At 36.9% G+C, this 55429-nt stretch carries 70 protein-coding genes and 4 pseudogenes (1 of these 74 only partly in view); 43 read left to right on the top strand and 31 right to left on the bottom strand.

From position 1 onward, the window contains the following. Both CA730_RS06230 and CA730_RS06225 read left to right on the top strand, forming a co-directional pair. Positions 1–428, top strand: the end of a protein-coding gene (locus CA730_RS06230) for an IS701 family transposase (RefSeq protein WP_096665083.1). Its footprint begins 586 nt before the window's first position; 428 of the gene's 1014 nt are visible here — the last part of the coding sequence; the start codon falls outside the window, past its left edge; it ends in the stop codon at positions 426–428. Between the two features lie 321 nt (positions 429–749). Continuing rightward, positions 750–1811 carry an IS4 family transposase gene (locus CA730_RS06225; protein WP_096663248.1) on the top strand — a complete coding sequence of 354 codons (1062 nt, stop codon included), beginning with the start codon at positions 750–752 and terminating at the stop codon, positions 1809–1811. A 544-nt stretch (positions 1812–2355) separates the two neighbouring features. Here CA730_RS06225 and CA730_RS06220 read toward each other — a convergent pair. Then, positions 2356–2988, bottom strand: a complete 633-nt coding sequence (locus CA730_RS06220) for a hypothetical protein (RefSeq protein ID WP_096665259.1) — start codon at positions 2986–2988, stop codon at positions 2356–2358. A 475-nt stretch (positions 2989–3463) separates the two neighbouring features. On the opposite strand from CA730_RS06220, the gene CA730_RS06215 reads away from it, so the two are divergent. Together CA730_RS06215 and CA730_RS06210 are read left to right on the top strand one after the other, a co-directional pair. Further along, positions 3464–4198: a Uma2 family endonuclease gene (locus tag CA730_RS06215; RefSeq protein WP_096665256.1), complete on the top strand. Its 735-nt coding sequence runs from the start codon at positions 3464–3466 to the stop codon at positions 4196–4198. A gap of 66 nt (positions 4199–4264) precedes the next feature. Further along, entirely contained in the window at positions 4265–4840 is a 576-nt protein-coding gene (locus CA730_RS06210) for a Uma2 family endonuclease (RefSeq protein WP_096665253.1), read from the top strand. Positions 4841–5094: 254 nt separating this feature from the next. Here the strand turns inward: CA730_RS06210 and CA730_RS06205 are convergent, their stop codons facing one another. From CA730_RS06205 to CA730_RS06195, 3 genes are all read right to left on the bottom strand, one after another. Further along, positions 5095–5610: a peptidylprolyl isomerase gene (locus CA730_RS06205; protein WP_027404286.1), complete on the bottom strand. Its 516-nt coding sequence runs from the start codon at positions 5608–5610 to the stop codon at positions 5095–5097. Between the two features lie 177 nt (positions 5611–5787). Beyond that, positions 5788–6366: a hypothetical protein gene (locus CA730_RS06200; protein ID WP_053540120.1), complete on the bottom strand. Its 579-nt coding sequence runs from the start codon at positions 6364–6366 to the stop codon at positions 5788–5790. A 61-nt stretch (positions 6367–6427) separates the two neighbouring features. Further along, a complete protein-coding gene (locus tag CA730_RS06195; protein ID WP_096665251.1) occupies positions 6428–7006 on the bottom strand; it encodes a Uma2 family endonuclease in 579 nt (192 codons plus the stop codon). Between the two features lie 288 nt (positions 7007–7294). On the opposite strand from CA730_RS06195, the gene CA730_RS06190 reads away from it, so the two are divergent. The 3 genes from CA730_RS06190 (at position 7295) to CA730_RS06175 (ending at position 9716) form a co-directional block, all read left to right on the top strand. Next, a complete protein-coding gene (locus tag CA730_RS06190) occupies positions 7295–8221 on the top strand; it encodes an SDR family NAD(P)-dependent oxidoreductase (RefSeq protein WP_231939997.1) in 927 nt (308 codons plus the stop codon). Positions 8222–9069: 848 nt separating this feature from the next. Then, the gene (locus CA730_RS06180) at positions 9070–9315 is read left to right on the top strand and encodes a type II toxin-antitoxin system Phd/YefM family antitoxin (RefSeq protein ID WP_039201017.1); all 246 of its coding nucleotides are present in this window, start codon (positions 9070–9072) and stop codon (positions 9313–9315) included. Then, entirely contained in the window at positions 9312–9716 is a 405-nt protein-coding gene (locus CA730_RS06175; protein WP_096665248.1) for a type II toxin-antitoxin system VapC family toxin, read from the top strand. Before CA730_RS06180 ends, CA730_RS06175 begins: the two co-directional genes overlap by 4 nt. Before the next feature lie 48 nt (positions 9717–9764). Here the strand turns inward: CA730_RS06175 and CA730_RS06170 are convergent, their stop codons facing one another. The 13 genes from CA730_RS06170 to CA730_RS24155 form a co-directional block, all read right to left on the bottom strand. Next, positions 9765–10001 carry a hypothetical protein gene (locus CA730_RS06170; protein WP_231939996.1) on the bottom strand — a complete coding sequence of 79 codons (237 nt, stop codon included), beginning with the start codon at positions 9999–10001 and terminating at the stop codon, positions 9765–9767. Between the two features lie 53 nt (positions 10002–10054). Next, positions 10055–10828, bottom strand: coding sequence for a hypothetical protein (locus tag CA730_RS06165; RefSeq protein ID WP_096665245.1), 774 nt, complete (start codon positions 10826–10828; stop codon positions 10055–10057). Further along, positions 10821–11960, bottom strand: a complete 1140-nt coding sequence (locus CA730_RS06160) for an AAA family ATPase (RefSeq protein WP_096665242.1) — start codon at positions 11958–11960, stop codon at positions 10821–10823. The genes CA730_RS06165 and CA730_RS06160 overlap by 8 nt, the downstream gene beginning before the upstream one ends. Before the next feature lie 24 nt (positions 11961–11984). Then, positions 11985–12233, bottom strand: a complete 249-nt coding sequence (locus tag CA730_RS06155; RefSeq protein ID WP_039201035.1) for a hypothetical protein — start codon at positions 12231–12233, stop codon at positions 11985–11987. 52 nt (positions 12234–12285) lie between these two features. Then, entirely contained in the window at positions 12286–12501 is a 216-nt protein-coding gene (locus CA730_RS06150) for a hypothetical protein (protein WP_039201010.1), read from the bottom strand. Between the two features lie 88 nt (positions 12502–12589). Continuing rightward, a complete protein-coding gene (locus tag CA730_RS06145; protein WP_096665239.1) occupies positions 12590–12907 on the bottom strand; it encodes a TerB family tellurite resistance protein in 318 nt (105 codons plus the stop codon). A gap of 336 nt (positions 12908–13243) precedes the next feature. Further along, complete coding sequence (locus CA730_RS25465) at positions 13244–13399, bottom strand: hypothetical protein (protein WP_231939994.1); 156 nt, start codon at positions 13397–13399, stop codon at positions 13244–13246. A 59-nt stretch (positions 13400–13458) separates the two neighbouring features. After that, a complete protein-coding gene (locus CA730_RS06135) occupies positions 13459–13722 on the bottom strand; it encodes a type II toxin-antitoxin system HicB family antitoxin (RefSeq protein WP_039201008.1) in 264 nt (87 codons plus the stop codon). Continuing rightward, the gene (locus CA730_RS06130; protein WP_096665235.1) at positions 13712–13963 is read right to left on the bottom strand and encodes a type II toxin-antitoxin system HicA family toxin; all 252 of its coding nucleotides are present in this window, start codon (positions 13961–13963) and stop codon (positions 13712–13714) included. The genes CA730_RS06135 and CA730_RS06130 overlap by 11 nt, the downstream gene beginning before the upstream one ends. 99 nt (positions 13964–14062) lie before the next feature. Further along, entirely contained in the window at positions 14063–15364 is a 1302-nt protein-coding gene (locus tag CA730_RS06125) for a site-specific integrase (protein ID WP_096665232.1), read from the bottom strand. A gap of 542 nt (positions 15365–15906) precedes the next feature. Further along, positions 15907–16926 (bottom strand): transposase, encoded by a 1020-nt coding sequence (locus CA730_RS06115; protein ID WP_053537527.1) that lies wholly within the window; start codon positions 16924–16926, stop codon positions 15907–15909. A gap of 38 nt (positions 16927–16964) precedes the next feature. Then, on the bottom strand, positions 16965–17447 hold the full coding sequence (locus CA730_RS06110; RefSeq protein ID WP_096671317.1) for a Uma2 family endonuclease: 483 nt from the start codon (positions 17445–17447) through the stop codon (positions 16965–16967). Between the two features lie 226 nt (positions 17448–17673). Further along, the gene (locus CA730_RS24155) at positions 17674–17820 is read right to left on the bottom strand and encodes a hypothetical protein (protein ID WP_157749921.1); all 147 of its coding nucleotides are present in this window, start codon (positions 17818–17820) and stop codon (positions 17674–17676) included. A 215-nt stretch (positions 17821–18035) separates the two neighbouring features. Between CA730_RS24155 and CA730_RS26405 the strand changes: the two are divergent. The 22 genes and pseudogenes from CA730_RS26405 to hypB all read left to right on the top strand — a co-directional run. After that, positions 18036–18182, top strand: a pseudogene (locus CA730_RS26405) (nitrogenase molybdenum-iron protein subunit alpha); the annotation flags it as partial. Positions 18183–18369: 187 nt separating this feature from the next. After that, positions 18370–19905, top strand: coding sequence for a nitrogenase molybdenum-iron protein subunit beta (gene nifK / locus CA730_RS06100; RefSeq protein WP_096665229.1), 1536 nt, complete (start codon positions 18370–18372; stop codon positions 19903–19905). Positions 19906–20633: 728 nt separating this feature from the next. Further along, the gene (gene nifE / locus CA730_RS06095) at positions 20634–22001 is read left to right on the top strand and encodes a nitrogenase iron-molybdenum cofactor biosynthesis protein NifE (protein WP_096665226.1); all 1368 of its coding nucleotides are present in this window, start codon (positions 20634–20636) and stop codon (positions 21999–22001) included. A 162-nt stretch (positions 22002–22163) separates the two neighbouring features. Beyond that, a complete protein-coding gene (gene nifN / locus CA730_RS06090; RefSeq protein ID WP_096665223.1) occupies positions 22164–23495 on the top strand; it encodes a nitrogenase iron-molybdenum cofactor biosynthesis protein NifN in 1332 nt (443 codons plus the stop codon). Positions 23496–23628: 133 nt separating this feature from the next. Further along, entirely contained in the window at positions 23629–24048 is a 420-nt protein-coding gene (gene nifX, locus CA730_RS06085; protein WP_096665220.1) for a nitrogen fixation protein NifX, read from the top strand. Continuing rightward, the gene (locus CA730_RS06080) at positions 24045–24521 is read left to right on the top strand and encodes a NifX-associated nitrogen fixation protein (RefSeq protein ID WP_407919772.1); all 477 of its coding nucleotides are present in this window, start codon (positions 24045–24047) and stop codon (positions 24519–24521) included. Before nifX ends, CA730_RS06080 begins: the two co-directional genes overlap by 4 nt. Before the next feature lie 83 nt (positions 24522–24604). After that, complete coding sequence (locus CA730_RS06075; protein WP_096665214.1) at positions 24605–24805, top strand: CCE_0567 family metalloprotein; 201 nt, start codon at positions 24605–24607, stop codon at positions 24803–24805. Beyond that, positions 24802–25119 carry a nitrogenase-stabilizing/protective protein NifW gene (gene nifW / locus CA730_RS06070; RefSeq protein WP_015081333.1) on the top strand — a complete coding sequence of 106 codons (318 nt, stop codon included), beginning with the start codon at positions 24802–24804 and terminating at the stop codon, positions 25117–25119. Before CA730_RS06075 ends, nifW begins: the two co-directional genes overlap by 4 nt. Positions 25120–25129: 10 nt before the next feature. After that, entirely contained in the window at positions 25130–25912 is a 783-nt protein-coding gene (locus tag CA730_RS06065) for a HesA/MoeB/ThiF family protein (protein WP_096665211.1), read from the top strand. A gap of 62 nt (positions 25913–25974) precedes the next feature. Next, entirely contained in the window at positions 25975–26343 is a 369-nt protein-coding gene (locus CA730_RS06060; protein ID WP_096665208.1) for a HesB/IscA family protein, read from the top strand. A gap of 106 nt (positions 26344–26449) precedes the next feature. Then, positions 26450–26749, top strand: a complete 300-nt coding sequence (locus tag CA730_RS06055) for a 2Fe-2S iron-sulfur cluster-binding protein (RefSeq protein ID WP_096665205.1) — start codon at positions 26450–26452, stop codon at positions 26747–26749. A gap of 48 nt (positions 26750–26797) precedes the next feature. Continuing rightward, positions 26798–27112, top strand: coding sequence for a FeoA family protein (locus CA730_RS06050; protein WP_330221285.1), 315 nt, complete (start codon positions 26798–26800; stop codon positions 27110–27112). A 192-nt stretch (positions 27113–27304) separates the two neighbouring features. After that, on the top strand, positions 27305–27472 hold the full coding sequence (locus CA730_RS26400; protein WP_407919771.1) for a type ISP restriction/modification enzyme: 168 nt from the start codon (positions 27305–27307) through the stop codon (positions 27470–27472). Continuing rightward, on the top strand, positions 27472–27702 hold the full coding sequence (locus tag CA730_RS26395) for a type ISP restriction/modification enzyme (protein ID WP_096665202.1): 231 nt from the start codon (positions 27472–27474) through the stop codon (positions 27700–27702). Before CA730_RS26400 ends, CA730_RS26395 begins: the two co-directional genes overlap by 1 nt. Positions 27703–27741: 39 nt before the next feature. Beyond that, a complete protein-coding gene (locus tag CA730_RS06040) occupies positions 27742–28902 on the top strand; it encodes an NHL repeat-containing protein (protein WP_096665199.1) in 1161 nt (386 codons plus the stop codon). Between the two features lie 39 nt (positions 28903–28941). Continuing rightward, positions 28942–31311: a carbamoyltransferase HypF gene (gene hypF, locus CA730_RS06035; RefSeq protein WP_096665196.1), complete on the top strand. Its 2370-nt coding sequence runs from the start codon at positions 28942–28944 to the stop codon at positions 31309–31311. A 62-nt stretch (positions 31312–31373) separates the two neighbouring features. Continuing rightward, positions 31374–31619, top strand: coding sequence for a HypC/HybG/HupF family hydrogenase formation chaperone (locus tag CA730_RS06030; RefSeq protein WP_096665193.1), 246 nt, complete (start codon positions 31374–31376; stop codon positions 31617–31619). Positions 31620–31750: 131 nt separating this feature from the next. Beyond that, a complete protein-coding gene (hypD, locus tag CA730_RS06025) occupies positions 31751–32902 on the top strand; it encodes a hydrogenase formation protein HypD (RefSeq protein WP_096665190.1) in 1152 nt (383 codons plus the stop codon). Positions 32903–32926: 24 nt separating this feature from the next. Next, positions 32927–33142, top strand: coding sequence for a tautomerase family protein (locus tag CA730_RS06020; RefSeq protein ID WP_027401706.1), 216 nt, complete (start codon positions 32927–32929; stop codon positions 33140–33142). A 68-nt stretch (positions 33143–33210) separates the two neighbouring features. Beyond that, on the top strand, positions 33211–34305 hold the full coding sequence (gene hypE, locus CA730_RS06015) for a hydrogenase expression/formation protein HypE (RefSeq protein WP_096665187.1): 1095 nt from the start codon (positions 33211–33213) through the stop codon (positions 34303–34305). A gap of 57 nt (positions 34306–34362) precedes the next feature. Further along, on the top strand, positions 34363–34704 hold the full coding sequence (hypA, locus tag CA730_RS06010; protein WP_096665184.1) for a hydrogenase maturation nickel metallochaperone HypA: 342 nt from the start codon (positions 34363–34365) through the stop codon (positions 34702–34704). Beyond that, positions 34695–35519 (top strand): hydrogenase nickel incorporation protein HypB, encoded by an 825-nt coding sequence (hypB, locus tag CA730_RS06005; RefSeq protein ID WP_096665181.1) that lies wholly within the window; start codon positions 34695–34697, stop codon positions 35517–35519. Before hypA ends, hypB begins: the two co-directional genes overlap by 10 nt. Before the next feature lie 144 nt (positions 35520–35663). Here the strand turns inward: hypB and CA730_RS06000 are convergent, their stop codons facing one another. From CA730_RS06000 to CA730_RS05970, 7 genes are all read right to left on the bottom strand, one after another. Continuing rightward, positions 35664–36272 carry a class I SAM-dependent methyltransferase gene (locus CA730_RS06000; protein ID WP_096665178.1) on the bottom strand — a complete coding sequence of 203 codons (609 nt, stop codon included), beginning with the start codon at positions 36270–36272 and terminating at the stop codon, positions 35664–35666. Positions 36273–36385: 113 nt separating this feature from the next. Next, on the bottom strand, positions 36386–36757 hold the full coding sequence (locus CA730_RS05995; RefSeq protein WP_096665175.1) for a hypothetical protein: 372 nt from the start codon (positions 36755–36757) through the stop codon (positions 36386–36388). Next, positions 36750–37748 carry an LLM class flavin-dependent oxidoreductase gene (locus tag CA730_RS05990; protein WP_096665173.1) on the bottom strand — a complete coding sequence of 333 codons (999 nt, stop codon included), beginning with the start codon at positions 37746–37748 and terminating at the stop codon, positions 36750–36752. Before CA730_RS05990 ends, CA730_RS05995 begins: the two co-directional genes overlap by 8 nt. A gap of 19 nt (positions 37749–37767) precedes the next feature. Further along, positions 37768–38103 carry a hypothetical protein gene (locus CA730_RS05985; protein ID WP_096665170.1) on the bottom strand — a complete coding sequence of 112 codons (336 nt, stop codon included), beginning with the start codon at positions 38101–38103 and terminating at the stop codon, positions 37768–37770. A gap of 131 nt (positions 38104–38234) precedes the next feature. Next, positions 38235–38546 (bottom strand): hypothetical protein, encoded by a 312-nt coding sequence (locus CA730_RS05980; RefSeq protein WP_096671314.1) that lies wholly within the window; start codon positions 38544–38546, stop codon positions 38235–38237. Positions 38547–38548: 2 nt separating this feature from the next. After that, complete coding sequence (locus CA730_RS05975; RefSeq protein ID WP_015079389.1) at positions 38549–38812, bottom strand: hypothetical protein; 264 nt, start codon at positions 38810–38812, stop codon at positions 38549–38551. 37 nt (positions 38813–38849) lie between these two features. Next, positions 38850–39278, bottom strand: coding sequence for a hypothetical protein (locus CA730_RS05970; RefSeq protein ID WP_096665167.1), 429 nt, complete (start codon positions 39276–39278; stop codon positions 38850–38852). Between the two features lie 756 nt (positions 39279–40034). On the opposite strand from CA730_RS05970, the gene cysK reads away from it, so the two are divergent. Beyond that, on the top strand, positions 40035–40976 hold the full coding sequence (cysK, locus tag CA730_RS05965) for a cysteine synthase A (protein WP_096665163.1): 942 nt from the start codon (positions 40035–40037) through the stop codon (positions 40974–40976). A 69-nt stretch (positions 40977–41045) separates the two neighbouring features. Here cysK and CA730_RS24145 read toward each other — a convergent pair whose 3' ends face one another. The 3 genes and pseudogenes from CA730_RS24145 to CA730_RS05950 form a co-directional block, all read right to left on the bottom strand. Beyond that, a complete protein-coding gene (locus CA730_RS24145; RefSeq protein WP_157749920.1) occupies positions 41046–41225 on the bottom strand; it encodes a hypothetical protein in 180 nt (59 codons plus the stop codon). Positions 41226–41432: 207 nt separating this feature from the next. Then, positions 41433–41855 carry a hypothetical protein gene (locus tag CA730_RS05955; RefSeq protein ID WP_096665157.1) on the bottom strand — a complete coding sequence of 141 codons (423 nt, stop codon included), beginning with the start codon at positions 41853–41855 and terminating at the stop codon, positions 41433–41435. A 208-nt stretch (positions 41856–42063) separates the two neighbouring features. After that, a pseudogene (locus CA730_RS05950) lies at positions 42064–43164 on the bottom strand (nickel-dependent hydrogenase large subunit); the annotation flags it as partial. 297 nt (positions 43165–43461) lie between these two features. On the opposite strand from CA730_RS05950, the gene CA730_RS05945 reads away from it, so the two are divergent. From CA730_RS05945 to CA730_RS05920, 8 genes and pseudogenes are all read left to right on the top strand, one after another. Further along, positions 43462–44913 (top strand): site-specific integrase, encoded by a 1452-nt coding sequence (locus CA730_RS05945; protein WP_096665154.1) that lies wholly within the window; start codon positions 43462–43464, stop codon positions 44911–44913. Then, on the top strand, positions 44883–45152 hold the full coding sequence (locus tag CA730_RS05940; RefSeq protein ID WP_096665151.1) for a hypothetical protein: 270 nt from the start codon (positions 44883–44885) through the stop codon (positions 45150–45152). Before CA730_RS05945 ends, CA730_RS05940 begins: the two co-directional genes overlap by 31 nt. Before the next feature lie 690 nt (positions 45153–45842). Continuing rightward, positions 45843–46064 carry a hypothetical protein gene (locus CA730_RS05935; protein WP_096665148.1) on the top strand — a complete coding sequence of 74 codons (222 nt, stop codon included), beginning with the start codon at positions 45843–45845 and terminating at the stop codon, positions 46062–46064. Next, the gene (locus CA730_RS05930) at positions 46042–46299 is read left to right on the top strand and encodes a type II toxin-antitoxin system RelE family toxin (protein WP_096665146.1); all 258 of its coding nucleotides are present in this window, start codon (positions 46042–46044) and stop codon (positions 46297–46299) included. Before CA730_RS05935 ends, CA730_RS05930 begins: the two co-directional genes overlap by 23 nt. Before the next feature lie 360 nt (positions 46300–46659). Continuing rightward, a pseudogene (locus tag CA730_RS26390) lies at positions 46660–46916 on the top strand (EcoRI family type II restriction endonuclease). Continuing rightward, on the top strand, positions 46876–47019 hold the full coding sequence (locus CA730_RS26385; RefSeq protein WP_407919770.1) for an EcoRI family type II restriction endonuclease: 144 nt from the start codon (positions 46876–46878) through the stop codon (positions 47017–47019). The pseudogene CA730_RS26390 and the gene CA730_RS26385 overlap by 41 nt, the downstream one beginning before the upstream one ends. After that, complete coding sequence (locus CA730_RS26380) at positions 46989–47090, top strand: EcoRI family type II restriction endonuclease (protein ID WP_407919769.1); 102 nt, start codon at positions 46989–46991, stop codon at positions 47088–47090. The genes CA730_RS26385 and CA730_RS26380 overlap by 31 nt, the downstream gene beginning before the upstream one ends. A 12-nt stretch (positions 47091–47102) precedes the next feature. After that, entirely contained in the window at positions 47103–48119 is a 1017-nt protein-coding gene (locus tag CA730_RS05920; protein WP_096665144.1) for an adenine-specific methyltransferase EcoRI family protein, read from the top strand. Positions 48120–48347: 228 nt separating this feature from the next. Here the strand turns inward: CA730_RS05920 and CA730_RS05915 are convergent, their stop codons facing one another. Both CA730_RS05915 and CA730_RS05910 read right to left on the bottom strand, forming a co-directional pair. After that, positions 48348–48755 (bottom strand): retropepsin-like aspartic protease, encoded by a 408-nt coding sequence (locus CA730_RS05915; RefSeq protein ID WP_096665142.1) that lies wholly within the window; start codon positions 48753–48755, stop codon positions 48348–48350. Then, a complete protein-coding gene (locus CA730_RS05910) occupies positions 48748–48966 on the bottom strand; it encodes a hypothetical protein (RefSeq protein WP_096665139.1) in 219 nt (72 codons plus the stop codon). The genes CA730_RS05915 and CA730_RS05910 overlap by 8 nt, the downstream gene beginning before the upstream one ends. Positions 48967–49359: 393 nt before the next feature. Here CA730_RS05910 and CA730_RS05905 point away from each other — a divergent pair, with 393 nt between their 5' ends. Beyond that, complete coding sequence (locus tag CA730_RS05905) at positions 49360–49602, top strand: hypothetical protein (RefSeq protein ID WP_096665136.1); 243 nt, start codon at positions 49360–49362, stop codon at positions 49600–49602. Beyond that, a complete protein-coding gene (locus CA730_RS25095) occupies positions 49592–49921 on the top strand; it encodes a hypothetical protein (RefSeq protein WP_096665132.1) in 330 nt (109 codons plus the stop codon). The genes CA730_RS05905 and CA730_RS25095 overlap by 11 nt, the downstream gene beginning before the upstream one ends. Before the next feature lie 377 nt (positions 49922–50298). Here the strand turns inward: CA730_RS25095 and CA730_RS05890 are convergent, their stop codons facing one another. Further along, entirely contained in the window at positions 50299–51849 is a 1551-nt protein-coding gene (locus tag CA730_RS05890) for an ATP-binding protein (RefSeq protein WP_096665126.1), read from the bottom strand. 166 nt (positions 51850–52015) lie between these two features. Next, complete coding sequence (locus CA730_RS05885) at positions 52016–53572, bottom strand: AAA-like domain-containing protein (RefSeq protein WP_096665123.1); 1557 nt, start codon at positions 53570–53572, stop codon at positions 52016–52018. A gap of 240 nt (positions 53573–53812) precedes the next feature. Between CA730_RS05885 and CA730_RS05880 the strand changes: the two are divergent. The 3 genes and pseudogenes from CA730_RS05880 to CA730_RS05870 all read left to right on the top strand — a co-directional run. Continuing rightward, a pseudogene (locus CA730_RS05880) lies at positions 53813–54157 on the top strand (GNAT family N-acetyltransferase); the annotation flags it as partial. Further along, a complete protein-coding gene (locus CA730_RS05875) occupies positions 54157–54690 on the top strand; it encodes a hypothetical protein (RefSeq protein ID WP_096665120.1) in 534 nt (177 codons plus the stop codon). The pseudogene CA730_RS05880 and the gene CA730_RS05875, both read left to right, overlap by 1 nt. Positions 54691–54778: 88 nt before the next feature. Then, entirely contained in the window at positions 54779–55369 is a 591-nt protein-coding gene (locus tag CA730_RS05870; RefSeq protein ID WP_096665117.1) for a Uma2 family endonuclease, read from the top strand. Positions 55370–55429 lie beyond the last annotated feature (60 nt).

Here is a 55429-nt window from a genome sequence, read left to right as displayed (position 1 = left end):
ATATTGAATCATTGTCATGGAGTGAAGATGAGTTAGAATGTGGTAAAATTATCAAGATAAAAGCATTCCCCTCCGAGAAAAAAGTGAAGCTATTCCGGGTTACTATCTCTACCGATAGAACGGACTATATCGCAACTAATGATATATCTCAAAGTTCTATGGATGTTACACAACAGGTGTGTAAAATCCGTTGGAAAATAGAAGAGTTTCACAGGGAGATAAAACAATTAACTGGCATTGAATCATGTCAGTGTCGCAAAGGTCGTCTTCAAAGAAATCATATAGCTTGTGCTATGTTGGTTTGGCTAAGACTAAAAAACTTAGCTTACAACACAGGTCAAACTATTTATCAAATTAAGCATAATTTGCTTTCTAATTATTTAATAGGACAACTAAAACGTCCAGATATTGCTATGTCAATGGTTTAGTCTTTAGGCGCTCGGTGCAGCGTAGCCGCACCATCGCTTGTGCCAGTTGCGTAAGTCCTAAAATTATAAAGAATGAGTTTTTCTAGCATATTTTTACAGTTCACAATAATTCAGGAATATGTTCATTTTCATAATTTTCAATTAATACACCAATGACTTCCATAAGAGATGCCAGATGATGGGTTTCATTTTCACCAATTTGATCAATGAGTGTATCAAGTATATTAACTCTCTGTACAGGACAAAAAATAGAGAAAAAGCTTGCAAAGGAAACAGAGAAAGGGTTTCATAGAAAGTTACCACACAATCAAAGAAACCCCTATGAACCAGATTAACCTATTACGAGACACACTAAAACCACATTTGGAATGGCATGGAGCGCGTCTAAGCTTTTTAGCGTTATTTTTAATATCTTTATTAAGAGTAAAGACAGTGAACTTGGTAGAATTAGCAACTGGTTTTCGCAACTGTGCTAAAAACGAATCCAATTACAAACGGTTGCAAAGATTTTTCCGAGATTTTGATATAGATTATGCAGTCATAGCGAAAATGATTGTAAAAATCATGAACATTCCCCAGCCTTGGGTGTTAAGTATTGACCGGACTGAATGGCGTTTTGGTCAAATATGGTTAAATATCCTCATGTTGGGAGTAGTACATAATGGTGTCGCTTACCCCCTAGTTTGGCAGATATTGGAGAAGAAAGGTAACTCCAACACGGATGAACGAATGGATTTACTTGACCGATTTGGACAACTGTTCCCAGATGCACAAGTTGACTATATCAGTGCTGACAGAGAATTCGTGGGGGCAGAATGGTTAAGTTATTTACTGCTTGAACCAAATATTCCATTCCGAATCAGGATTCGTCACACTGATTTAATTAGTGATACAGAAAAGACTCTTCCAGGTAGCGTCATTTTTGCTCATCTGGCTGCGGGTGAATCTCAGGTTTTATCTACTCGTCGTTGGGTCTGGGGTCGTTCAGTTTATGTAGCTGGTTTACGTCTTGATGATGGCAAGTTATTAATCGTGATTTCTGATACTTCTCCCCAAACCATAATTGCTGACTATGGCCGTCGTTGGGGGATTGAAACTTTGTTCGGTATGTTTAAAACTCGTGGTTTTTGCTTGGAATCTACACATTTTATTGATTCTAACCGATTGAGTAAGCTCTTAGCTTTACTGTCATTAGCTATGTGTTGGGCTGTCAAGACTGGAGAATGGTTGCATCAACACCAACCTATCAAAATCAAGAAACATGGACGTTTTGCTAAAAGTGTTTTTCGTTACGGTTTAGATTATCTGCGTTCTCTTGTTACTGATTTAGATTTGAAATATGACGACTTTCTTCTCTCTCTCAATTTTTTGTCCTGTACTTAGATATTAACTAGATGTTCATATTTTTCTTCTGTGTGAGGAACAAAAATATTTTCGGCAATGGATGACCAAGCTGTAATAGTTTGAGTGATGTTTAAGTTTTGCATTATTCTTTCCATTTTCCTTGATCGTATTCTGGATGAGTTAACACTGCAAACGGTTTATTGTTTAACTAAATATGCAACCCCTATCCAAACCTCTCCCCGCAACAGGGAGAGGCTTTGAGACTGTTATTTGTATTATAAAAAAGTCCAAGTTTTAGCCGTTTTGAGTATAACACTGCACGAATATAGATTTTTGGCGTTGCTGAATTGAGGTATGAAATTCCCAAATTGAATCTTTAAAACTCAAACCTCAGTACGTCTTTGCGCCTTTGCGTGAGACTAAAATTCATACCCTTAATCAGCAACGCCGAAATCCTGATATGGCTTGCGCCACGCTACACTATCAGACAATTAATTACCGTCAAATTAACAACCTTATTTTAATGCGATTAGAGTTATTCAGATACCTTACTTCTTAGAGAAGTTGGGGATCTATTCCATGTTTATTTTGGACTATAGGGCAGAGAAGAATGGTGTAGAATAATACGCAATTTACCATCACCACCTCTAACAAACTGCCAGGTTTTATCTACCGTTGTGACTTTACCTGTTTTATCAGTTATGGAAACATTACCCATAGTGGTAGCAGTATTACCAACAATAAAAATACCAGCGTTGCGAATTTCCACCTTTCGCCATCCTTTGAGAGCAAAACCAGTATCTTTAGGGAAAGAGGAATCACCACCCACAAAATAAGACAAAGCTCCTTTGTGTGTCGTGCGGAAGGTCTGGTCTCCAGTTGTCAAGGTTGGTTTGAACAACACCAATCCCGATTGATAAGCGTATGCTTTATCTATTATATTGTCAGCCAATGTTCTAGCAGCGGCTATCCCCTTTTCATCATAGGTGGTACTAATGGAAACCAATGCTTCACCCCAGGCTTTTTGAGCAGCCAGGACTTCAGCCTCAGTAATGGATATATTAACTACTGATGTCTTAGAATTTGATGAGGTCGGCTTAGTGGTGGTACTATTAACTTGACCATGAGCCATTGATGGCGCAGTAACCAACAAGGCTATAGTAGCAGCGGTTACAGAAAGATTGGCTTGTAATTGTTTAAAGGGGTTGGTATGCATACTAACAGGAAATATCAAAGGGGAAGTTAAAAAACGTCTCAACAGTATTTAACAACCTTGTGCCAACTCAGTCCAATAGTTACTATGAATAGTTACCATAAGTAATCATCTATGCTATTATCTAATGATCTAAGCTGTTGTGCATTTAATTTGTATAATTCTTGCGGGCAAGATGCCCGCACTACAAGAAATAATAATATTAGGGAACACCAAAAAATAAATTACCCAATTTCGTGGGCTGGGCATCCTGCCCGTCCTTGATGATTAGCGGGCAATTCGTCCCGCACTACAAGAAATTTTTGGGTATTTTTTTAATTGGGAGTCCCTTAAGGTAAGTTCCTTTTGGTCGAGCAATTTTTAGATCGCGTGGATGACGGCAAAAAGCTATGGCAAATGTTTAAGAGATTTGCGATAATTCAGTGAAAGTAATTGACAATTAATGCTACAATAAACCAATAATTACTTGGTATCATACATGATGATTACTCAAGCACTGGAATTACAAACTAACACATCAGAAGATATATCAGAAGATATCATTTTCCCACCCAGTGACCTATATAGTGATGAACCTCCCGTGGAAACAGAACTGCATTTACGTCAAATTATCCTCCTTTTAAAATGTTTAGAATGGCTGTGGAAGGAAAGAACTGATTTTTATGCTGTAGGAAACTTGAGTATTTACTATAGTCCGCATCAAAAGAAATCAGAAGATGTTAGAGGTCCAGATTTTTTCGTGGTTTTAGGAACAGAACGAAAAACTAGAAAAAGTTGGGTAGTGTGGGAAGAAAATGGCAAATATCCTCATGTTATTGTCGAAATTCTTTCACCAACTACAGCTAAAACTGATAGAGAAACTAAAAAATTACTTTATCAAGATACTTTCCGTACACCTGATTATTTTTGGTTTGATCCTTATACATTAGAATTTGCAGGATTTAATTTAATTAGTGGCAAATATCGACCCTTAGAACCTAACGAAAAAGGACATTTATGGAGTGAAGAATTGGGGTTATATTTAGGAATTTATAAGGGTTTATTAAGATATTTTACATCATCAGGAGTTTTAGTTCCCACACCGGAAGAAAGCGCAGAGATGGAAGCAACAAGAGCAGCAATGGAAGCAGAAAGAGCGAAAATATCAAATGAAAAATCTCAAAGGTTAGCCGCAAAATTGAGAGAGTTAAATATTGATCCAGATAGGATTTAAGGAAATATAAAATCAAATTGTGTTTGTTTTAATTACCCCAATTTTGTATATTACGAGGATTATTTTATGCCAATCATGACCCTTAAAGATGTAGAACAAGTCCAAACTGCTTTTAGTGAAGCTGGTTTAGATTACGATGTTGAATTAACAAATGGGAGAATTTCTATTGTGGGTCCATCAGATATTGTATCTAGTGAAATTAGTAGTCGGTTAATTGCTTTTCTCTTCGCTTGGGTAAATCCTCGTCGTTTAGGAAGAGTATTTGATTCTGCTGGGGGTTTTATTTTACCTGATAGCAACCTCACGGCACCAGATGTTTCTTTTGTGCGGGCTGCACGTCTGCGTCAAAGTCCCCGTTATTTTGGGGAACTTGTACCTGATTTAGTAGTAGAAATTAAATCTCAAAGTGATAGAATTAAACCTTTAGTTACTAAAATTCTCAACTTTATCACATTAGGTGCTGTAATGGGAATTTTAATTGATCCTGATGAAGAAACTGTAACTGTTTATCGTCATCAAGGTGAACCAACTATTTTAAATAATGGCGATATTTTAACTTTACCAGAACTTTTTCCCGGTTGGGAATTAGCCGTTTCTGAATTATGGCCTCCTATTTTTACTGAAGAAGAAACTCAAAGTTAGTTTGTTTGATATGATTAGTTTTTCTGTGGAGTTCTTTCATGAGCAATATAGGATTTTGGGCGTTGCTGAATTGAGGTATGAAATTGAAAAATCAAAAAAATGAAACTCTTACTCTCTGCGACTCTGCGACTCTGCGCCTCTGCGTGTTCGCGCAGCGTGCCGTAGGCATAATAAAATCATACTCTTAATCAGCAACGCCGGATTTTGCTTAAAGATAGCGGTGTGCGGAGAAGCCTCCGCACTAATCCTTGATTTTATTCGTGGATAGTTACTTTGATCATTTTAACTGGAGTTTTAGGGCGATCGCCTGCACCGGTGGGAGTAGTTTCAATGGCTTTCAATACATCCATCCCTTCAGTAACTCGACCGAAAACAGGGTGTTTAGATTGACCAGGTGTAAACCAATCCAGATAGTGATTGTGGACAGTGTTGATAAAAAACTGGCAACTACCACTATTAGGTCTCCCCGTATTAGCCATAGAGAGAGTTCCTGGTTCGTTAGAAAGTTTCCCGTCTTCAGGATGCTCATCTTGAATGCACCCATCAGGACCATTGCCTGTACCCGCACGCGGAGAGCTAGGATCTTTACTGTAAGGACAACCAAACTGCACCATGAAGTTATTAATCACACGGTGGAAATGCAGACCATCATAAAACCCACTTTTAGCCAATTTGATGAAATTTCCCGCCGTTATGGGCATAACATCGGTAAATAGCTCAAGAGTAATAGTACCAAGGGAAGTTTCTAGAGTTGCGGTGGGATTTGCCATGAATATTGAATTACGAATCTGTGTAATGGTTTACTTTCTCGCTTCCAGTTTACCCAAAATCTGGGAAATAATCTTAACAAAAATCCACAATTAACCCAAATTCGCATTACCTACTGTCAAACCAACAACCTCCATTCGTCATGCACAAACTCAATCTGAGATTGTTTTTTCGGCATTTTAATCAGGAAAAGCTAAACCAGTTCTCGGATCTCTGATATATAATCCTAGTGTCAAACTCCGCATCACTTCATCCCAAATCGGGATTAATTGCTCTGCTTGATCTGCCCAATAATCAAAAGTAATTAAACATTGAATATTTGAACCCAAACCCACACAAGTCCGAGAAAAAGCTTCCCTGGGTTCAGCTTGAGTGTCAATAAATTTAATTTCACACCACATAATCCGGGCTGTTTGTCGCTTAACAGTAATCACCTCTCCCCTTTCAATAACATCACGGCTGTCATCTTCCATGATTTTTTTCAAAGTATGTTTAAGGGGAAACAGTGTCCAGTCATTGGGGGGTAAATGATTGTAAGATACCTCTAAACAACAATCATCATCAGGTGGTTTTTTATCCATGAACTTAAAAGATTTCTCTTGTGGTTCAAACACCCAATTTTGGGGAACATTGAAGCGAACCGCGCCTCTCCCAGCTACAAAAATCTTATAATCATCAGGACCTTCCCAATGATGATCCGGGCTTAATTCCAGGGTTTCTTTAATCCATTGAAGATTGCTTTTTTTCCGCTTGGCCATAATTTTAATAAGGGATTAAATTTTAACTGACATTTATCAAACTTATCTTGGAAATATATTTTTATGTTTCTATTTCCAATCCTACACCATCATAAAGCATTTCTATGGGAAATTCAAATTCAATACTTGATAAGGTGATGATGTCTCCAGTCATGTATGGATAATAAAGCCACATTCTCCCTTCTCCTCGACAGTAACGTTCAACGGAGATTTTTCCTGAATCAATCAAGATGTATTCTTGTAAACTGGGCATTGTTAAATAATATCTGAATTTTTCTCCTCTATCTTTACTGCTTGTACCAGGAGCAAGAACTTCCACAATTAATTTAGGATTTTGGATAAATTTGCGGGCGTTGAGGTCATCAGGGTGGCAACTAACGATAAGATCAGGATAAAAATATGGACTTTTAGGGGTAACTTGCACCTTCACATCTGATACATTGACTCGACAACCTCTAGGACGAAGATGAGAATATAGAGGTCTGTAAAGATTGAGAGCAATATCATTGTGGGGAACTGTCCCACCTGTCATGGCAAAAACTTCGCCGTTGATGTATTCATAGCGAATATCCTGGTCAAGTTCCCAGGTGAAATATTCCTCAATGGTCATTTTTGGCAGTTGTTGGGGAATGGCGATCATGGCAGGGTGTTTTTAAGTTTGTTTTGATTATAGCAACTACAATTACAGTCATTTTCAGGTAAGTTTCGCGCTAAGATACAAAGGAGCAAAGACGCGAAGTAAGAAAGGATATAAGTAATTACAAATTATTAAGATTGTTTTCACATTTTGGGGTGTACATAGGAGTTTAAAATAAGTCTAGTATGTTATACGTAGATAATCTTGTCTTAAACAAAGCTGAAAAATTAAATGTTTTCACTAAGTTGAATGTGGTATTTATTTGTGTAAATTAGTTAATTTAACTATCTTATGATGATGAAAAACGAAAAATGGAACACGGAAAATATTCTGAGTCAAAAAGGCAGAATAGTAATTGTCACAGGTTCAAGTAGCGGTATCGGTTATGAAACGGCGCGGGTTTTAGCTAATAAACAAGCATCTGTGATCATTGCGGTTCGTAATTTGGAGAAAGGAAATAAGGCGTTGGCGAAAATTATTCAACAGAATAAAGATGCTGATGTTCGGGTAATGGAACTTGATTTGGCGAATTTAGCATCGGTTAAAAATTTCGCGGAAAACTTTCAGAAAAATTATTCACGTTTGGATTTATTGATTAATAATGCGGGTGTAATGATTCCACCGTATTCAAAAACTACAGATGGTTTTGAATTACAATTTGGAACTAATCATCTCGGACATTTTGCTTTGACGGGACAAATTTTAAAACTTTTGATTAGCACGCAAGGTTCACGAATTGTTAATGTTTCCAGCGGCGCACATAATTTTGGCAAACTAGATTTCGATGATTTGAATTGGGAAAAGAGAAATTATGCCCAATGGACGGCTTACGGTGATAGCAAACTTGCTAATCTTTATTTTACCTACGAACTCGACCGGAAACTAAAAGAGCAGGGAATCAACACCCTTGTAAATGCTTCACATCCGGGTTGGACTGCAACTGAATTGCAGAGAACGGCGGGTGATGTGATGAAATATCTCAATGGTATCTTTGCTCAAGATATCACGATGGGTGCATTACCAACTCTGCGAGCGGCAATTGAGGAAGGTTTGAAAGGGTCGGAATATTTCGGTCCAAATGGGTTTATGGAGATAGGTGGTTATCCAGTCAAGGTGGAATCGAATCCGTTATCCAAAGATCGAGCGATCGCTCAAAAACTTTGGGTTGTATCGGAAAAACTCACCAGCGTAAAATTTGAATTTAATAAACAGGTATAAAGTACGGGAAAATAACCAGTGTCCGGTAGATTTTACCGGACATTTTATTTTTGAAGATATAATTGAGATATTGAGATATTGAGATATTGAGAGCGATCGCTCTACAGGTACATGAATCAATTGTACAAAAATTTTAGCTTCTCAACAATGCTCGAAACCCTCCTTGCTGAAAATGTTCATCTGTCCTTAGTGCATCAGTAATGCCTCGATTTTGCATCACAATACAATAAATGATACGCAATCAACTAACCCCAATCCAATACTGTTCGGTTAAGACTAAAAAACAAAAATACGTAGGTTGGGTTGTTCGCGTTAGCGTTGCGGAGGAATCGGAACGAAACCCAACATTTTCAATGATTTGTTGGTTTTATAGGCGTTGCTGATTAAGAGGGTGTTTGAAAAGTCTAATTTATTACTTGCAAGGGCGACTAGAAGTCGCGGCTACACAGACGAAACCCACCTTCGTGGGTTCAAAAGCCTTGATTTTTCGTTAGTCCACGCAGGTGGACTTTGTTTGTGTAGTAGCGATTTCTAATCGCCGGAAACTTTTCAAACATCCTCTAAGAGTATGATTTTATTTCACGCAGAGGCGCAGAGTCGCAGAGAGTAAGAGTTTCATTTTTTTGATTTTTCAATTTCATACCTCAATTCAGCAACGCCGTTTTATACAATAGGTTGTTTACGTGGAAATTTTCGTTAACCGAACAGTATTGGAACCTAAACTGTAGTGTAACTTTTTGACTATCCCGTTTTAAATGTAGCATATTGTAATTTGAAGTTTTCTTTTGAATTCTTGCCAAAATTAAGGAATCAAAGTAAACTAAGTTTGTAGACTTAGCTATAAACCTGTGGAAACTGTAAATATCCATCAAGCTAAAACCAACCTTTCACGCCTATTATCCCGTGTAGAACATGGGGAAGAGATTATTATTTCTAATCGGGGTGTTCCTGTCGCTAAGTTAGTTCCGTTTAGTGTTTCGTCTCACCGCAGAGATAGTTTAGGACAAGATCGAGGAAAATTTGTCATTCCAGAAGACTTTAATGCTCCTTTACCAGATGACATTTTGGCAGCGTTTGAGGGATATGAGGAGTGAAACTATTACTAGATACACAATGTTTTTTATGGTGGTTTGCTGAACCTGAGCGTTTGAATGAAGAGGCCATTTCACATATTGCTGATGAAAGCAATGAACTATGGCTTTCTGTGGCTAGTGTGTGGGAAATGGGGATAAAAGTTGCAATTGCTAAGTTACCATTACCAGAACCACTGGATAGTTACGTTTCTAGCCGCATGATGAAATTGGGGGCGAAATCTTTGGAAATTACAACTTCTCATGCACTCAGAACGGTGGCTTTACCTTTGCATCATCGAGATCCTTTTGATAGAATGCTCATTGCACAAGCACAGATGCAAAGTATAATTTTGGTAACGGCGGATTCAATGTTTAAAAAGTATCAAGATACTGCTATTTTTTGGGCTGGGAATAAAGGCTAGTTTGAGAATTACTCATTATAAAGGTATTGTTTCCAATTGGATAAGCTATCATAATAATTCGGGAATATGTTCATTTTCATAGTTTTCAATTAATGCACCAATAACTTCCATAAGAGATGCGAGAGGATGAGTTTCATCTTCACCAATTTGATCAATGAGCGTATCAAGTATATTAACCAAGTATTCATATTCCTCTTTTGTGTGAGGGACAAAAACATTTTCGGCAATGGATGACCAAGCTGTGATAGTTTGATTGATGTTTAAACTTTGCATTATTTTTTCCATTTTCCTTGATCCTATTCTGAATGAGTTAATACAGCACGAGTCTATAAAAGTTTTTACTCAGATCCAAGAATTTCAGCTAATCGTTCCTCAACTTCTTGAATATAATCTGTTAAACCCGTATCAACTCCTCTATCTCGTAGATGTTTTAAACTTGTCTCTTCCCAACATAGTTTTTCCCGTTCCATATTTCCTGTTAGCTGTTCAACTACTACTTTTACATTTCTCATTCGTTCAGGCTCTTTCTCAGAAGTAGCACGTAATCTGTGTGACTCTATGCAAGGATCAAAATTCAATTTAGTTTTGATTTCTTCGAGAATTTGTTCCTCCTGTTGATTAGATGCAATAAACCCATTTAAAACCCATGCTTCACGTTTTGGATCAGCCGCACCAATGATAATTTCTAATTTTGGGGTTTTATTAATATGTGCTGAACGTGCTTGCTCAATTCCTTCTTTACGTTCTGGTTGATTATCTAAATCACGGATAAAAATAACAGCTTTAATATGTCGTGTTTTTTGCAAAAAACGTACTAAATTAAGAGCTTTAATAGCTCTTGCTCCATCAGCTTCTAAAGGTACACCCTTACTATAATGACCTAAATATCTGGGTTCATTATATTTTAGTTGTTTTTTTGCATCATCAATAATTTTTCTAATGTCTCTCCAACAAGAAAATTCTGTCCCTTCCTCTAAACCACTCCACTGAAAACAATGTTGCAGAATATCATCATCTAACCAATCGAATTTTTCTTTTAAAACTCGCTCGGCTAATTTAGTCGTTGTTCTGGCATCTGCACCACTTTCAACTATGACAATAAACTCAATCACAGACTTCTCCTTCTGTTACCCAATCTTCACCTTCAGCATCCCAAAATTCACCAGTTGTTAAGGTTTCTTTTGCCCATTCTACATCAGGATGTTCATCCAAACGTTTAGCAATTGTAAAACCTGATTTACTGTTGTTTAATATATGGACTTGAGAAGGGGTAAGTGCATCAATAATATAAGGAGAGTGAGTAGTGAAAATAATTTGCAAATTGGGATTTTCGGCAATGATTTCTTTAAAAACATTCATTAATTCACGTTGTGCTTGAGGATGAAGTCCCTGTTCCACATCATCTAATAAAACTAAATTAGGTTGATTAGGATTCATCAGCACAGTTAATAATCCTAAAGTTAACATTGTTCCTTCGCTAATTGCATGGGCTGGAATACGTACACCTGTATTCATGTCTAATATAACTTCTTGACCTATCATTTCCTTAGTTTCTTCATAGGGAAAAGTCTTCCCATCAACTTCGATTAAACGTTTGCGAATGACTGGAACTTTTGCTCGTTTGATGCCAACTTTGCGGACATTGGGGACAATTCGACTCAGTTTTTCTTCTATTAATTGAAATTTATCTGGAGCTTCATCACGCAAAAAATCTAAAGTTGGTGCTAATAATGAACCATCAAACTCAACTTTTGGCGTAATTTCTTCACTGTAAGCTGCTTTTGCGAGATTGGTGGCAATTAATTTTAGGTAAACAGTAGGTTGAAAAAAATTGAATGGTAAAGGTGGATGCGGTGAGTATGAATATGTTCCATGTAGTTTTTCATTTGTCCAATTACTTTTATTACCATCTATATTCCATGATAATTTTGCAATCCAATTATTAGTGTTTTTGTTCTCCCAACTATAGAACACTTGGCAATTTTTTTGATTTTCCCAATAACCACTCGCAGTAACAGACATATTTTTTTCCCCAATTGTTGTAATGAATTGAGGTGATCTATCATACTCAAATATTTTTTCAAAGGATGTATCAGTAATCATGCTTAGATAATGCAATGCTTGTAACACGCTTGTTTTACCAGCACTGTTTTTTCCTACAATTCCATGTAATCGGGAATTATCAAAATTAAGTTCTGTATATTTATGGCCTTTAAAATTATGAAGTATTACTTTTTCTAGCATATTTTCATCTATTGATAAAGAGTTTCAGGAATGGGCATGGTCTTGAGCAGCAACAGCACTGTTAATATAACTGAAGATGTCGTCAAGTTCCCCTATTGCCTCTAGTTCTATTGCTTCCTCTGGGGTGAGGGTATCTAATTTGTTTTTATCAAGGAGTTCTTGCATCCGTTCACCTAGTTTATCGGTAAATTTGAATAGTATGAGGTTGTTGATATGTTGAATACAGATTCCTTCAGGTAGTAATTGGGAGGGTTTAACGAGTGTAGTTGTCATTAGTAAATTATCTTTAGTTTTCTTTATTTTATCATTAAAAAATATTTGAGGTTTAATCATTGTGTTTTTGTTCGTCCGCCTCTAGTAGTTGGGCAAGTTGATGTGCGGCTGCATGGGAATTAAGCGGGGATAAAATAAAATAGGTTGCTCCCTGTTCTAATGATGGTTCTTCATCCCTAGATAATTCGGAAACTAGAAACTGCATTACTTTTAGTTTGTCTGCACGATTTAGATTTCGCAGAGTAGGAAATATTTCTATGACGTTCATGATTTGTAGTTTTAATTTTTCTGATCAAGTATTTATTCTAACATACTCTCTAAAAATAGGAGATAAATTAAACCATTTTACTGAAGTTTTAATAAGCTAACATCAGTTCTGCAACATCTACCTCAGAAAATCCCATTAACTTTCCCACTTGCTTAATGTACATTTTTTCCGTTATGTGAAAATCTCCATCACGCTTTGCAAGTGCGATCAAATCAATTAATAAACCTAAAGCATCATCGGGATATTTAGCTATTAATGAATAATCTACTTCTATTCTCTGAGAGGATAATAAATTTTTGATTTCCTGAATTTCTGCCGATGTTAAATTAGCATTAGTAATAATCGTCTTGAGATATTCTTTTTCTTCAGGTTCAATACTACCATCAACTTTTGGGGGGACAAACATAGCTGAAAAGCTTGTATTGCAAGGATTTGAAAGGTAGGTCTATTAAAAAGATCAAACCAATTTTAAGATTAACACCAACGTAAAATAGGATTTTCCGACCGAGATTATTGACAATAGAATCAATAAGGGTGGAAATTGATCTGTATCTTTTTATGTCTAACAAGATTGAAATGGTTACAGGGTCTTGGTTTCAAGGTACGTTGTCCCCCCGTCAGAGCAAATTTATAAACCTTGAATTTCCTCCCGTTCTTCAAAATGAAGCTGTTCTGGAAGTTCAAGCGGCTCACCTTCCCAACTACCTATCACTTCTTCTAAAAATCTACGAGAATATCCTAATTATTCTGGTGTTTTACTTGCAGATTGTAATAATTTTTCTGCAATACGTTGAAATACAATTACTATTTCTAATTCTTCATTGGCAAATTCATCAGGAAGCTGAATTTTGAGAATTTTATCATTACCAATGTGTGGTTTAATTTTCATACTTTCCATAGACTAATCTCCTGGTTGATTATGTTGTCATAAGTTTGGATAAAATTTTTTATGGTTGTTCACGAATTAATTATAGAAATTAGTTTAGAAGGTAAAGGAATTTGTTTTTTACCACTACAATAAACAGTTTCTATCCATAACTCTCTCGCTTCATTAATATTTTCTATTGCTTCTTCTAAATTGTCTCCCTGACTCATACAACCTGGTAAGTCAGGAATAATTACTGTATATCCTCCGTCCTCTTCTGGATAAATAGACATGGGATATTTTAAAGACAGATAATATTCTAAAGATTGATGCTCAAGTTGAGAATTAGTTTTCATCTTGCCAATTTTCCAAATCTAGTAATCTAATTGTTTCTTCAATATACGTTCGTTTGACTTTTTTACCACCTTTTTTGGGAATAATAATTACTTCTCCTTGCTCATTCTCAAAAGCGTGATGACTTCCTCTTACTCTAGTTTCCTGATATCCAAAAGCTTCAAGAACATAACTAATCTCTTCAAATCTGGCTTCAGGAGGGCGAGAGAGAAGATATTTAACTAATTTACTTAGTTTACCCATTAACTAATCGTAGCATTTTTTTCGCTAGGTGGTTGAGATAATTATTTATTGACCGATTATACCACAGCACACAAAAATGATATTCTTGATTCACCAAACTTAACTCCGTTTATAAACCATTTCCATTCTCAACTTCTCCACCTCAATCTTCAATCGTTCATTCTCCATTTTCAACCCTGTATTTTCATCCTTAATCAACTCCACCTCATTCCGTTTACTCAAAGCCTGATTTATTGCCAACTTCCGCATATCCAAAGAAAACCAACGTTGATAAGTTTTGGTATGAATTTGCACACTATGACCCAAATTATCCGCCGCAGCCTTAATAGGAACTCCCAAAATATGCGCTCGAATTGCCCAACCATGACGTAAATCATAGGGTTTAAAATCCAAACCAATTTTTCTAAACCACCAACTCACTCTTTGGATTAAAGCCGTGATTTCTGCATGATTATTCTGGTCTTTTTTACTAATTGCTATTGCCAACATTTCTAAATATTTCGGATTCCTTAAATCAAATTCATCAATCCATTCCTTATATAAAGGTAAAGCTTCCCTTTCACCAGTTTTACAATCTTTATCAACCTTCCAAGTTAAATCTGTATTTTCATCACTTAACCACCAATCAATATGAGGATTAACAAAAAGTTCCCTGGGACGTAAACCAAAAACCGCTAACATTCCATAAGTCCACCGCCAAAGTTGCCAGCTATCTTTCACATCTTGATTAACTTGTTTGCCTCGATTATTTAGATATTCATCAAATTTGTAAAATCCCGTAACTATGTCCTTATCTGTAGGAACATTGCGAGAATTACTTTCAGGAACTTTAGAATAATGAGTTAAATTAATCTCAATTTTGAAAAGTTGACAAAAAACAGAAATAGCCCTCACAGCATTATATTTAGCCCATTCCTTATCTATCTTATCAATCGCATTAATCAAAACTTCCCCAATTGCCAAATCATCAGCATTTGTATAACGCTTAATACGAGAAAAATAATAGAAAAAAGTATGTTCACTTTTCGTCGTGCGTTTATGGGTTTTAAAATATTCATCTTCAAACTTTTCTAATAGCTCACCAATAGTTTTTAACTCCTTTTTAATTCCTTCATTTCCCAAATATTTATCATTCCAAACAAAACTTTTTCTAGCAATTAACTTACCCAACTCATAAGCTTCTTCTTCCGCAGTTTTCAAACCTGGTAAATTTGCTGGAATATTCAAACTGAGATTGTATTGTTTTTTGCCAGTTCCCCTGATGTCCTCATCTCCCGGTTTAATGGGTAAAGTTGCCCGTAATTGCAGACATCCATTTGATTCCCGAATTGTTACTCTGGTTTTTGCAGACTTCAAACGCAGATTTACTTGTTCCAATTCCCATAGTAGCTGTTCTTTCATAATCCTTGGCGTTGCTGATTAAGAATATGAATTTATTTCACGCAGAGACGGTCAAGGCACAGAGAAATTTAATTTTTCCTTTGCGTGAGACTTATTCTGAATCTTTCAGACTATATTTAGACAAAAAATAAATCAGTTAGCTGCAAACATAGTTTATCACTGACATTGTTTACTGCAAACATAGCGAAGTTAAATAATATTAAAATCTTAAAAGATGCGTTATAATATTAGTTGATAAAAATGAACACACATCTATTTTCTATGAAGTGTATCAGATGATATTATAAATTATGAATTTGACTAGCCTTAATTACATCCTCAACTGTAATATTTAATTCAGCAAAAGTAGGAGAAATAATTTTGTCTGTTCCTGTAAATGCTTTCTTTTGGTATTTTCCATCAACGAGTTCATAAACAAATACTGTTGGTAATTTAGGATTGCCTAAATAACTCCTAGAAGCAATTGCTAAATAATCAGAAATGTTGAATAGCGTAATAAAACTTTACATATTGAAATAAACTTAGCCTATAAGTGCTATTTTTCATCTTATCCAAATAAGTTTTCTAAACCAATGAACATAACTTATTTCCTGACACATATAGGACTGAAGATAACGGAGTTTATCTAATAAAGTTTTGCCAAATTCTTGCGGTATTTCTATTAGTTGCAATATCAAATAAGCGATTAAACAGCACATTATCTGAATTCTAATTCCATTCTCATTCTTTGTCATAAGTCTGTCTAACTTGAGGTGCATTTTTAAGAATTTCCATAACAATTCAATTTGCCATCTTTGTATGTAAATTTCCATAATCTCTTGATTACTAACTTGCTCTTCTCCTTCATTTAATAAGTTTGTTGCTAAACGAAATTCACTCTTAGTTTCTATATCACAAAATGCTACTACTCTAATTTCCACTTCTCTTTCATCTTTGCCAACTTTACAATTACCATTTTCTAGCATTTCTAAAGTGACATTATTTTTAATTCTTAAGACAAAAGCTTTATTTTTTTGTTGTTTTAATTCAGATATTCTTTCGGAGGATGCAAATCCTCTATCCATTATCCCTACTCCTTTTGACGGAATTGCTTCTACTGTTTCTTGTCCATATTTATGGTCATGTCCTTGCCCAAAATGAATCACCATTCCACCAACTTCTGATGTCAAACTATCTAACCCACAAAATAGTTTTACTTGATGATATCCTTGACTCCATAATAATTTACTTGTTAATGTAATAATTGTTGAATCTATAGGAAATAATGCTTGGGTTTCTTCCTTTCCTTTTTTCTTTCTCAGTTGATTGTTTAATTCAGTTATTATCTCCAAAAATACTTGAGTATCTCTCTTTTTACTTGCCTTGGAAAAATTTGATATTTTTAAATCTATCCCTTGATTATTTAGTCTTTGAAATAAATCTCTCATACTCACTATACTTTTATCCATGACATACTGTAACCACACTGATACAAATGAAAATGTGTCCAGAACTGGATAATCTTTTTTGGGCAATGGTTTCAATATTGTTTTGACCACTTCTGGGAAATTCTTTAAGCGCATAATTTGATAATTCTTTATCTATATTTTTTTAGATTGTATCAAATTATGGTACTTTTTTTTAATCTTTTCCTAACATTCAACACTTCTGCTAAATAATCTACTATCCAATATTCTTTAATTCCCAGGTTTTCATATTCTTCTAATTTATGAAAATAGTCATCTTCCCAATTCGTTGATGTTACTTCTACTGCTAACTGAATCGCGTCAATTAAAGCACCATAAGTTGTGACATTAGAGTTCCATAAAGATGCACTTACTACACTCACATCTGGGTTTCTTCCTCTCTGATCTCCTTTATTGGTAACTGTTCTAACAACTATATCTTTATCTACAATATAATCAAGTTGTAACCGCCGAATTTCATCATTAAAACCAAACATTAAATATCGGGCTACATTTTTACGCGCTCTAATTGCTTCCACCTTAACAATTTCTCCATTTACCAATTCATAAATACCATCATCAGGACGTTGTTGTAGGAATTGTCCAAAATCTAATTTTGTTAAGGTAGTGATGGTCATAATGTCCTGACTGAGTAATAATTGAAGTAACCGCTCAATAATCCGGGGTAAATCCTTCCATGACAAGCCTCAAATGGCGTAAAATCGTCCCCGAATGGGTAGTCCGCCCCCATTTATTGAGCGGATACTAATTGAATACTATTCTAGCACTTATCTAAATCAGGATGTCCAAGATTTGAGGATTTACAGGATGTTAATGTTGGGTTTTACTGTCGTTCAACCCAACCTACATTTCCGTATTTACGTCTCGACAACTAAAAACTTTGCCATTTACGTAAAGATTCATAATCTCATTAGTCATTCCGCGACCAAGTAATTGCACACGAATCTGAATAAATTGATAAGCCTTTCTTGTCTCGGTAGCAGTAGTCATGTTGATTACAACCCCTGATAAAATGTAAGTGAACTGTTTATTCTAAGTAGATTTAATCAGATTTTAATCCCTTGTAAATTACAACATATAATATTCCTTACTGTCAATCCTTGTATTGCAAAAAGTCTCAACTGTACATATGTCAGGTTATGCTGCTTTATAATGCAGAAATCATTAACTTTTTTAGTTAAAACCTATTAAACCAGCAAAATAAATACTCCGGTCCTTATCACGGTTACGACGGATTCGCAATCTTTGCTCGTGACATGGATTTAGCGCTCAACAGCCCAACCTGGGGATTAATCGGCGCTCCCTGGAACAAATCTGCAAAGAAAGCATTAAGAGCTACAGCAGCAGTCTAGGAAACAGAGTAGGGGCAACCCTGGCCGAAGATGAAAAGTCTGGGGTTTAGCCCCAGGGGGAGTAGGGAAGTCAAAATTCAAAATTAAAAATTCAAAGTTTTGGATTTTGCATTCTGAATTTTGAGGCACATTCCCCACTCTCCACCGAACGCAAACATCATACATACCAAAGCTTGGAGATATAGAAATGCCTCAAGATCCCAATAAGATTCAGGACCACGTTGAGCTATTCCACCAACCAGAATATCAACAACTGTTTGAAAACAAGAAACAGTTTGAAAACGGTCACACCGACGCAGAAGTACAACGAGTAGCAGAATGGACAAAAAGCTGGGAATACCGGGAAAAGAACTTCGCTCGTGAAGCTTTGACCGTTAACCCAGCTAAGGGTTGTCAACCTTTAGGCGCTATGTTTGCGGCTGTTGGTTTTGAAGGTACTCTTCCCTTCGTGCAAGGTTCTCAAGGTTGCGTAGCTTACTTCCGTACCCACTTAACTCGTCACTACAAAGAACCATTTGCCGGTGTTTCTTCTTCCATGACAGAAGACGCTGCTGTATTCGGTGGTCTGCAAAACATGATTGATGGTTTGGCTAACTCCTACAAACTATACAATCCTAAAATGATTGCAGTTTGCACCACCTGTATGGCAGAAGTTATCGGTGATGACTTACAGTCATTCATTGGTAACGCTAAAGAAGCTGGTTCAGTTCCTCAAGATTTACCAGTACCTTTTGCTCACACACCTAGCTTCGTTGGTTCTCACATCACCGGTTACGACAACATGATGAAGGGAATCCTTTCTACCTTAACCGCAGGTAAGAAGAAAGCTAAGAGCAACGGTAAAATCAACTTCATTCCTGGTTTTGATACCTACGTAGAAAACAACCGCGAAATTAAGCGGATTGCTTCCTTAATGGGTATTGACTACACCTTGTTGTCTGACAACAGTGATTATGTTGACTCCCCTTGTGATGGTGAGTACAATATGTACCCAGGTGGTACTAAGTTAGAAGATGCAGCAGATTCCATCAACGCTAAGGCTACTATTACTCTTCAAGCTTACTCTACCGTCAAGACCCGCGAATACATTGCTAAGGAATGGAATCAAGACGTTTGTGTTGCTCGTCCTTGGGGTATCAAGGGAACTGACGAGTTCTTGATGAAAGTCAGTGAATTGACTGGTAAGGCTATTCCTGAAGAGTTAGAAATCGAACGTGGTCGTGCAGTTGACGCTATGACCGACTCTCATGCTTGGGTTCATGGTAAGCGTTTCGCTATCTACGGTGATCCTGACTTAGTTTACAGCGTAGTTGGTTTCATGTTGGAAATGGGTGCTGAACCAGTACACATCTTAGTTCACAACACCAACGAAGTATTCGAGAAAGAATTGCAAGCATTGTTAGATTCTAGCGTGTTCGGTAAGTACGCTAAAATCTGGGGTGGTAAAGACTTGTGGCACTTACGTTCATTGTTATTCACAGAACCCGTAGACCTATTGATTGGTAACTCCTACGGTAAGTACCTGTGGCGTGATTGTGGTGTACCTTTAGTAAGAATCGGTTATCCAATCATGGATCGTCACCACTACCACCGTTATGCAACTGTTGGTTACAAAGGTATCATCAACCTGTTGAACTGGATTGTGAACACAGTATTTGAAGAAATTGACCGCACCACCAATGTTGCTGGTAAGACCGATATTTCCTATGACTTAATTCGTTAAGAATGTCTGTAGGGGTGGGGAAACCCCACCCTTTCGGTTTCCTTTCGGTGAAAAATAGACAAAGGGGATTGGGACTTAGGCAATTTACCTAAAATCCTATCCCCTATCTCCAGTTCCTAGCCGATTGCTCTTTGTTCACTTTCATCTACCGGACGGATGAATTTTGAAATAAGTTCCTGGTAATTGGTGATAAAATCCCTCTTTTTATCCTGTTAATCCTTTAATCCTGGACATCCTGATAGCGTAGCGTGGCGTATGACTCCTACGTCGTCACGCAAGCTATAGCCATTTCTGACAATTTTTCTATTTTTTCTTGCCAAAGTAAATGTTATGAAAATCCCACTCCCAGAAAATACAGATAAATACATATCTTTTTTGAAAGTTTATCTGTGTAAATATTAAGTTAATTAGATTTTGCAGAAAATCTAGAAATCAATCAAAACTAAGTATAAAAACTTGGTTATTTTCGGGAAATTAGAATTATTATATTTATTATATCCTGTGGTGATCCTAAATTATTTGTGAGATATTTCTCACTTATTCTCTATTGCAGCAAGTTTCTATTATCTTTTCTGTAGAGACAGAAACCCATAAATAGATAATGCTGTAAATAGTTCCACAAATAATTTTTATTAATTTGCAATATTTTTGTCAAAATCATCATCTTGATGATTAACTTTAAGCAAGATTTGTCATGGTAGTAAACTCCATCTAGCACGAGAATAAAAATGAAAGTCACCCAAAGCAAAATTAACGAACTTCTGAGTGAATCAGGATGCGAACATAATCAAAAGAAACAGGGAGAAAAGAAAAATAAATCTTGTACTCAACAGGCTCAACCAGGTGCGGCTCAAGGTGGTTGTGCCTTTGATGGGGCAATGATTGCTTTAGTTCCTATTACTGATGCTGCTCATTTAGTACATGGTCCGATCGCTTGCGCTGGAAATTCCTGGGGAAGTCGTGGTAGTCTGTCTTCTGGACCAATGCTTTATAAGACAGGTTTTACTACTGATGTGGGCGAAAATGATGTAATCTTCGGTGGTGAGAAAAAGCTTTATAAGGCGATTTTAGAAGTTAATGAAAATTACAAACCTGCGGCAGTTTTTGTTTACGCTACTTGTGTTACAGCCTTAATTGGTGATGATATTGATGCTGTTTGTAAGGTAGCAGCCGAAAAAACTGGAACTCCGGTAATTCCTGTGATTGCTCCCGGATTTATTGGCAGCAAAAACTTAGGTAATCGCTTCGGTGGTGAGGCTTTACTAGAATATGTAGTTGGTACTGCTGAACCGGAATATACCACACCTTATGATATTAATATCATCGGTGAGTATAATATTGCTGGGGAAATGTGGGGGGTTTTAAGTTTATTTGAAAAGTTAGGAATTCGGGTTTTATCAAAAATTACTGGTGATGCTCGTTATGAAGAAGTGCGTTATGCTCACCGGGCTAAATTAAATGTCATGATTTGCTCACGAGCGCTCTTAAATATGGCGCGAAAAATGCAGGAACGTTATGGAATTCCTTACATTGAAGAGTCATTTTATGGAATTAGAGATATTAACCGTTGTTTGCGAACTGTGGCTGCTAAATTAGGTGATGCTGATTTGCAGGAACGGACAGAAAAACTCATTGCTGAAGAAACTGCGGCTTTAGATATTGCTCTTGCTCCCTATCGAGCTAAGTTGAAAGGAAAGCGCATTGTTCTCTATACTGGTGGTGTGAAAAGTTGGTCAATTATTTCCGCTGCGAAGGATTTGGGAATTGAAGTTGTGGCGACAAGTACACGGAAAAGTACAGAAGAAGATAAAGCGAAAATTAGAAATTTGTTGGGTAATGATGGGATTATGCTGGAGAAGGGGAACGCCACAGAACTCCTGAAATTAATTCAAGAAACTAACGCAGATATGCTTATTGCTGGGGGCAGAAATCAATATACTGCTTTAAAAGCTAGAATCCCCTTTTTAGATATTAACCAAGAACGTCATCATCCCTATGCCGGTTATGTGGGTATGGTGGAAATGGCGCGGGAGTTGACTGAGGCTTTATATAGTCCTGTGTGGGAGCAAATTCGGAAGCCTGCTCCTTGGGAATAATTGCTTGTTTTTGTTTCGCGCAAAGGTGCAAAGACGCAAAGGAAGAAATATCTTGTTAATTCTTGTGGGGTAGGCATCCTGCCTGCCCTTGGACGGGCTAGAAGCCCATCCCACAAGATTGTTAGATGTTCAGAAGTTTATCATTTAATGAAAGTTTAATTTATGGCGATCGCAATTGTTCCAGAAAAGTCTGTGACTGTAAACCCCCTCAAACAAAGTCAGGCTTTAGGTGCTTCTTTGGCTTTTTTGGGTTTGAAGGGAACTATGCCTTTATTTCATGGTTCTCAGGGTTGTACGGCGTTTGCAAAAGTGGTTTTGGTTCGACATTTTCGGGAAGCAATTCCTCTTGCTACTACTGCAATGACGGAGGTTACTACTATTTTGGGTGGTGAGGAAAATGTTGAGCAAGCTATTCTCACTTTAGTAGAAAAGGTACAACCGGAAATTATTGGTTTATGTACCACTGGGTTAACAGAAACCAGGGGTGATGATATGGAAATGTTCTTGAAAGATATTCGAGAACGTCATCCTGAACTTAATCATTTAGCCATTATTTTTGCGCCTACTCCTGATTTTAAAGGTGCATTGCAAGACGGTTTTGCAGTTGCGGTAGAAAGTATAGTTAAAGAAATTCCCAAAGCCGGGGGAATTAAACCAGAACAAATCACAATTTTAGCTGGTTCTGCGCTCACTCCCGGAGATGTGCTGGAAATTCGAGAAATTGTCACAGCTTTTGGTTTAGAACCAATCTTTGTTCCTGATTTAGGAGCTTCTTTAGATGGACATTTGGAAGATGGTTATACTCCTATAACTGCTAGTGGTACAACCCTCAAACAATTGCGTTCTTTAGGTAGTTCGGCGTTTACCTTAGCATTAGGTGAAAGTATGTTGGGGGCGGCGAAAATTTTAGAGGAACGGTTTGGAACTAACTATCAAGTATTTAGAGATTTAACAGGATTAGAACCTGTAGATCAATTTCTGCAAAAGTTATCTTTATTAAGTGGAAATCCCGTTCCTGAAAAATATCGTCGTCAACGTCGGCAATTGCAAGACGCAATGTTAGATACTCACTTTTATTTTAGTTCCAAAGGAGTATCTTTAGCTTTAGAACCAGATTTGTTGTGGACTATAGTTGGATTTTTGCAATCAATGGGAGCAGAAATTCATAACGCTGTCACCACAACTCGTTCCCCTTTATTGGAAGAACTTCCTATCAATAATGTCACTATTGGTGATTTAGAGGATTTTGAAAAGTTGGCAATAGGTTCTGATTTATTGATTGGTAATTCCAACGTAAATACCCTCTCTAAACATCTCTCAATTCCTCTCTATCGTTTAGGTATTCCCATCTATGACCGATTAGGAAACGGTCTATTTACCAAAGTAGGCTATCGCGGTACTATCGAGCTTCTTTTTGGCATGGGAAACCTATTTATAGAACATGAAGAATCAACAATGATGCACCAATGGTCATCAGTAATTAATCAAAAGTAGGTTGGGTAGAACGAAGTGAAACCCAACCTACTCGTCCAAATGTTGGGTTTCCTTCCTCAACCCAACCTACTACTAAGAACTTAAATCCGTGTCATCCTCAAATCCGTTTAATCCGTGTTCAAACAAAGGACAAATGAAAGTGAAAATTGCTTTTACGACAACTGACCGAATTCATGTTAATGCTCACTTTGGTTGGGCTAAGGAAATTGATGTTTATGAAATTTCCGACAACGGCTATGAATTCATCGAAACCCTCAAATTTGAAGGTGATCTCAAAGAAGATGGTAATGAAGATAAAATCACCCCTAAACTACAAGCATTGAATGATTGCACAATTGTTTATGTTGTGGCTATTGGTGGTAGTGCCGCCGCTCGTTTAATTAAGAAGAACGTAACCCCAGTTAAGGCTAAATCTGAAGAAGAAAAGATTGAAGACATTCTCAACAAATTAGTCAAAACTCTCAAGGGTAATCCTCCACCTTGGTTACGGAAAGCTTTAGGACAGAAAAAACTTAGTTTTGCTGAAGAACTTGAGAAAGAAGCAACATTATGAGCATAAATGATGTGAATGGAACTGGTAACAATTCCGAGGTAGTTTTAACTCCTTTCCATAAATCATTAGTTCAACAAATCCGGGCGCAAGATAGTTATGGTTTTTACCGGACTTGGACTGATGAATTAATCCTCAAACCCTATATTGTTACTAAAAAAAAGAAACGGGAAATTTCCGTAGAAGGTGAAATTGATCCCGCTACTATTTCTCGCATAAATGCCTTTTTTCGGGCTGTAGCTGCCAGTATTGAAAAGGAAACTGGACTCATTTCTAATGTTGTTGTTGAATTAGGACATGAGGGTTTCGGCTGGGCTTTAATATTTTCTGGACGCTTATTATTAACTGTAAAAACCTTACGTGATGCCCATCGGTTTGGTTTTGATTCTTTCGAGAAATTAGACGAAGAAGGTGCGAAGTTCGTCGAAAAAGGCATTGATTTAGCCAAACGTTTCCCCGAAGTTGGCAATCTTTAATTAGTCAGTGGTCAGTAGTCAGTTGTCAGTGGTATTTGAACAACAAACAACTGACAAAGGACAACTGACAAAGGACAAAAAATATGACAATTGAAGAAATCACCAACAAGATTAAAAAGCTAAATAGTAAAGCAGGTCAAATGAAAATGGATCTGCATGATTTAGCGGAAGGACTGCCCACAGACTACCACAAACTTATGGATGTTGCTGCTGCAACTTATGAAATCTACTGTCAGTTAGATGAACTCAAGCAACAACTTAAAAAAATGGAGAATTCCAAATGAGTACCAATATTGATGAATTCAAGAAGTTAGTAGACGCAGAAGAGTTTTTTATCTTTTTTAATCTGCCCTACGACCAAAAATTTGTAAATGTCAATCGTTTACATATTTTGAAAAAGTTTTCTCAGTTCATGAGTCAAATTGATGATACTTATCCGCAAATAAGTGACGAAGAAAGATTAGAGAAATATTGCACAGCTTTACAACAAGCTTATCAAGTGTTTATAGAATCTACACCCCATGAACAAAAGCTGTTCAAGGTGTTTAATGATAAGCGAAAAAATGTAGTCACCCTGACAGAAATTACCTCAGATTAGGAGTTAAAAAGTGATCAACCTAACGCCTACCGAATTGGAACGCTATAGTCGCCAAATGATGCTTCCTAATTTTGGCGAATTAGCCCAAAAGCGCCTGAAATCAGCGACTGTTTTGGTGTCGGGTGTGGGTGGATTAGGTGGTACGGCGGCGCTTTACCTAGCAGTAGCGGGCGTTGGGCGGCTAATCCTAGTCCGGGGTGGTGATTTGCGGCTGGATGATATGAATCGTCAGGTTTTGATGACTGATGACTGGGTGGGTAAACCTAGAGTATTTAAAGCCCAGGAAACCCTCAAAGCCATCAATCCTGATGTCCAAGTGGACGTGGTTCATGATTACATTACCGCTGAAAATGTGGATGAGTTGGTGCAGTCGGCGGATATGGCTTTGGATTGCGCTCATAATTTCACGGAACGCAATTTGTTAAACGAAGCCTGTGTGCGCTGGCGTAAGCCGATGGTAGAGGCGGCCATGGACGGAATGGAGGCTTACCTGACCACGATTATTCCCGGTGTCACGCCTTGTTTATCTTGTCTGTTTCCAGAAAAACCTGACTGGGACCGACGCGGTTTTTCTGTGCTGGGGGCTGTTTCTGGGACTTTAGCCTGTTTGACCGCTTTGGAAGCGGTAAAGCTGATTACTGGTTTTAGTCAACCGCTGTTATCAGAATTACTGACGATTGATTTAAACAGAATGGAATTTGCTAAACGTCGTTCTCACCGCGATCGCAATTGTCCAGTCTGCGGTAATACTGCCCCTTGGAGATATTCCCAATCTCAAACTGCAACGGTGTAAAGTACCACTTTTTCAAAATCCACATTCCAAATCAGAATATTCGCTACAGAATAGGAAACAAAATGACTGTTACTTTAACAGAAAAGGCTGAATTTCGTCTGCGGGCATTTTTAAAAGGTTCTGCAACCGAAGATGCTAAAAAGGGTGTCCGCATCTCCGTCAAAGATGGTGGTTGCAGCGGCTATGAGTATGGCATCGAAATTACCAGTAAGCCCCAACCTGATGATGTCGTATCTCAACAAGGAAATGTGTTGATTTACGTTGATGCTAAAAGTGCGCCTTTATTAGCAGGTGTGGTAGTTGATTTTGTTGAGGGAGTAATGGACAGCGGTTTCAAGTTTTCCAATCCCAATGCAACTGATACCTGCGGTTGTGGCAAGTCTTTTAAAACCAATGATGGTACTCCCACTGGTGTACCTTGTGGACAATAGTTCAAAGTTCAAAAGTTAGATCCTTTATTTTGAATTTTGAATTCAATTAGGGAAATTTAACTCACTCAAAAAACTCACTTCATTTATGTTTGAGGAGAATTAGAAAATGGCAACCTATCAAGTACGATTAATTAGCAAAAAAGAAGATTTTGACACCACAATTGAGTGTGATGAAGACACTAATATTGTAGACGCAGCAGAAGAAGCTGGAGTTGAATTACCTTTCTCCTGTCACTCCGGTTCTTGTTCTAGCTGTGTAGGTAAGATTGTTGAAGGTGAAATCAATCAAGACGATCAAGTCTTCCTAGATGATGAGCAAATGGCAAAAGGTTTTGCTCTATTGTGTGTTACCTATCCTCGTTCTAACTGCACAATCAAAACCCACCAAGAACCTTATCTTGCTTAATACAATATCTGTTAGGTTTTAGCATTACTTAACTCTTTCAATTTTACAATGATGGAGGATGTTTATCATCTTTCATCATTTCAATTCTTGCCTTTTTATTTTGATGATAAAATGTTTACTCCTTTTAGGATTATGGGTTGTTCTTTAGAATTACTTAAATCAGGCGAACAGGGAATAGTTACTGTTTGCCAAAGTCAAGATGAGACAATTAGAAAAAAGCTGATATTAATGGGAATTAAAACAGGGAATACGATTACTGTAGAACAGCAATTTCCAACTTTTGTGATTAAATGTGGTGATTTATCTATGACCATAGATCGGGAAATAGCACGGGCTATTTATGTGCGGGTAATTGATGGGTGAAAATGGTGATTATTAACTTTTGTTTAAATTGTAATTTCTATCACCAAAATCCTGTATTGTATTTAGCAATACAGGGTTTACAGGGTTTAAATTTATAAACTTAAAAAGTTATGCTGTCGAGTGTATAATTAATGAATTGGATTGTTGAATTTCATCAAGATTTTGAGACAGAATTTGATGCTTTGCCAGAAGATGTGCAAAATAAATTTTATCTTAACCAGTAATCAAAAACTCTTTCATGAATTAGCTATCAAAGGAGAAGAATTAGTTAATTTACATTTAATGAAATCAGATATACTCAATACCTTAACCACAACATACCAAAGCATAGAAGATTATCAAGTTAGCGATTGCAAATAGTGTATATCAATAAACATAGTTATTTTACGGATATTCCCTCACATATCTGGGAGTTTAAAATTGGTGGATATCAAGTATTAGATAAATGGTTAAAAGATAGAAAAAATGCTAAGAGAGAATTATCTACTGAGGAAATTAACCAGCATCAAAAAATTGTCATTGCTTTAACAGAAACTTTACGATTAATGCAGGAAATTGATAGAATTATTCCAGGTTTTACCATAGAGTAAAAACTGGTAATATTAACCAATATTAATTCCCTATCTACATTGCAAACCCAAAATATACCCCATTTACCCCTATCTCCTGCTGGTGCAAAAATAATATTAGGAAACAACGTTACACCAGAACAATTAGTAATTCCTCTTGCACCCACTCCAACAACAATGTTTGGACCCCGTGCAGCTTGTTTATTATCACAAACCGGACCATTATGGGTAGCAGATACAGGACATCATCGTTTATTAGGGTGGCGAAATCTACCCACAAAAGATCATCAACCTGCTGACTGGATAATAGGACAACCAGACTTTTATACTGAAGGACAAAACGCCAAAGGTACACCAGGAAAATCTACATTTAGCGTTCCTACAGGTATTTGTAAATGTGGTAGTGGTTTAGCCGTTGCAGACGCTTGGAATCATCGCATTTTAATCTGGTATAATATCCCCACAGATAGTCATATTCCCGCAGATTTAGTATTAGGACAAAATAACTTTATTGATAATGTACTTAACAGAGGAAATCAACAACCGGCGGCAAATACCCTACATTGGCCTTATGGTATTTTCTATTATCAAGGTAAGTTATTTGTAGCTGATACTGGAAATCGTCGGTTATTAATTTGGAATCAATTACCCACAGAAAATGGACAACCTGCGGATATAGTTTTGGGACAACCAGATATGATATCTCGTAATGAAAATGGGGGTGGTTCTCCCACTGCTGCCAGTATGCGTTGGTGTCATGATATCACCCTTTGGGGAGATAATTTAGTTGTCACAGATGCAGGTAATAACCGGGTAATGATTTGGGAAGGAATACCAACAGAAAATAATGCCCCTTGTACGGTGGTTTTAGGGCAAAAAAACTTCAATTTTGTGGAATTAAATCAAGGTGTTTATTTCCCCAGTGCTAGTAGTTTAAGTATGCCTTATGGGGTAGATATATGGAAAGATTGGTTAATAGTTGCTGATACAGCTAATTCCCGTTTGCTAGGATGGAAGAAACAAGCATCTATTTTATTATTGCAAGGTGCAAATGCTGATGGTGTGATGGGACAAGATAACTTTACAAATAAAAGCGAAAATCGGAATTTTGGACTACCAACAAGACGAAGTTTAAATTGGTGTTATGGAATTAAGGTTTGTGGTGAGAATGCGGTAGTTGCTGATTCTGGGAATAATCGCGTTTTGATTTGGAAGTTTTAATTATCTCACGCAGAGGCGCAGAGGCGCAGAGGAGGAAGGATGAGAATAGAGGAAATTCGGGTTTGTGGGACTGTGCAAGGTGTGGGTTTTCGTCCTACTGTGTATCGTTTGGCGAAGTTTTTCGGGTTAAAGGGTGATGTTTGTAATGATGGGAAAGGGGTGTTAATTCGTGTTTCTGGTAGTGAGGAAGAAATAACGGAGTTTGTCAATAAACTATATCAAGAATGTCCTCCTTTGGCAAGAATTAATGAGGTGATTAGAAGCCCATATTTGGGGGAGTTTAATTTTGATGATTTTATGATTTCTCGCAGTGTTAATAGTGTGGTAAAAACTGGAATTTCTCCTGACACGGCAAGTTGTACTCAATGTCAAAAGGAGATTTTTGATCCTTTTAGTCGTTATTTTCGTTATCCTTTTACTAATTGTACTCATTGTGGTCCAAGGTTGAGTATTATTCGGGCTATTCCTTACGATAGAAGTAACACCAGCATGGTGAATTTTCCAATGTGCCAGGAATGTGAAAAGGAATATCAAGATGTAGAAAATCGTCGGTTTCATGCCCAACCTGTGGCTTGTTTTAACTGTGGACCTCGTGCATGGTTAGAAAGGGCTGACGGTAAACCTGTGATATCTGATATGTTTTCTATGTTGGATGAGGTGGATGCTGTTTGTACGTTGTTACAAAAGGGTGAAATTGTTGCTATTAAAGGTTTAGGAGGTTTTCATTTAGCTTGTGATGCCACTTTAGAAAATGCAGTTATCAAACTCAGAAATCGTAAAAGTCGTTATCATAAACCTTTGGCTTTAATGGCAAGAGATATAAATATTATTTCTGAATATTGCTATATTAATGATTTAGAAAAAGAAGTATTAACAACTTCTGCTGCACCAATTGTTTTATTAAAAATCAAAGATAATAGTAAATTAGCATCTTCCATAGCCCCAGGACAAAATACTCTGGGTTTTATGTTACCTTATACGCCTTTACATCATTTAATTCTCAGAAGAATGAAAGTACCCATAGTTTTAACTAGTGGTAATATTTCTGATGAACCACAATGTCTAGATAATGAAGATGCAAAAGATAAATTATCAAAAATAGCTGATTATTTTCTTTTACATAATCGTGATATTGTTAATAGAGTAGATGATTCTGTAGTGCGAGTTATTGATAATCAAATTCAAACCCTCAGACGCGCTAGAGGATATGCACCTGCACCAATTGTTTTACCTCCAGGATTTGCAAAAGTACCGCATATTTTAGCAATGGGTAGCGAGTTAAAAAATACCTTTTGTTTGTTAAGAGAAGGTGAGGCAATTTTATCACAACATTTAGGAGATTTAGAAAATGCGGCTGCTTTTAATGCTTATCAAGAAACATTGAATTTATATCTGAATTTATTTCAACATCAACCAGAAATAATTGCTATTGATAAGCATCCAGAGTATTTGTCTTCTAAACTTGGCAAAGAACTAACAGAAAGTAATAACATTAAATTAGCAGAAATTCAACATCATCACGCCCATATTGCTGCCTGTATGGCAGAAAATCAAATTCCCTTAAATACAAAACCCATTTTAGGCATAGCTTTTGATGGGTTAGGATATGGTGAAGATGGTACACTGTGGGGAGGAGAATTTTTACTAGCAGATTATGGTAACTCTCAAAGATTGGCGACATTTACACCAATGGCAATGATAGGAGGAAAACAGGCAATTTATCAACCTTGGAGAAATACATACTCTCAATTAATTAATGCTTTTACTTGGGAAGAAATCAAAGAAAAGTACAGTGATTTAGAAATCATCAAATTTTTAGAAACTAACAACCCAAAACTACTCAACCAAATCATAGAAAAAGGTATTAATTCACCCTTAACATCATCAGTAGGCAGATTATTTGATGCAGTTGCCGCCGCAATAGGTATTTGTCGAGAACAATGTAGTTATGAAGGACAAGCAGCAATAGAAATGGAAACAATAGCTGATGTCAATATTTTAAACAATGATGAAGAAATTCTAAATTATTCCTTTAAATTTAAAAAATTAGATAATATTTATTATATCAATACATCTCCAGCATGGCGAGAAATCCTCAATGATATTAAACAGCACATATCCTCATCAGAAATAGCTGCAAAATTTCATAAAAGTTTAGCTATTACTGTTGTAACAATGGTTCAACAACTTAGACAAGAACATGAATTTAATCAGGTAGCATTAACAGGAGGTGTATTTCAGAACCAAATTCTATTACAACAGGTAAAAATGCGACTAGAAAAATTAGAAATTAATGTATTAACTCATAGTCTAGTACCTGCAAATGACGGAGGTTTATCACTAGGACAAAGTGTAATTGCTGCGGCTAGATATCTAAAAATATCCCCGACTTCTAAGATTAAATTATAGTTTATTCATTAAATTGAAAAATAAGTCGGTGATCTGAAATATTCAAAAAAAGGAAAATTAAAATGTGTTTAGGAATACCCGGACAAATAACAGAAATAACCAACCCCGAACATAAACTAGCTATGGTTAATATTGGAGGAGTCAAAAGACAAATAAATATAGCCTGTATAGTTGACGAACAACACCCTCCCGAAAAATGTATAGGAGATTGGGTATTAGTTCACGTTGGTTTTGCAATGAACAGAATCAACGAACAAGAAGCCGCAGAAACATTACAATTATTGCAAGAAATAGCCGCCTTGCACTAAAGTACAAGGCTAATAGCAAAAGTCCGTTAAAACGGACTGGAAAAACAAAATGATGACATTCTAGCTAATCAATTTATGTTTTGTGAAGTAATTAATCCAAAATCCAAAATCTAAAAAAATTTAAAATTGATATGAAATACGTAGATGAATTTCGTAACCCAGAAAAAGCCCAAGCCTTACAAAAAGAAATCGAAAAACTCAGCCAACAAATAGACAGACACTTAAAAATAATGGAAGTATGCGGAGGACATACCCATGCTATTTTTAAATACGGAATTGAAGAAATATTACCCGATAATATTGAATTAATTCATGGGCCTGGTTGTCCAGTGTGCGTTATGCCTAAAGGGAGAATAGATGATGCGATCGCACTCTGTCAACTACCCAACATCATATTTACCACATTTGGCGACGCAATGCGCGTACCTGGTGCAAAAACCAGCTTATTGCAAGCCAAAGCCCAAGGTGCTGATATTCGCATGGTTTACTCACCATTGGATAGTCTGAAAATAGCCAAAGAAAACCCCAATAAAGAAATAGTTTTCTTCGGTTTAGGCTTTGAAACCACCGCCCCTAGTACCGCACTTACCATTCTCCAAGCAGCCGCGGAAAATATCACTAACTTTAGTATGTTTTCCAATCATGTATTAGTAATTCCTGCATTACAAGCATTATTAGAAAATCCCGATTTACAACTTGATGGTTTTGTTGGTCCTGGTCATGTAAGTATGGTCATAGGGACAGAACCTTATGAATTTATTGCCCAAGAATATCATAAACCCATCGTTATTTCCGGCTTTGAACCATTAGATATATTCCAATCAATTTGGATGTTATTAAAACAAATAGTAGAAAATCGTTGTCAAGTTGAAAATCAATATAATCGTTTAGTAGAACCTAGCGGAAATCAAAACGCATTAATAGCCATGAATCAAGTTTTTACAGTCCGTGAAAAATTTGCATGGCGAGGTTTAGGAGAAATCCCCAATTCCGGTTTTAAAATTCGTGCAGAATATGCCCAATTTGATGCTGAAGTTAAATTTACCATTCCTAATTTAAAAGTAGCAGATCATAGAGCTTGTCAGTGTGGAGAAATTCTCAAAGGAGTTTTAAAACCTTGGCAATGTAAAGTATTTGGAACAGCTTGCACACCAGAAACACCCATAGGAACTTGTATGGTTTCTTCCGAAGGTGCTTGTGCAGCATATTACAAATATGGGCGACTTTCCACTATGGCTAAAAGAGATAAATCAGGTGTATCTCCACAATCGCTATCAAGCTAAATTGCACAATTTGAGGAAAATTATATGCCTTTTGTCACTGTTCAAATTGGTAAAGGTCACTCCATAGAAAAAAAGCGAAAATTAGTTAAAGCTGTAACCGATGCTTTAGTTTCTGCTTTAGGAACAAAACCCGAATGGATAACCGTACATATTGACGAATTTGAACGGGAAGATTGGGCAGTTGGTGGCGTTTTACATTACGATAAACACAATGGTAGACATGAAGAAACAGGTAGGTAATTAATTAACAATGACAGGCAAGATGCCTGTCCCACAAGAAAAAAATATAATTACAAAGCAATTTTAAAATGCCAATTAACCCTAATCAAAATTCACTCTTTCAAAAAATCGAACAAGTCCGTCGTCGTCAAGGAAAAGTGAGGGATACTCATATTAATTTATCTCATGGTAGTGGTGGTAAAGCCATGAGAGATTTAATAGATGATATATTTGTGAAAAGTTTTGATAATCCCATTCTTGCCCAATTAGAAGACCAAGCCACATTTGATTTAGCCAGTCTTTCTCAACATGGAAAGCGACTAGCATTTACCACAGATTCTTATGTAGTAGACCCCTTATTTTTCCCTGGTTCAAACATAGGAGAATTAGCAATAAATGGCACAATTAATGATTTAGCCGTGAGTGGTGCAAAACCTTTATATCTCACTTGTAGCGTCATTTTAGAAGAAGGTTTACCAATAGAAACATTACGAAAAGTTGTGACTAGTATGCAAAAAGCAGCCAAAAAAGCTGGAGTACAAATAGTCACAGGAGACACAAAAGTTGTTAATCGTGGTTGTGCCGATAAACTATTTATCAACACTGCTGGTATTGGCATAATTCCCCCAGGAATTGATATTTCTCCGCGCCATATTCAACCGGGAGACGTAGTAATTATTAACGGAGAAATAGGAAATCATGGTACAGCAATATTAATTGCTAGAGAAGAATTAGCATTAGAAACCGATATAGAAAGCGACTGTCAACCATTACATGAATTAGTTGCTGAAATTATCAAAGTTTGCCCTCAAATTCACGCCATGAGAGACGCAACAAGAGGAGGTTTAGCCACAGTATTAAACGAATTTGCCATCACAGCAAACGTAGGAATATATATCAATGAAAACGCAATTCCTATTCGAGAAGAAGTAAATGGAGTCTGTGAAATATTAGGGTTAGAACCCTTATATTTAGCCAACGAAGGAAAATTAGTTATTATTGCCCCTCCAGAAAAAGCCGATTTAATTTTAGCAACAATGCAAAACCACCCCACAGGAAAACAAGCATCTATCATAGGTGAAATTATTCCCACACCACCAGGAATAGTCCTCTTAAAAACCGCCTTTGGTGCAGAAAGAATCATAGATATGCTAGTCGGCGACCAACTTCCCAGAATTTGTTAAAAAACCTCATTCTTCCTCTCTCTGCGCCTCTGCGTCGCTGCGTGAAACAAAAAAACTATGCACGAACTAGGAATCACCCAAAACATCATCGCTATCGTTAGCGAAAACGCCCAAAATAAAAAAGTCCAAAGAGTATTATTAGAAATTGGCAAATTATCAGCTATTATGCCAGATGCCATTAAATTTTGTTTTGATATTTGCGCTAAAGATACAATAGTCGAAGGGGCAATATTAGAAATTTTAGAAATACCAGGAATGGCTAGATGCCGTGAATGTGGTACTACATTTTATGTAGATAAACCTTTTGGTATTTGTCAATGTGGTAGTGTAAAATTGGATTTATTGACTGGTGAAGAATTAAAAATAAAAGAAATTGAAGTGGAGGATTTATGTGTGTAACTTGCGGATGTTCGGATGATAATCAAACGACAATTACAAATATGGAAGATGAACATCATCATACCCATACCTTACCAGATGGGACTGTAATTACCCATACTCATCACCATGAAGAATCACCCCAAATTCATGCTAAAATACATAATACAACCATATCTTTAGAACAAGAAATCTTAGGTAAAAATAACTTATTAGCTGCCCAAAATCGCGGCTGGTTTAAAGGTAGAAATATCCTGGCTTTGAATTTAATGAGTTCTCCTGGTGCGGGAAAAACTACATTATTAACTCGCACAATTAATGATTTAAAAGATAAATTATCTATTAGCGTGATTGAAGGTGATCAAGAAACTACTAATGATGCGGAAAAGATTAAACAAACAGGTTGTAAAGTTGTGCAAATCAACACGGGTACAGGTTGTCATTTAGACGCTTCCATGATAGAAAAAGGGCTGCAAGAATTGAATCCTCCCCTTAATTCTGTGGTGATGATTGAAAATGTCGGAAATTTGGTTTGTCCAGCTTTGTTTGATTTGGGAGAAGCTGCTAAGGTGGTAATTTTATCGGTGACGGAAGGGGAAGATAAACCTATTAAATATCCCCATATTTTCCGCAATAGTGAAGTTATGATTCTCACGAAAATTGATTTACTTCCCTATTTACAATTTGATGTTCAACGTTGTATTGAATATGCAAAACAGGTAAATCCAAATATACGAATTTTTCAAGTTTCTGCTACTACTGGGGAAGGGTTAGCAGGTTTATATGGTTGGTTATCTCAACAGGTGAATAATTCGGCTAATTTAATTTCTCTATAAATTGATGTGCTTTGTTTTGAGTTTAATATTTTTTTACTAACCACAGAGGCACAGAGGACACAGAGAAAATAAAAAATGCTTAATTCATGTTTATATTACACTATTTTCGTAGGGTGGGCATTGCCCACTCTAATAAAATTAGCTTTATTTTTGAAAAATAGTTAATAATACAAACCCCAATAAATTATAGTGACCTATACAATTTAACCCTGCATTATTACCCATTTCTTCTCTTTGTTTTTGGCTATAAAATTTAACTGCTGTATGTGAATAGTAGGTAATTTGACATGGTGATGAGTTATTAAAAGTAATGTCTACTAAATAGAATTTACCACCAGGAGAAAGTACCCTTGCTACCTCATTTAAAACCTGTTCTGGTTGAGGATAATGCAAGAAACTAATTGTATTAAATACCGCATCAAATTGTCCCTCAGCAAAGGGGAGATTTTCTGCATTACCTTCAAGATAAATTAATCGCGGACGGTGGCGGTTATTTTGTCTCGCTACCCGTAACATTTGGGGAGACAAATCTAACCCTGTAGCTGTAATTTCTGGAAATTGAGTTCCTAATCTATCTAATAGTTTTCCTGTTCCACAACCCAAATCTAAAATATTTGCATGAGGTGATAATTCAACTTTTGTCAGTAATCTTTTATGGATAGCTTGGTAAATAAAAGAGGGAAATGCCCAATCATAACTATTTGCCCAACGGTCAAATAATTCTTTTTTATTATTGACAAAATTACTAATCATGGCTGCTATATTTTCGTATTTATTTTATTATAACAAGATAAAAAGATAAATCCCCGACTTCTTGAATAAATCGGGGATATGGTGATTTTAGTGATTAAAATATAATTTAGGACTTACAACCAATCTCGATAAGCTGAAATTTCATTCACTCCAATTTCAAAGGGTGATCCTTTGCCAAAAGGAGGATAAACGCGAATTTTGGCATCTTTAGTCAATCTTTCTAGTCTATTTCCTAATTGGGGAATATTGCTGACTATATGCCAATAAGCAACTATATCGGGACAGTCTACAATTAACATTAAAGTAGTCTTATCTGTGGTCATGTACCACTGACAATTAGATAGTAATACTTGGGTAATGCGATCGCACGCATAGAAAAAGCATCTACCTATAGACTGTTCCAACTCCAAATGGAGGATACCATCCTCTTTTGTTACCTTAGTAGGAGGTAAATCATCGGGAGGAAGCAAAGAAAGTTTAGACATAATTCCGCACCTCTTGATTGTAGCGTTGCAAACTTTCTCGATTTTTTTGCAGAGAAAAAGATGAGGGTTTTAACGCTAGTGTGCTGAGATCTAATTCGTCCTGAAATTTCTTGATTTTGTCACGACAACCGTTAACATCACCGATAATTGAATTCTCAATCAAATAGTCTTCATCAAAACAAATATTTGTCCGATCAAATGCTGGTTGTTGAGGACTTTTCTGCATTACTTGAGTTGAGTTAGCCGTCATTTCTTTACTGAAATGGCGAATAAAAGGCAATGCTTCATTTACCGCTTCATCATGGGTTTTACCCACAAAAAAGAACCGGGCTAACAGGAACTTTTCTGCACCACTGGAGTTAAATTCCCGATACTTATTGACTGTCTTCCGCAATCTTTCTAGAGAAAAAGGCGGACCACCCATTAAACCAAAGGAATTTTCAGCAGCAAATTCAATTGCATCATTGTCACCACTAGCAACATATATGGGAATTGGTTTTTGCAATGGTTGGGGATGAATTGTGAGATTTTCACATTGATAATATTCGCCATTAAATGATACGTCAGTTTCATATAAAAGCCTTTGAATCAATGCTACTGACTCTAACATTCTGGTGCGAGATTCCTGGGTTGTCACCCCAAAATGTTTATTTTGCTGTGGAAATGGTCCACCTTTCGCTACCCCAAAAGCCAGCCTCCCACTACAAAGATTATCCAAAGTGGCGATATCTTCAGCCACGCGGATTGGCTGATGAAATGGCAATAATACAGCCGCAGTTCCCAGACGAATTTGTGAAGTTACACCCGCCAAATGTGCCAATAACAGCAGAATTGAAGGACTAAGATTGAACTCATTAAAATGATGTTCCGTTACCCAAGCCTCTTCAAAACCTAAACTTTCAGCCTCTTTTACCAATAAAACTTGCTCAAATATAGTCCGTCTAGCATCTAGGTGATGATTTTCGTAATTGCAGAAAAGTCCTGTTTTCATTGTTGACCAAATATTTAGATTAGGCTGCGACTAATTGCAACTCCAACCATAATCGAGGTTCGGACTGCTTTAACTTCGACATAGGGTCACGTAGCAATCGTTTAGCATTCAGACAAACTACTTGAATTAACCCCATATTTTCGGCTAATTCTCTGAGGATTTCTTTTTTGGATTGGATAGAGGGCATTATGTCTTCTCGACAATAAATTCCTATATATTGAAACCGTTTTGTAGGTCGTCCCCAAAAACAAGTAATAACTTTCACATGACAGCCTTCTAAGAGTTCTCCCACGGCTGGGTAATAGTCATTTACGACTCTAAGAAATTCTTGGGCTAGGATGTCTTCAGTAATCATCTGACTGATTCTTCTGTAGCTTCCATAACTCTATTAATTATAACATATAATTGTTATTTAAACCTGACAAACTAAATAAAATCAATAAGATCCCCGACTTCTTTAAGAAGTCGGGGATCTAAAACTTTCAACTATCGAGAATTGCGTTCCGCTACTAAAACATCAGCAATGATATCTGGTAGACTTTTTAAATCGGTATATCCTTCTGCACCAGAAATTGGGGAAATAAAAGTATAGTTAGGGTCACAAACTCCTGTGTCATAAACCTGCATAAACCATCTATCAGGTAATCCCTCTACACCCAATTCTACAATGTACCAACTCTCACCCATTAATCGAGAATTAATTACTGTAAACCAATCTCTATAATCATCAGCAATATTCCAATCTGCCAAAAGAAATTCTAATGATATTTTTCCAGCATCAGTTGAAGTCAATAGCATCATTACTCCTGAGTGACAACTTGATTAGAAACTTCAGGATATAAACCTAATTCCTTTGCTAATTGTTTAGCAACAAAAAATAGAAATTGCGCTCCATCTTGATTACCTTGATGAGCGAACATTGTGGCTACTTGTAACATTGCTTGCACTAAACCAGAATCAATTAATTCAGGTTGTGCTTCCAAAACTTCTGGTTCTTGACCATTAGGACATTGCAGAAGTTCATCAATTAAATTAAAATACTGTGTTTGGCGTTCGTCTGTCATGATAATTTAGTTTATGGTGAATGATTAATTGGCAAAATTACTGTTCGATGCTTTGTTGCCACATTCTTTCCAACATGGCAATGTGTTCTTTTAATACAGCAGCACGGTAGACAAGATATCTGTCATAAGCGATAATTCCTATACCAATACAAATCGGTGTCACCAAAAATAACCATTGCAAAATTGTGACTAATTTATATTTTTTTGCAGCAATTTTTAGTTGATGTAGAAAATTATTGTCAGATAATTTGACCTTGACTAAAGGTGTCTGAGTATTGATAATTTTTGTTTGAGGAACTAATTGAGGAGATGCTATATTTATTTTCGGCAATTCACAGGATAAATTCTGTGTTTTAACGAACTCTCTATGTTGTCCCCAAACTATAGTAAATACTACTACCCCTGGAGAAATTAATGCTAAAGTTACCAAACTTACGGTCAGCACATTTAAAAGTTTGACTTTCATATTTTTCTCCATTACCAGGTATCAACTACCTAGAAAGAAAATTTATATTAGTAGGTTTATTTTTTGCACCTTTTTTTATTCAAAAATATGCTTATCAAAATCTCCTCAGCAAACCAAATCCTGTCCTTTAGTATTGAGTAATACGGACAATATTAAGATAGCTTTTGAGATATATAGAAGGTAAGAAGTCCCCCCTAATTCGTCAGACTTTCATCTTAGGAACTTCGGGGGGTAGAGGGGAATCTCTGCGTAAATCCTATATCGTTTATATCAGTTGCCCTTTTAGTCCCAACTTTAAGTGAGTTGAATTAATATTATTAAGATGATTACGACAATACTCACAGTCTGTAATCCTGACTGTGCAAGCATTAAAAAAAATATTTGGTGTGGGGGTGCTAGTATTTTCTGAGTGGGGTACTAGCATTTTTGAGGGAGGGGACGGGGTATTTTGTACTCAAAGCCAAACTAATATAGGCTATTGCTTTGAGATATTTATTAGGGAAGATTCACAAGTACAAACTCTACTCAAATGACAGCATCTCATGACAAGGCTAGACCTAAGATATCTTGAATAACTCAGAAACAAAATTAAGATATTCTAAGGAAAGTGCAATAGTGTTGTTTTCAAGGATTAGGAAATTTTTCTTATGGAAAGAGACAGAGATTGTGGTAAAATGGCTATGGCTGATATAAAAAGTTGATCAGATAAATATGTAACCAAATATAGATTAATATATAAATTTTAGGGCTTGATCAATGCGAATTGCTAAAGACGTAACAGAACTTATTGGAAAAACTCCATTAATTCAGTTGAATAAAATTCCCCAAGCCGAGGGAGTGGTAGCCAGGATAGTCGTCAAACTAGAAAGTATGAATCCTGCGGCTTCTGTAAAAGACAGAATTGGCGTAAGTATGATCCTTTCCGCTGAAGCTGAAGGTTTAATTTCACCGGGGAAAACCATTTTAGTCGAACCAACATCTGGTAACACAGGTATCGCTTTAGCAATGGTAGCAGCCGCCCGTGGCTACAAGTTAATTTTAACTATGCCAGAAACCATGAGCCAAGAAAGACGGGCTATGTTGAGGGCTTATGGTGCAAGTTTGGAATTAACACCAGGAACTCAGGGAATGCGGGGCGCAATTAACAAGGCGGAGGAAATTGTTGCCAATACTCCTAATGCCTTTATGTTACAACAATTTGCCAACCCAGCTAACCCGAAAATTCACCGAGAAACCACCGCTGAGGAAATTTGGGCGGATACAGACGGAGAAGTTGATATCTTAATTTCTGGGGTAGGAACGGGCGGCACAATTACTGGTATTGCTGAAGTAATTAAACAACGCAAACCAAGTTTTCAAGTGATTGCAGTCGAACCTAGTAACAGTCCGATTCTATCAGGTGGTAAACCCGGTTCTCACAAAATTCAAGGAATTGGTGCGGGATTTATTCCTGATGTTTTGCGTCAAGATTTAATTGATGAAATAATTCAAGTGGAGGACGCAGCAGCAATTGAATATGGACGGAGATTAGCTAGGGAGGAAGGTTTATTATCAGGAATCTCTTCAGGTGCGGCTTTATCTGCTGCTATTGAAGTTGGTAAACGCCCAGAAAATGCGGGTAAATTAATAGTAATGATTCAACCTTCTTTTGGTGAACGCTATTTAAGCACCGCATTGTTTCAAGATTTAATGAGTTAAACATTTTGTAAGGTTGGGTTGACGTATGTTACCCAACATTTACCCGGTTTACGAAAAAAAACAGTGTCATTATTTCAATCTCATGTTTTTAAACATGAGTTTTTTCTGTTCCCTGTTGCTTCTTCCTCTGAAACATTGGAGAATGGTAACATTGATGCGATCGCTAATTTTTGGGTTAAAATTTTGGGGTGGTGGTAATGCTATTCCCGTTTTTCTAAACTCTGCGGGTAAAGGTTCATTATTAGACATATCCGGTAAAGATTGTAGAGACGTTCCATGGAACGTCTCTACAGGGGTTTCATGTCACGCATATTTAATTTTCGGAGATGTCTATTGGTCAGCAAATTATACAAAGTCGCAGCTAAATCATAAACTGTCCAATTTGGTAAATATAATTAATATAAAGCAGAAGTGTTAACTATCAATCATGAGGTGGGCAATGCCCACCCTACAAATTTATAAATTCACACCATGTTTTTTGGCAATTTCTACAATTTGCTCATATTGATGTTGTGATGCTTTAGCTAGAATTGCATCTGCTTCTTCTGGATTAGTACCATCTTTAGGAATTAAATACTTAACATAAAGAGAAACAAAATCAACCACAGCAGCCAAACCTGTTAATTCGTGTTTATCGGCTTGTTTGCCAGCAATTACAGCTACCAAACCTGCTCTAATGGGGTCAGGTCTAACTTTCATAAATTGGTCAACTAATTGCTTAGAATAATCCGCTGGTGCTAAATTCTTTAACTTACTTTGATCAGGTTTAAATTCTAATCCTGCGGCTGTTGATTGATCCAACATACACCATTCTATAAATTCTTGCAGTGCGGCTTCAGGAAGCTTAGGAAGATATTGATGTAGTTCTAAATTAGACACAATTAGTTACCACTTTTAGTATTTAGTAATTCCTAATTGATAATTCTTAATCTGATCATTAGGAATTATCAATTATTCCTTAAAATTCAGACTAACCTACGGATTTGCGAACTTTTGTACTGTAAACAACAATTATATAGAACCCTGACTTAGCAAAAAATAGATCCCCAACTTCTCTAAGAAGTCGGGGATCTTAAGTAACAATAAATTAAGCTGTTCTAAAACGAGCTAATTCTTCCCCAGTTTTTGCATCATGGGCATGAACAGTACACACCAAACATGAATCAAAAGAACGGGCGACATGACCCACTTCTACGGGGTCTTTGGGGTCTTGAATTGGCGTTCCTATTAATGCTTTTTCAATAGGTCCTAGTTCTCCTTCACCGTCACGGGGTCCGATATTCCAAGTACCAGGGGCGATAACTTGGTAATTCTTAATTTTGCCTTTTTCGATTTCTACCCAGTGGCATAATGCACCTCTAGCGGCTTCAGTTGCACCCCAACCTTTACCATCTTTTTCTTCTGGTTTAATATACCAAGGATCGTTTAATTTGAACTCTCTTAAACAGCGTTCAGCTTGGCGATATAGTTTAACTATTTCGTGAACTCTTCCTAATTGCCGAAGATGAACACTAGCACCACCCATTTGCTTGAATGTGTCGAGAATAAATGGGTCATAATGTTGCCAAGATTCCCCATGATTTCCCCCGGCAACTAATTGACGGGCTAGGGGTCCGGCTTCTAAACGTCCTAAGTCTTGGTGAAGGACTGCACTTGACCAAGAATATGCCCCAGTAAAGTCTTTTTGGTTGTTATTAATTGGGTTAGTAGTGCGATCGCTTGGATGCCAATCTTCTGTCCCTTCATCATACCAAGAATGGGTTAAATTCTCACGGGCAAAAGCTTGATTCATCAAGCTATGAGTATCCGTAAAACTATCATAAACACCGCCTTTCATAATCACAGCCGCGTTACGTCCTTCAATGGTGGGTTTATTGTATTTATCCTCATGGGGAATATAACCCCAAGTCACATATTTACCCACACCAGCACCATATCTATCTAAACCGATATCTAACCCCATGCGCCAATATAAACCCAAGTCAGATTCTCGATGTTTAACATCTTCATCTAACCACTTTTGAAAGTCTTCATAAGATTGAATTTCTTCATATCTTTCTAAAGAACAACCTAACCACACTGGTTCTAACCAATTGGTGCGGAAATATTCCAAAATTGCCCAGGCGCGGGTAATATCAGTTAAAGTTGGGGCGCACATTACTCCACCAGGCACCATATAACTGCTATGACAACAGGTGATATTCTAAAAATGTTCCTGAGTAACTTATTTTATCAAGTAATTTTGCTCGCTAATAACATTTTATTTTCACCATTTCAGCTTTTATAAATAAGGGAATATTTAGGGAATAAGTCTGCAAGTTCAGGGTAATTACGATACACAACAGTTACAGCAAATTGTCATCAAACCTGGAACAAGAACCCCACCCCCAACCCCCTCCAGTATCAAAAGCTTATCCTTTTCTTCCCCCCGCTGCGGGGGGATTTAGGGGGGTGCGATGAGGGGGCTAGGATGTACCTTATATGATTGGAAATCGCTGTAATATCAGAAACAGATCCCCCATCTCTGCATGAAGATATAAACACCGGGGACTGGTTCGCAGATATGTTCGCAGATTTCGAGCCGCAGAACACCACAGACCGCAGCTATAGAGGAACAATGGCGAAAATAAAAGCAACGGAATTACAGTATCAAGCAGTTTTTGAACAGAAGTTAATTGCAGCTAATAGTAATTTAAAAAGGGAAAGAATAAGAGTTAGTGTTAAACAAACTGGCAATTCTCTCCAATTACGAGCTACCTTACCCTTAAAACCAGGAGATTACAGTTTAGGTAAGACAAAAAAACAGTATGATTTATCTCTAGGAATACCCGCAAATTTAGAGGGACTGAAAACTGCAATTGAAGAAAGTTATGAGTTGGGTAAATTAATTGCTCGTCATACTTTTGAGTGGAATGAGAAGTATTTAGGAATTAAATCGAGAGAGAAGCAAGAGATAAAAACAATTGGGGAATTATTAGATACATTTGATGAAAAATATTATCAAACCCGTCAGAAAACTCTAACTAGTCAAAATACTTTTGCTAACTATATATCTGTAATTAAAAGAAATTTAACTCTTACCCATTTAGCCACAAAAGAAAATTTTGAGGAAGTTATTAATTCAGTTCAGGGTAATAAAAAAAATGAATTGATTGCGATAACTTCTGTTTTGATTAAAACCTTTAATTTAGGATTTCAACTCGATGTCAAACGAGATCATGTCACTCCTGCTTATCGAGAAATTCCTGAAGATGAAAAAATAATTTCTGCTTTTTACCTGTTTGAAAAATTCGCCCTCAATCGCAAAAATACAAACATTAGTGATGAAATAGATACCTGGGAAATGTGGCGTTGGGTATATGGAATGTTGGCGACTTATGGATTAAGACCAAGGGAACTATTTGTCCAACCAGATATTAATTGGTGGATGTCTACCCAAAATATAGATCATACTTGGAAAGTGAATAAAAATACCAAAACTGGATATCGAGAAGTTATTCCTTTTGTACCTGAATGGGTAGATTTATTTGATTTACATAATCCCAAACCATTAAAGATTTTAGAACAAAAGGTGGCAAAAATTGCATCTGTACAAAATATTAATTGGATGCGAAGAGATATATCTAGATGGTTTAGAAAGGTGGGAATTGAGTTTCAACCTTATGATTTACGGCATGGTTGCGCGATTCGAGCGCATCTTCAGGGAATACCAATTAAAGCCGCAGCAGATAATTTAGGTCATACTGTTGATGAACATACAAAAACCTATCAAAGATGGTTTGGGATTGAAAACCGGAAAAAAGCCTTTGGTGAGGTAATTAGTCAAAAGTCGTTAATTGAGTTGCAGAAGAATGAAATTTTGGCGTTGAGGATGGAGAATGAAAGGTTGAAGTTGGAGGTAGAAAGGTGGAAATTGTCGAAACACTGCCTGATGTAACCGAGATTTGGGTGCATGGGAGACTTATTAAATTTGCAAAGTGGAAACAAGAGAAATTTCCTGAAAAACCCATTGCTCTAACACTACAAAAATATATAAGCCTCCATATAGACCCTGTACAGTTATTTTATGAGTCTGTAGGGATGATGGCTGTGAAAGGAATTGAATGTTATTTACCTGGTGACAAGGCTTCTTTAGAATGTGCAGTATTAACTAAATGGCTTAAACCCTTAAATTAAATGCAACGCCCTATTTTCTTGTCCTTCGTTAACTATTATTAAATGCGATGCCTACGAATAGGGGGGCGTTGCTGAATTGATGTATGAAATTGAAAAATCAAAAAAATGAAACTCTTACTCTCTGCGACTCTGCGCCTCTGCGTGAAATAAAATCATACTCTTAATCAGCAACGCCGAATAGGGAAGCGATCGCTCAAAATCCATTATCTTGTGCTTCCTTAACTGTGATTAACTGCGATCGCTAATATTGGGGAATGCGATTCCTACGGAGCGCTTCGCTATCGCTCAAAATCCATTGTCTTGTGCTTCCTTAACTGGGATTAACTGCGATAGCGTAAGCGCTGACTTGTCAGTTCTCTAATATTGAGTTAATGCGATTCCTAGGTCGCGCTTCGCTATCGCTCAAAATCCATTATCTTGTGCTTCGTTAACTATGATTAACTGCGATCTCATGGGTAAGCGATTCCTAGGTCGCGCTTCGCTATCGCTCAATTTTCATTTTCTTGTGCTTCCTTGACTACTATTAACTGCGATAGCCTAAGCGCTGACTTGTCAGTTCGCTAATATTGGGTTAGTGCGATTACTAGGTCGTGCTTTGCTATCAGTCAAATAGCTGCCATCTAATGGTGTTTCAATGTCAAAGTTGGTTATAATATAGAAAAGAAAAACTCTTTAAATGTAAAATCTTGTATGACTACTCGGCTAGAAGTTGAATCAGTAATCAAGCAATTGCCAGAAAGTGAAGTTCGTGATCTGGCAAAATGGCTTCAAGAATATCTTGATGAGATGTGGGATCGTCAAATTGAGGCAGATTTAGCATCAGGGAAATTAGATCGCCTCATTGCTCAGGCAGAAAAAGATATTGCAGCGAACAACGTGAGGGATCTTGATGAAATCCTTGGCGACCACTGAGTTTTGGAAAGCGTATGCTGAATTGTCACCTGAGATGCAAGAGCAAGCGCGGAAGGCTTATCAGCTTTGGCAGGAAAACTCACTTCATCCCTCTTTGCACTTCAAAAAAGTCGGTAGAAATCTTTGGTCTGCCCGTGTTAGTGGTGGATATCGAGCGTTAGCCTTAAAAAAGGGTGACGATTATTATTGGATTTGGATCGGTAATCATGATGAATATGAAAGTTTTTTAAATTAGCTCGTTGTCACAAGCGATAGCGAAGCGCGACCTAGGAATCGCCAATCCTGTAGGGTGCGTTAATGGAATGTAAAGCACCTTATAATTTCATCGTTAAACATCTTTGAGAAAAGCGATTCCTTAACTGTGATCGTGCGATCGCTAATATTGGGTTAGTGCGATCGCTCAAAATCCATTGTCTTGTGATTCTTTAACTGTGATTAACTGCGATCTCATGGGTTAGCGATAGCGAACTTCGCTATCTGGTTGCACCCAATAGAACAGGAAGGGGAACTTTAGATAATTTAGGTCATACTGTTAATGAACATACAAAAACCTATCAAAGATGGTTTGGGATTGAAAATAGGAAAAAAAGACTTGATGGCTGCTGGTAATGCAATAGAAAGATCTCATAAAAACATATCAGAAATTGCTAATTTTATGCTATCTGAATCCCATTTTCCCTACATCTTATTTCTGGAAGGGTCAACTTTCTAACTGAAACTATTTCAATTAAAATACCTGATGGAAGGGTGGTAACTCTTGATTATAATTCAGGGATGCTAAATAGATTAGATAGATTGACCTCTGCAAATTATGGAATGCCAATTAACACTAATTTGTGTAAAAAAAAATAAATTTGTTAAGCATCATGATAAAACAATTATGCTTCAAGCAGCTTCAATTTATACACAAGGAAATGGAGAAAAATGGGATGCAAAAAAATGTTTGATATTATGATTGAAGTGTCTAAGTCCTCTCTTAAGGCATTAGGTAGTGAAATATTTAACCAAATTATCAATAACGAATAATACGGGTTGATAATGGCAAGAAAAGTACAGCACTCTTTGTTGAAAAAAGCAAAACAAAACAAAAATGACGAGTTTTATACACAGCTTTCAGATATAGAAAATGAGTTAAAACATTATAAAAGTCATTTTAAAAATAAAGTAGTTTTTTGTAATTGCGATGATGCTCGGATTAGCAATTTTTTTAATTACTTCGCATCAAATTTCGCAGAATTGGGTATTAAAAAATTAATAACAGCTTGTTATAGAAAACAAGAAAGGGATTTGTTTAATACCGAAGAAGTTAAAAATGGTTTTTTCTTTGAATATACAGGTGTAGAGGGAGAAAGAATTAAACCAAGTTCAACTGACATCGTTCATTTTAAAGGTGATGGCGATTTTCGTAGTGCTGAAAGTATCGAACTATTAAAGCAATCCGATATTGTTGTTACTAATCCTCCATTTTCATTATTTAGGGAGTATGTGGCTCAATTAATTAAATACGATAAAAAATTCTTAATAATTGGCAATATTAATGCTATCACCTATAAAGAAATATTTAAGTTAATTAAGGAAAACAAGGCGTGGTTAGGAATAAACCTTGGTAGAGGTATTTCAGGTTTTATTGTCCCCGAATACTATGAACTCTATGGCACAGAGACTAGGATTGATAGCTCTGGAAATAGGATAGTTTCTCCAAACAATTGTCTATGGTTAACTAATTTAGACACTTTTAAACGACACGAATATATTACTCTCACAAAGAGATATTTTGGAAACGAAATTGAATACCCCCATTATGACAACTATGATGGTATTAATGTTAATAAAACACAAGATATACCATTAGACTACAAAGGATTTATGGGTGTACCTATAACATTTCTACATAAATTCAATCCCGATCAGTTTGAAATAATTAAATTCAGAAAAGGGAATGATGAAAAAGATTTGTCAATAAATGGAAAATGTCCATATTTTAGGATTCTAATCAAAAATAAACGAATATTGACTGAATTATCTAACAATAGAGGAATACCACAAGTGCGATAGCGAAGCGCTGCTGCAAGCAGTTCGCCAATCCTGTAGTTAATGAAATGTAAAGCACCTTATAAATTCACCGTTAAACATCTTTGAAAAAAGCGATCGCTCAAAATTCATTTTCTTGTGCTTCCTTAACTGTGATTAACTGCAATCGCTAATATTGAGTTAATGCGATCGCTCAAAATCCATTTTCTTGTGCTTCCTTAACTGTGATTAACTGCAATCGCTAATATTGAGTTAATGCGATCGCTGATCACGTCGGATAATTTTGATCGTGCATTGTGATCGCTCAAAACAAACATCAAATTCTCGAAAAAAGTTCGTTTGCCCAAGAATTAAGGGTACATGAGAGGCTTCTACCCAGGCAAATGCTAGACGAACGGGTTCAAGATTCCCAATTTGAACTTGCACAAATAACCCCCGTGCTTCAACCCTTGCAAGATTTCCAGCCAATGGTAAGCGGACAGTTTGTTTATCCCAAATTGCACCTAATTGCAACCCAATGTCATAAGGTAAAAGATTGACCGTAGACCCAGTATCCAGCAGTGCATTTACACAAACAGAAGAGTCTGCATAACTCAGAATGACAGGAATTGTGGGTAATGCTTCATCGTCAGAAAAGGGAAACTCAACTGTACTAGGCATGAGTTGATGTCTCTTTGTTATCCTGAATCATCTGCATTAGAATGTTTGCAGCTTCCGTTGCGTGATATGGCGACCAAATCGGGTACTCTGATGCAGAAAAGATAACTCGTAGTTCAGCGTCTGGGATTTGTGTGGCTAGGAGTTTGAAGAGTGATAATTTGTCTGACTGACTCAAATTGTTGACCAGAGGAATTAACTCAGTGAGTGGCATAGTTTAAACTTCCATACAGGCAATAATACATTGATCATAACTCATCTGTGAGGTAAAGTTTAACGAGTCCGTTAAACATCTTTGAGAAAAGCGATTCCTACGGAGTTCTCTATGTGCTTCCTTAACTGCGATTAACTGCGATAGCGTAAGCGCTGACTTGTCAGTTCGCTAATATTGGGTTAGTGCGATCGCTTAAAATTCATTATTTTGTGCTTCTTTAACTGGGATTAACTGCGATAGCTAATATTGGATTAGTGCGATCGCTGATCTTGTAGGGTGCGTTACATTAACATTAACGCACCTTAATTTCTTGATATATTCCACCTAATTACCTTCTGGTTGCACCGAAGAAAGTGTTAAAATCAAACCAAATGATTTTTTCCGCCTGAAACCATGCGTGCGATTGAAACCACAGGTATCTTAAATAAACAAGGACAAATTCAGCTAGATCGTCCCCTTCCCCAAGACAAAGCCAGTCGGGTGCGTATTATCCTGCTAATGCCAGAGGAGGAGGATCTCAACGAACAAACCTGGTTAGATGCAATCTCAACCAACCCTAGCTTTGCTTTCCTGAACGATCCAGAAGAGGACATTTACACCCTCGAAGATGGGCAACCTGTAAACTATGAAAGGTAAGGTTGTTCTGATTCAGTTTCCTTTCGATGACCTATCTTCGAGTAAAGTCCGTCCTGCCTACTGTTTAACAGATGTGATCGGCATTTATCAGCACATCATTTTTGCACTCATCACCAGTCGCATTCCTCAAGCACCCCTCAACACAGATATTATTCTGCAACCGGAACATCCAGACTTCCTTAATAGTGGACTTCGGCAATGGATATTAGACATAGACTACCAACATTGGGGCGAGCAGCTAGAACAAGACATCGCAGACGGCAAACTGGAGGCTTTAGCAGAAGAAGCGATCGCCCAAAGCATCACTAGGTTAACATGAGATAGCAATCGTATCCTTTCACCAAACCTCAGACGAGGAGATTCTCAAATGCCATTGGTTGAACTCATGTCACAAATCCAGACACTGCCCAAAATTGATAAGCTTCGAGCGATTCCTACAGAGCGGTTTGCGATGCCTTCGGCGAGCGCAGCTATCGCTCAATTTCCAAAGAACTCAATACTTCTATACTCAAGTCAATTTGTAATTATTCAAACTTTTATATTGCAATTTGCGTATTTATATTGAGAAAAATCCGGGTTTATATTTCAATAGAAAGAAAAAATTATACTTCACTACTTGCCTTGGACTTTCCTTAACTGCGATAAGCGAAGCTTTACGCCGAAGGCGTATCGCCCTGCTACTCCTTATCAAAACACTCACGCCCGAATCACAGTAATCCTATATTGATTTTCCGTCACCACCACCTCAGTTGATAAACGTTCTTCCATTGGTAAAGCATTTTTCCGCCTATCAAACACAAATAACCAACCAAAATCCAACCCCAAACGCCCTAAATAGGATTCTAATTGCTCAATACCATCAGCTTGAGGATCACGCTTTTTATCCCGCCATACCTTTAACTCAATACCCAAAGTTACATCTTTGTAACGCAGACATAAATCCATTCTGTCGCTACCAATTGCATATTCCCGTTCTAAAACTCCACCACCATTAATAACACGATGTAAAAAAGCCATTAATACAATATGTGGCGCAATTTCATGATAGCCAGTGCTACCTAATAACGGTTCTCCGTGCTGTCGCCAAAACTTGAGAAATGCAGTTAGTAAAGCATCTATATTTAATTCCCCTGCCGCAGTTAACCAAGTTGGTGCAATCATTGGTAAAGAAGCCATTGGTGTCACTGTTAAAACCCTGGGTAACACTTCCCGATAAATGGGATTAGCAATAGTTAATCCACCATAAGGGTGCATTTTACATAATCCCAAATCAATGACAAATTGAATATCATCATTGGGTATATCTCCCAGTTCTAAACCTGCTAACATTGGCTCAATAATTGCTTTTATTCTTGGTTCTCGTAACCGTTCAGCTAAACTATCTAAATGAGTATCTTGACGAGCAATTAATATTTCCTTTGCTTTTAAAATATGTTCTTTTGTAAGAGTAATACTTCTATCTTTAACCATTTTTTCTACAATTTCTTTAGCTAAAGCATTAACTAACCAAGGTTGTCCTTGAGTTAAATCAAAGGCTGTTTCTATAGCTTCAGGAGTAAAAATTTGTCCTGTTGCTGCTGTATGTTGTTGATATAGTTCTCCTACTTCTTCAATATTAAAATTTCGCATAGTTATAGAAGCAACTTTAATATTAAAAGGACTGGATGTATTTAATCTGTCACTACCACCTGATGCTACTTTATAATCTCTGACATCTCGTAAACCAATTAATCCTACCGATGAGGGAAAATTTTCAGGGCGTTTAGGAAAACCATCTCTTAACTGCCGTAAAACTGAAATTAAAGTTTCATCTTGCAAAGAATCAATTTCATCTATAAATAATACTATCGGACGATTGATAGCTCTTGACCATGCTCTTAAATTTTCAGCAATTCTTTGTCCAGGAACATTATAAACCCAAGTTTGGGGTTGTAGTTCGGTCGGTAGGCTATCTTCAATTGTATTTCGCCAAATTCCTAAAATTGCTAATTCTGCTGCACTGGGGTCATGATTAAATGCACTTCCTACTTCTGCTGATACCATGACTGCTGCATAATTTCCTGTGGCGGTAAGTTGTTGTGCTAGGGATAACATTGCGGTTGTTTTCCCTGTTTGTCGTGGTGCATGAAGGACAAAATAACTTTCTTGTGCAATTAACATTGATAAGTCGGGTAAACGACTGGTGGTTGAGAGTGTATAGTTTTTTTTAGGGTTACAGGGACCTGCAATATTAAACCAACGAGTCATGATTATTTTGGCAGTTAGGGAACTCTTTAAGTTTACACAATTGTTATGCTCCAGGGAAAGCCCCCATAACCGTAGAGCTTTGCGTAGGAGGTGACGATGATGACGAGATTAGAGGCGATCGCTTATCTGCGATAAGCGATCGCCAACCTACTCATTATCAAAACACTCACGCCCGAATCACAGTAATCCTATATTGATTTTCCGTGACCACCACCTCAGTTGATAAACGTTCTTCCATTGGTAAAGCATTTTTCCGCCTATCAAACACAAATAACCAACCAAAATCCAACCCCAAACGCCCTAAATAGGATTCTAATTGCTCAATACCATCAGCTTGAGGATCACGCTTTTTATCCCGCCATACCTTTAACTCAATACCCAAAGTTACATCTTTGTAACGCAGACATAAATCCATTCTGTCGCTACCAATTGCATATTCCCGTTCTAAAACTCCACCACCATTAATAACACGATGTAAAAAAGCCATTAATACAATATGTGGCGCAATTTCATGATAGCCAGTGCTACCTAATAACGGTTCTCCGTGCTGTCGCCAAAACTTGAGAAATGCAGTTAGTAAAGCATCTATATTTAATTCCCCTGCCGCAGTTAACCAAGTTGGTGCAATCATTGGTAAAGAAGCCATTGGTGTCACTGTTAAAACCCTGGGTAACACTTCCCGATAAATGGGATTAGCAATAGTTAATCCACCATAAGGGTGCATTTTACATAATCCCAAATCAATGACAAATTGAATATCATCATTGGGTATATCTCCCAGTTCTAAACCTGCTAACATTGGCTCAATAATTGCTTTTATTCTTGGTTCTCGTAACCGTTCAGCTAAACTATCTAAATGAGTATCTTGACGAGCAATTAATATTTCCTTTGCTTTTAAAATATGTTCTTTTGTAAGAGTAATACTTCTATCTTTAACCATTTTTTCTACAATTTCTTTAGCTAAAGCATTAACTAACCAAGGTTGTCCTTGAGTTAAATCAAAGGCTGTTTCTATAGCTTCAGGAGTAAAAATTTGTCCTGTTGCTGCTGTATGTTGTTGATATAGTTCTCCTACTTCTTCAATATTAAAATTTCGCATAGTTATAGAAGCAACTTTAATATTAAAAGGACTAGATGTATTTAATCTGTCACTACCTCCCGATGCTACTTTATAATCTCGTACATCTCGTAAACCAATTAATCCTACAGATGAGGGAAAATTTTCGGGACGGTTAGGAAAACCATCTCTTAATTGTCGTAAAACTGAAATTAATGTTTGGTCTTGCAAAGAATCAATTTCATCTATAAATAATACTAAAGGGCGGGTTAAAACTTTTGCCCAACCTCTTAAAAAAGCCTTAATTCTATTTCCTGGTTCTTCCTGTTGCCATTGTTTAGCAGGTGGTTGTAATTCTTTAGGTAAACTATCCTCAATTGTATTTCTCCAAGTTCCTAAAATCGCTAATTCTGCGGTGCTGGGGTCATGATTAAATGCACTTCCCACCTCTACTGATACCATGACTGCTGCATAATTTCCTGTGGCGGTAAGTTGCTGTGCTAGGGCTAACATTGCTGTTGTTTTCCCCGTTTGTCGCGGTGCATGAACCACGAAATAACTACGCTGTTGGATTAGCTCCTCCAAATCTGGTAATCGTATTGTGGGAGAGAGCATATAGTGGATATCGTCTTTACATGGACCTGCAATATTAAACCAGCGAGTCATAGAATTTTGGTAATAGGTGAACTCTTTAAGTTTACACATTTATTTAGGAAAATTATGATCTGACATGATAAAAAGGTTCACTGGTTGCGATTATTGTATAATCAAGTTGTATGGTTTTCACATTTGCGGGAGGTAAATTCATGGTTTTGGTAATCGTTAAACCAAACATTAAGGGAGGTTCTAATTATCCGAGTAATGAATGATAGTATTTTAGTTTGTTACCACAGTCATTTTCACCAACAAGGATTGATGCTGATGGAAACTCAGATGCACGGATCACGCATTACAGAGGGTAAACGCTTAGTATATGTTGATGGAATTGCTACAGCACCTTGGAATCGTCAGGATGTGCAACGTCCACCACGATACAAGGGTGTTGGGAGTGTATTTCTGCTATTTGCCCGCACCCGTAGTTTAGAATTAGGTTATGAAGGTAGGGTAGGTTTACATTCTTTACCAGGGACAGAAAAATTCTATGATAATCAAGGAATGCTAGATTTAGGTCAGGATGAAGATTACGATGATTTAGTTTATTTTGAGTACGGTGTATGGCGTTCTCATAACAAAAATAGTGAGGGTAAGTAATGAGTCAGCAAGAATCTAATTATATTCCGTTCACCCCTAACCAAGAATTAGCAAACCCGATGGATTTATTGTTGAATGAAGAATGGTTGAGAAAAAGCATTTTAGCTGAGGAAGAAGTAGGTGGTAATATTGGTGCTGGTTTAGATTGGGGTTCTAGTTTTGATCAATTATTACTTAATCCCGAATTGTTTTATCGTTTAAAAACTTTGCGGATTTCTTTGAATCGGGAAGTGCGCTTATTGCTCAAAGATTGGAATTTAGGAACTGCGACTTCTATAGCATTTACTACCGCTAGAGAGAAGTTGTTGGAAAGATTCAGGCTACCTACATCTACTGTTAAAGAACATATTCAAGCTGTGTTACAAAAGGATGAACTTTTTGGGGAGGAGTTTATTTCTAATCATCAGGTTTTGCGCGAACTGCTTGGGGTAATGTTGACAGCAGAAGATTGGGAAATTATTGCTTCAGTTGCAGCAGATTCGTTGAAACAGCAAATTATGAATCAGGTTTTGGTTGAGAGAATTTCGGCGTAGTGATCAGTAAAAATAATAGTGCGATCGCTACGTTTTTATTATGATATCATGTTAAGCAAAATTAAATCTCTAAATTTGGGTTTAAATTATGATAACTACACTCATTGAACGAGAAGCAGAACCAATTTTAATTAGCGACTTAACCTGGAGAGAATTTAAAGCTGTTGAACAGCTAATTGATCGTCCAGGGTTAAGGTTATCTTTTTTAGATGGAGTTTTGGAGATTCGCAAAATGCCAGGGAAAAAACACGAAACCATCAAAGAACGTATTGGGGCTTTACTAGAAATTTATTTAGAATTTTTGGAGTTAGATTTTACTCCTACTGGTTCTGTTACTTTAGAAAATGAATTTGAAAAGGTTAAAAAAGAAGGTGATAAATCTTATGAATTGGGAGCAAATAGCAAACGTGCTGATTTAGTAATTGAGGTGGTTGTTAGTAGTGGAGGAATTAATAAACTAGAAGCATATAAACGGTTACAAATTCCTGAAGTTTGGTTTTGGATAAATGATAAATTATTATTTTATAGTTTAGGAAATGAGGGGTATGAAGCTGTTAGTAAATCGCAACTTTTACCGAGTTTAGATGTAGATTTATTGATGCGTTGTGTTAATATAGGAAATCATGCTCAAGCATTGCGGGAATTTAGAGCAGGGATAAAAATTATCGAACCAACATAACAATATAAAATGGCGATTTTTCCGCTCTCTCGCATCAAGACTTGTGGAGTGTAACCTATG

The sequence above is a fragment of the Dolichospermum compactum NIES-806 genome, from assembly GCF_002368115.1.
Taxonomy (GTDB): domain Bacteria; phylum Cyanobacteriota; class Cyanobacteriia; order Cyanobacteriales; family Nostocaceae; genus Dolichospermum; species Dolichospermum compactum.
This window is presented reverse-complemented; position numbering and strand designations above follow the sequence as displayed.

What these genes read in the sequence shown, in the direction of transcription:
- CA730_RS05885 (WP_096665123.1), bottom strand. Translation starts at nt 53,572, where the DNA reads ATGACTCGCTGGTTTAATATTGCAGGTCCATGTAAAGACGATATCCAC.
- CA730_RS06080 (WP_407919772.1), top strand. Translation starts at nt 24,045, where the DNA reads ATGAGCATAAATGATGTGAATGGAACTGGTAACAATTCCGAGGTAGTT.
- CA730_RS25465 (WP_231939994.1), bottom strand. Translation starts at nt 13,399, where the DNA reads ATGGAAAGTATGAAAATTAAACCACACATTGGTAATGATAAAATTCTC.
- CA730_RS05995 (WP_096665175.1), bottom strand. Translation starts at nt 36,757, where the DNA reads ATGTCTAAACTTTCTTTGCTTCCTCCCGATGATTTACCTCCTACTAAG.
- CA730_RS05920 (WP_096665144.1), top strand. Translation starts at nt 47,103, where the DNA reads ATGGCAAGAAAAGTACAGCACTCTTTGTTGAAAAAAGCAAAACAAAAC.
- CA730_RS06215 (WP_096665256.1), top strand. Translation starts at nt 3,464, where the DNA reads ATGATGATTACTCAAGCACTGGAATTACAAACTAACACATCAGAAGAT.
- CA730_RS06115 (WP_053537527.1), bottom strand. Translation starts at nt 16,926, where the DNA reads ATGCGCTTAAAGAATTTCCCAGAAGTGGTCAAAACAATATTGAAACCA.
- CA730_RS06055 (WP_096665205.1), top strand. Translation starts at nt 26,450, where the DNA reads ATGGCAACCTATCAAGTACGATTAATTAGCAAAAAAGAAGATTTTGAC.
- CA730_RS05985 (WP_096665170.1), bottom strand. Translation starts at nt 38,103, where the DNA reads ATGATTACTGAAGACATCCTAGCCCAAGAATTTCTTAGAGTCGTAAAT.
- cysK (WP_096665163.1), top strand. Translation starts at nt 40,035, where the DNA reads ATGCGAATTGCTAAAGACGTAACAGAACTTATTGGAAAAACTCCATTA.
- CA730_RS06000 (WP_096665178.1), bottom strand. Translation starts at nt 36,272, where the DNA reads ATGATTAGTAATTTTGTCAATAATAAAAAAGAATTATTTGACCGTTGG.
- CA730_RS06075 (WP_096665214.1), top strand. Translation starts at nt 24,605, where the DNA reads ATGACAATTGAAGAAATCACCAACAAGATTAAAAAGCTAAATAGTAAA.
- CA730_RS26385 (WP_407919770.1), top strand. Translation starts at nt 46,876, where the DNA reads ATGGAATGCCAATTAACACTAATTTGTGTAAAAAAAAATAAATTTGTT.
- CA730_RS05915 (WP_096665142.1), bottom strand. Translation starts at nt 48,755, where the DNA reads ATGCCTAGTACAGTTGAGTTTCCCTTTTCTGACGATGAAGCATTACCC.
- CA730_RS06060 (WP_096665208.1), top strand. Translation starts at nt 25,975, where the DNA reads ATGACTGTTACTTTAACAGAAAAGGCTGAATTTCGTCTGCGGGCATTT.
- CA730_RS26380 (WP_407919769.1), top strand. Translation starts at nt 46,989, where the DNA reads ATGGGATGCAAAAAAATGTTTGATATTATGATTGAAGTGTCTAAGTCC.
- CA730_RS06150 (WP_039201010.1), bottom strand. Translation starts at nt 12,501, where the DNA reads ATGAACGTCATAGAAATATTTCCTACTCTGCGAAATCTAAATCGTGCA.
- CA730_RS05905 (WP_096665136.1), top strand. Translation starts at nt 49,360, where the DNA reads ATGCGTGCGATTGAAACCACAGGTATCTTAAATAAACAAGGACAAATT.
- CA730_RS06200 (WP_053540120.1), bottom strand. Translation starts at nt 6,366, where the DNA reads ATGGCCAAGCGGAAAAAAAGCAATCTTCAATGGATTAAAGAAACCCTG.
- nifX (WP_096665220.1), top strand. Translation starts at nt 23,629, where the DNA reads ATGAAAGTGAAAATTGCTTTTACGACAACTGACCGAATTCATGTTAAT.
- CA730_RS06130 (WP_096665235.1), bottom strand. Translation starts at nt 13,963, where the DNA reads ATGGGTAAACTAAGTAAATTAGTTAAATATCTTCTCTCTCGCCCTCCT.
- CA730_RS06195 (WP_096665251.1), bottom strand. Translation starts at nt 7,006, where the DNA reads ATGATCGCCATTCCCCAACAACTGCCAAAAATGACCATTGAGGAATAT.
- nifK (WP_096665229.1), top strand. Translation starts at nt 18,370, where the DNA reads ATGCCTCAAGATCCCAATAAGATTCAGGACCACGTTGAGCTATTCCAC.
- hypA (WP_096665184.1), top strand. Translation starts at nt 34,363, where the DNA reads ATGCACGAACTAGGAATCACCCAAAACATCATCGCTATCGTTAGCGAA.
- CA730_RS05910 (WP_096665139.1), bottom strand. Translation starts at nt 48,966, where the DNA reads ATGCCACTCACTGAGTTAATTCCTCTGGTCAACAATTTGAGTCAGTCA.
- nifN (WP_096665223.1), top strand. Translation starts at nt 22,164, where the DNA reads ATGGCGATCGCAATTGTTCCAGAAAAGTCTGTGACTGTAAACCCCCTC.
- CA730_RS06220 (WP_096665259.1), bottom strand. Translation starts at nt 2,988, where the DNA reads ATGCATACCAACCCCTTTAAACAATTACAAGCCAATCTTTCTGTAACC.
- CA730_RS06190 (WP_231939997.1), top strand. Translation starts at nt 7,295, where the DNA reads ATGATGATGAAAAACGAAAAATGGAACACGGAAAATATTCTGAGTCAA.
- CA730_RS26400 (WP_407919771.1), top strand. Translation starts at nt 27,305, where the DNA reads ATGTGCAAAATAAATTTTATCTTAACCAGTAATCAAAAACTCTTTCAT.
- CA730_RS06155 (WP_039201035.1), bottom strand. Translation starts at nt 12,233, where the DNA reads ATGACAACTACACTCGTTAAACCCTCCCAATTACTACCTGAAGGAATC.
- CA730_RS06210 (WP_096665253.1), top strand. Translation starts at nt 4,265, where the DNA reads ATGCCAATCATGACCCTTAAAGATGTAGAACAAGTCCAAACTGCTTTT.
- hypE (WP_096665187.1), top strand. Translation starts at nt 33,211, where the DNA reads ATGCCAATTAACCCTAATCAAAATTCACTCTTTCAAAAAATCGAACAA.
- CA730_RS24145 (WP_157749920.1), bottom strand. Translation starts at nt 41,225, where the DNA reads ATGTCTAATAATGAACCTTTACCCGCAGAGTTTAGAAAAACGGGAATA.
- CA730_RS05975 (WP_015079389.1), bottom strand. Translation starts at nt 38,812, where the DNA reads ATGACAGACGAACGCCAAACACAGTATTTTAATTTAATTGATGAACTT.
- CA730_RS06145 (WP_096665239.1), bottom strand. Translation starts at nt 12,907, where the DNA reads ATGTTTGTCCCCCCAAAAGTTGATGGTAGTATTGAACCTGAAGAAAAA.
- CA730_RS05890 (WP_096665126.1), bottom strand. Translation starts at nt 51,849, where the DNA reads ATGACTCGTTGGTTTAATATTGCAGGTCCCTGTAACCCTAAAAAAAAC.
- CA730_RS25095 (WP_096665132.1), top strand. Translation starts at nt 49,592, where the DNA reads ATGAAAGGTAAGGTTGTTCTGATTCAGTTTCCTTTCGATGACCTATCT.
- hypF (WP_096665196.1), top strand. Translation starts at nt 28,942, where the DNA reads ATGAGAATAGAGGAAATTCGGGTTTGTGGGACTGTGCAAGGTGTGGGT.
- CA730_RS06225 (WP_096663248.1), top strand. Translation starts at nt 750, where the DNA reads ATGAACCAGATTAACCTATTACGAGACACACTAAAACCACATTTGGAA.
- CA730_RS06050 (WP_330221285.1), top strand. Translation starts at nt 26,798, where the DNA reads ATGATGGAGGATGTTTATCATCTTTCATCATTTCAATTCTTGCCTTTT.
- CA730_RS06110 (WP_096671317.1), bottom strand. Translation starts at nt 17,447, where the DNA reads ATGACCATCACTACCTTAACAAAATTAGATTTTGGACAATTCCTACAA.
- CA730_RS24155 (WP_157749921.1), bottom strand. Translation starts at nt 17,820, where the DNA reads ATGACTACTGCTACCGAGACAAGAAAGGCTTATCAATTTATTCAGATT.
- CA730_RS06205 (WP_027404286.1), bottom strand. Translation starts at nt 5,610, where the DNA reads ATGGCAAATCCCACCGCAACTCTAGAAACTTCCCTTGGTACTATTACT.
- hypD (WP_096665190.1), top strand. Translation starts at nt 31,751, where the DNA reads ATGAAATACGTAGATGAATTTCGTAACCCAGAAAAAGCCCAAGCCTTA.
- CA730_RS06135 (WP_039201008.1), bottom strand. Translation starts at nt 13,722, where the DNA reads ATGAAAACTAATTCTCAACTTGAGCATCAATCTTTAGAATATTATCTG.
- CA730_RS06160 (WP_096665242.1), bottom strand. Translation starts at nt 11,960, where the DNA reads ATGCTAGAAAAAGTAATACTTCATAATTTTAAAGGCCATAAATATACA.
- CA730_RS05930 (WP_096665146.1), top strand. Translation starts at nt 46,042, where the DNA reads ATGAAATCCTTGGCGACCACTGAGTTTTGGAAAGCGTATGCTGAATTG.
- CA730_RS06030 (WP_096665193.1), top strand. Translation starts at nt 31,374, where the DNA reads ATGTGTTTAGGAATACCCGGACAAATAACAGAAATAACCAACCCCGAA.
- CA730_RS05935 (WP_096665148.1), top strand. Translation starts at nt 45,843, where the DNA reads ATGACTACTCGGCTAGAAGTTGAATCAGTAATCAAGCAATTGCCAGAA.
- CA730_RS05970 (WP_096665167.1), bottom strand. Translation starts at nt 39,278, where the DNA reads ATGAAAGTCAAACTTTTAAATGTGCTGACCGTAAGTTTGGTAACTTTA.
- CA730_RS06125 (WP_096665232.1), bottom strand. Translation starts at nt 15,364, where the DNA reads ATGAAAGAACAGCTACTATGGGAATTGGAACAAGTAAATCTGCGTTTG.
- nifW (WP_015081333.1), top strand. Translation starts at nt 24,802, where the DNA reads ATGAGTACCAATATTGATGAATTCAAGAAGTTAGTAGACGCAGAAGAG.
- hypB (WP_096665181.1), top strand. Translation starts at nt 34,695, where the DNA reads ATGTGTGTAACTTGCGGATGTTCGGATGATAATCAAACGACAATTACA.
- CA730_RS06170 (WP_231939996.1), bottom strand. Translation starts at nt 10,001, where the DNA reads ATGGAAAAAATAATGCAAAGTTTAAACATCAATCAAACTATCACAGCT.
- CA730_RS05875 (WP_096665120.1), top strand. Translation starts at nt 54,157, where the DNA reads ATGAGTCAGCAAGAATCTAATTATATTCCGTTCACCCCTAACCAAGAA.
- CA730_RS05990 (WP_096665173.1), bottom strand. Translation starts at nt 37,748, where the DNA reads ATGAAAACAGGACTTTTCTGCAATTACGAAAATCATCACCTAGATGCT.
- CA730_RS06020 (WP_027401706.1), top strand. Translation starts at nt 32,927, where the DNA reads ATGCCTTTTGTCACTGTTCAAATTGGTAAAGGTCACTCCATAGAAAAA.
- nifE (WP_096665226.1), top strand. Translation starts at nt 20,634, where the DNA reads ATGAAAGTCACCCAAAGCAAAATTAACGAACTTCTGAGTGAATCAGGA.
- CA730_RS05870 (WP_096665117.1), top strand. Translation starts at nt 54,779, where the DNA reads ATGATAACTACACTCATTGAACGAGAAGCAGAACCAATTTTAATTAGC.
- CA730_RS05980 (WP_096671314.1), bottom strand. Translation starts at nt 38,546, where the DNA reads ATGCTATTGACTTCAACTGATGCTGGAAAAATATCATTAGAATTTCTT.